The sequence below is a fragment of the Methylobacterium sp. Leaf399 genome, assembly GCF_001424525.1.
GTDB lineage: Bacteria > Pseudomonadota > Alphaproteobacteria > Rhizobiales > Beijerinckiaceae > Methylobacterium.
The window spans coordinates 1-56,226 of sequence record NZ_LMQK01000035.1; the positions used below are offsets into that span (position 1 = coordinate 1).

At 70.0% G+C, this 56,226-nt stretch carries 52 protein-coding genes (1 of these 52 only partly in view); 22 read left to right on the top strand and 30 right to left on the bottom strand.

Annotation, left to right across the window (positions count from 1 at the left end; genetic code table 11):
• Positions 1-210 precede the first annotated feature (210 nt).
• Together ASG40_RS19315 and ASG40_RS19320 are read right to left on the bottom strand one after the other, a co-directional pair.
• Entirely contained in the window at positions 211-723 is a 513-nt protein-coding gene (locus tag ASG40_RS19315) for a DUF3016 domain-containing protein (RefSeq protein ID WP_055889517.1), read from the bottom strand.
• Positions 724-735: 12 nt separating this feature from the next.
• A complete protein-coding gene (locus tag ASG40_RS19320) occupies positions 736-1,257 on the bottom strand; it encodes a DUF2244 domain-containing protein (protein WP_055889519.1) in 522 nt (173 codons plus the stop codon).
• 20 nt (positions 1,258-1,277) lie between these two features.
• Here ASG40_RS19320 and nth point away from each other — a divergent pair, with 20 nt between their 5' ends.
• Positions 1,278-2,036, top strand: a complete 759-nt coding sequence (gene nth, locus ASG40_RS19325; RefSeq protein ID WP_082524164.1) for an endonuclease III — start codon at positions 1,278-1,280, stop codon at positions 2,034-2,036.
• A gap of 205 nt (positions 2,037-2,241) precedes the next feature.
• Positions 2,242-3,036, top strand: coding sequence for a phosphoribosylaminoimidazolesuccinocarboxamide synthase (purC, locus tag ASG40_RS19330; protein ID WP_082494662.1), 795 nt, complete (start codon positions 2,242-2,244; stop codon positions 3,034-3,036).
• A gap of 7 nt (positions 3,037-3,043) precedes the next feature.
• On the opposite strand, the gene ASG40_RS19335 is transcribed toward purC, so the two are convergent.
• The 4 genes from ASG40_RS19335 to ASG40_RS19350 form a co-directional block, all read right to left on the bottom strand.
• The gene (locus ASG40_RS19335) at positions 3,044-4,669 is read right to left on the bottom strand and encodes a glycosyltransferase family 2 protein (protein WP_082494674.1); all 1,626 of its coding nucleotides are present in this window, start codon (positions 4,667-4,669) and stop codon (positions 3,044-3,046) included.
• Between the two features lie 106 nt (positions 4,670-4,775).
• A complete protein-coding gene (locus ASG40_RS19340) occupies positions 4,776-6,611 on the bottom strand; it encodes a glycosyltransferase family 2 protein (protein WP_244480667.1) in 1,836 nt (611 codons plus the stop codon).
• Positions 6,612-6,852: 241 nt separating this feature from the next.
• Entirely contained in the window at positions 6,853-7,446 is a 594-nt protein-coding gene (locus ASG40_RS19345) for a hypothetical protein (RefSeq protein WP_055889528.1), read from the bottom strand.
• Positions 7,447-7,509: 63 nt separating this feature from the next.
• Positions 7,510-7,986, bottom strand: coding sequence for an invasion associated locus B family protein (locus ASG40_RS19350; RefSeq protein ID WP_338011794.1), 477 nt, complete (start codon positions 7,984-7,986; stop codon positions 7,510-7,512).
• Between the two features lie 279 nt (positions 7,987-8,265).
• On the opposite strand from ASG40_RS19350, the gene ASG40_RS19355 reads away from it, so the two are divergent.
• Complete coding sequence (locus ASG40_RS19355) at positions 8,266-8,643, top strand: hypothetical protein (RefSeq protein WP_055889534.1); 378 nt, start codon at positions 8,266-8,268, stop codon at positions 8,641-8,643.
• A 16-nt stretch (positions 8,644-8,659) separates the two neighbouring features.
• Here ASG40_RS19355 and ASG40_RS19360 read toward each other — a convergent pair whose 3' ends face one another.
• Both ASG40_RS19360 and ligA read right to left on the bottom strand, forming a co-directional pair.
• Positions 8,660-9,496, bottom strand: a complete 837-nt coding sequence (locus ASG40_RS19360) for a 3'-5' exonuclease (RefSeq protein ID WP_055889537.1) — start codon at positions 9,494-9,496, stop codon at positions 8,660-8,662.
• Complete coding sequence (gene ligA, locus ASG40_RS19365; protein ID WP_055889542.1) at positions 9,493-11,931, bottom strand: NAD-dependent DNA ligase LigA; 2,439 nt, start codon at positions 11,929-11,931, stop codon at positions 9,493-9,495. Before ligA ends, ASG40_RS19360 begins: the two co-directional genes overlap by 4 nt.
• 221 nt (positions 11,932-12,152) lie before the next feature.
• Here ligA and ASG40_RS19370 point away from each other — a divergent pair, with 221 nt between their 5' ends.
• From ASG40_RS19370 to ASG40_RS19385, 4 genes are all read left to right on the top strand, one after another.
• Positions 12,153-13,049, top strand: coding sequence for a sulfite oxidase heme-binding subunit YedZ (locus tag ASG40_RS19370; protein ID WP_055889545.1), 897 nt, complete (start codon positions 12,153-12,155; stop codon positions 13,047-13,049).
• Between the two features lie 76 nt (positions 13,050-13,125).
• Positions 13,126-13,443: a hypothetical protein gene (locus ASG40_RS19375; protein WP_055889547.1), complete on the top strand. Its 318-nt coding sequence runs from the start codon at positions 13,126-13,128 to the stop codon at positions 13,441-13,443.
• A 45-nt stretch (positions 13,444-13,488) separates the two neighbouring features.
• A complete protein-coding gene (locus ASG40_RS19380; protein ID WP_055889889.1) occupies positions 13,489-14,046 on the top strand; it encodes a Uma2 family endonuclease in 558 nt (185 codons plus the stop codon).
• 97 nt (positions 14,047-14,143) lie between these two features.
• Positions 14,144-15,157, top strand: coding sequence for an adenosine kinase (locus ASG40_RS19385; protein ID WP_055889550.1), 1,014 nt, complete (start codon positions 14,144-14,146; stop codon positions 15,155-15,157).
• Positions 15,158-15,233: 76 nt separating this feature from the next.
• On the opposite strand, the gene ASG40_RS19390 is transcribed toward ASG40_RS19385, so the two are convergent.
• A complete protein-coding gene (locus tag ASG40_RS19390; protein ID WP_055889554.1) occupies positions 15,234-16,208 on the bottom strand; it encodes an NADPH:quinone oxidoreductase family protein in 975 nt (324 codons plus the stop codon).
• Positions 16,209-16,236: 28 nt separating this feature from the next.
• A complete protein-coding gene (ubiG, locus tag ASG40_RS19395) occupies positions 16,237-16,983 on the bottom strand; it encodes a bifunctional 2-polyprenyl-6-hydroxyphenol methylase/3-demethylubiquinol 3-O-methyltransferase UbiG (protein WP_055889557.1) in 747 nt (248 codons plus the stop codon).
• Positions 16,984-17,215: 232 nt separating this feature from the next.
• Here ubiG and ASG40_RS19400 point away from each other — a divergent pair, with 232 nt between their 5' ends.
• The 5 genes from ASG40_RS19400 to ASG40_RS19420 all read left to right on the top strand — a co-directional run bounded on the left by ASG40_RS19400 (position 17,216) and on the right by ASG40_RS19420 (position 24,625).
• On the top strand, positions 17,216-18,451 hold the full coding sequence (locus ASG40_RS19400; protein ID WP_055889559.1) for an aspartate kinase: 1,236 nt from the start codon (positions 17,216-17,218) through the stop codon (positions 18,449-18,451).
• Between the two features lie 108 nt (positions 18,452-18,559).
• On the top strand, positions 18,560-20,824 hold the full coding sequence (ptsP, locus tag ASG40_RS19405) for a phosphoenolpyruvate--protein phosphotransferase (protein WP_055889563.1): 2,265 nt from the start codon (positions 18,560-18,562) through the stop codon (positions 20,822-20,824).
• Positions 20,825-20,913: 89 nt separating this feature from the next.
• Complete coding sequence (gene prfA, locus ASG40_RS19410; protein ID WP_055889565.1) at positions 20,914-21,999, top strand: peptide chain release factor 1; 1,086 nt, start codon at positions 20,914-20,916, stop codon at positions 21,997-21,999.
• Entirely contained in the window at positions 21,996-22,880 is an 885-nt protein-coding gene (gene prmC / locus ASG40_RS19415) for a peptide chain release factor N(5)-glutamine methyltransferase (protein WP_055889568.1), read from the top strand. Before prfA ends, prmC begins: the two co-directional genes overlap by 4 nt.
• A gap of 485 nt (positions 22,881-23,365) precedes the next feature.
• Positions 23,366-24,625 (top strand): DUF4167 domain-containing protein, encoded by a 1,260-nt coding sequence (locus tag ASG40_RS19420; protein WP_055889572.1) that lies wholly within the window; start codon positions 23,366-23,368, stop codon positions 24,623-24,625.
• Between the two features lie 107 nt (positions 24,626-24,732).
• Here the strand turns inward: ASG40_RS19420 and ASG40_RS19425 are convergent, their stop codons facing one another.
• Together ASG40_RS19425 and ASG40_RS19430 are read right to left on the bottom strand one after the other, a co-directional pair.
• Positions 24,733-25,500 carry a hypothetical protein gene (locus tag ASG40_RS19425; RefSeq protein ID WP_055889574.1) on the bottom strand — a complete coding sequence of 256 codons (768 nt, stop codon included), beginning with the start codon at positions 25,498-25,500 and terminating at the stop codon, positions 24,733-24,735.
• Between the two features lie 20 nt (positions 25,501-25,520).
• Positions 25,521-26,474, bottom strand: a complete 954-nt coding sequence (locus ASG40_RS19430) for a DUF2336 domain-containing protein (protein ID WP_055889579.1) — start codon at positions 26,472-26,474, stop codon at positions 25,521-25,523.
• Positions 26,475-26,694: 220 nt separating this feature from the next.
• Between ASG40_RS19430 and ASG40_RS20895 the strand changes: the two genes are divergently transcribed.
• On the top strand, positions 26,695-26,859 hold the full coding sequence (locus tag ASG40_RS20895) for a YqaE/Pmp3 family membrane protein (RefSeq protein WP_082524165.1): 165 nt from the start codon (positions 26,695-26,697) through the stop codon (positions 26,857-26,859).
• 82 nt (positions 26,860-26,941) lie between these two features.
• Here the strand turns inward: ASG40_RS20895 and ASG40_RS19435 are convergent, their stop codons facing one another.
• Positions 26,942-28,054: an aldo/keto reductase gene (locus ASG40_RS19435; RefSeq protein ID WP_055889581.1), complete on the bottom strand. Its 1,113-nt coding sequence runs from the start codon at positions 28,052-28,054 to the stop codon at positions 26,942-26,944.
• Between the two features lie 122 nt (positions 28,055-28,176).
• On the opposite strand from ASG40_RS19435, the gene ASG40_RS19440 reads away from it, so the two are divergent.
• Positions 28,177-28,752, top strand: coding sequence for a TetR/AcrR family transcriptional regulator (locus ASG40_RS19440; RefSeq protein ID WP_200944285.1), 576 nt, complete (start codon positions 28,177-28,179; stop codon positions 28,750-28,752).
• 11 nt (positions 28,753-28,763) lie between these two features.
• Here the strand turns inward: ASG40_RS19440 and ASG40_RS19445 are convergent, their stop codons facing one another.
• The 8 genes from ASG40_RS19445 to ASG40_RS19480 all read right to left on the bottom strand — a co-directional run bounded on the left by ASG40_RS19445 (position 28,764) and on the right by ASG40_RS19480 (position 37,743).
• Complete coding sequence (locus ASG40_RS19445; protein WP_055889586.1) at positions 28,764-29,537, bottom strand: PIG-L deacetylase family protein; 774 nt, start codon at positions 29,535-29,537, stop codon at positions 28,764-28,766.
• 2 nt (positions 29,538-29,539) lie between these two features.
• The gene (locus ASG40_RS19450) at positions 29,540-30,763 is read right to left on the bottom strand and encodes a glycosyltransferase family 4 protein (protein WP_055889891.1); all 1,224 of its coding nucleotides are present in this window, start codon (positions 30,761-30,763) and stop codon (positions 29,540-29,542) included.
• 106 nt (positions 30,764-30,869) lie between these two features.
• A complete protein-coding gene (locus ASG40_RS19455; protein WP_055889587.1) occupies positions 30,870-31,700 on the bottom strand; it encodes a sugar phosphate isomerase/epimerase family protein in 831 nt (276 codons plus the stop codon).
• A gap of 79 nt (positions 31,701-31,779) precedes the next feature.
• On the bottom strand, positions 31,780-33,369 hold the full coding sequence (locus ASG40_RS19460) for a YcaO-like family protein (RefSeq protein WP_055889589.1): 1,590 nt from the start codon (positions 33,367-33,369) through the stop codon (positions 31,780-31,782).
• Between the two features lie 19 nt (positions 33,370-33,388).
• Entirely contained in the window at positions 33,389-34,417 is a 1,029-nt protein-coding gene (locus ASG40_RS19465) for a Gfo/Idh/MocA family protein (protein WP_055889593.1), read from the bottom strand.
• The gene (locus tag ASG40_RS19470) at positions 34,417-35,601 is read right to left on the bottom strand and encodes a class I SAM-dependent methyltransferase (RefSeq protein ID WP_055889596.1); all 1,185 of its coding nucleotides are present in this window, start codon (positions 35,599-35,601) and stop codon (positions 34,417-34,419) included. Before ASG40_RS19470 ends, ASG40_RS19465 begins: the two co-directional genes overlap by 1 nt.
• A gap of 31 nt (positions 35,602-35,632) precedes the next feature.
• A complete protein-coding gene (locus ASG40_RS19475) occupies positions 35,633-36,553 on the bottom strand; it encodes a hypothetical protein (protein WP_055889600.1) in 921 nt (306 codons plus the stop codon).
• Positions 36,553-37,743, bottom strand: a complete 1,191-nt coding sequence (locus tag ASG40_RS19480) for an inositol-3-phosphate synthase (protein WP_055889602.1) — start codon at positions 37,741-37,743, stop codon at positions 36,553-36,555. The genes ASG40_RS19475 and ASG40_RS19480 overlap by 1 nt, the downstream gene beginning before the upstream one ends.
• A 316-nt stretch (positions 37,744-38,059) precedes the next feature.
• Here ASG40_RS19480 and ASG40_RS19485 point away from each other — a divergent pair, with 316 nt between their 5' ends.
• A complete protein-coding gene (locus ASG40_RS19485; protein WP_055889608.1) occupies positions 38,060-39,172 on the top strand; it encodes a transglycosylase SLT domain-containing protein in 1,113 nt (370 codons plus the stop codon).
• Between the two features lie 20 nt (positions 39,173-39,192).
• Here ASG40_RS19485 and ASG40_RS19490 read toward each other — a convergent pair whose 3' ends face one another.
• Both ASG40_RS19490 and ASG40_RS19495 read right to left on the bottom strand, forming a co-directional pair.
• Positions 39,193-40,884, bottom strand: coding sequence for a methyl-accepting chemotaxis protein (locus ASG40_RS19490; RefSeq protein ID WP_055889611.1), 1,692 nt, complete (start codon positions 40,882-40,884; stop codon positions 39,193-39,195).
• A gap of 219 nt (positions 40,885-41,103) precedes the next feature.
• The gene (locus ASG40_RS19495) at positions 41,104-42,597 is read right to left on the bottom strand and encodes an AMP nucleosidase (protein ID WP_055889614.1); all 1,494 of its coding nucleotides are present in this window, start codon (positions 42,595-42,597) and stop codon (positions 41,104-41,106) included.
• 151 nt (positions 42,598-42,748) lie between these two features.
• Between ASG40_RS19495 and tsaA the strand changes: the two genes are divergently transcribed.
• Positions 42,749-43,267 (top strand): tRNA (N6-threonylcarbamoyladenosine(37)-N6)-methyltransferase TrmO, encoded by a 519-nt coding sequence (gene tsaA / locus ASG40_RS19500; RefSeq protein WP_055889617.1) that lies wholly within the window; start codon positions 42,749-42,751, stop codon positions 43,265-43,267.
• Positions 43,268-43,286: 19 nt separating this feature from the next.
• Here tsaA and ASG40_RS19505 read toward each other — a convergent pair whose 3' ends face one another.
• The 3 genes from ASG40_RS19505 to ASG40_RS19515 all read right to left on the bottom strand — a co-directional run bounded on the left by ASG40_RS19505 (position 43,287) and on the right by ASG40_RS19515 (position 48,570).
• Positions 43,287-46,358: an efflux RND transporter permease subunit gene (locus ASG40_RS19505; RefSeq protein ID WP_055889620.1), complete on the bottom strand. Its 3,072-nt coding sequence runs from the start codon at positions 46,356-46,358 to the stop codon at positions 43,287-43,289.
• A 68-nt stretch (positions 46,359-46,426) separates the two neighbouring features.
• The gene (locus ASG40_RS19510; protein ID WP_055889623.1) at positions 46,427-47,506 is read right to left on the bottom strand and encodes an efflux RND transporter periplasmic adaptor subunit; all 1,080 of its coding nucleotides are present in this window, start codon (positions 47,504-47,506) and stop codon (positions 46,427-46,429) included.
• Complete coding sequence (locus tag ASG40_RS19515) at positions 47,503-48,570, bottom strand: efflux RND transporter periplasmic adaptor subunit (RefSeq protein WP_082524166.1); 1,068 nt, start codon at positions 48,568-48,570, stop codon at positions 47,503-47,505. The genes ASG40_RS19510 and ASG40_RS19515 overlap by 4 nt, the downstream gene beginning before the upstream one ends.
• 245 nt (positions 48,571-48,815) lie before the next feature.
• Between ASG40_RS19515 and ASG40_RS19520 the strand changes: the two genes are divergently transcribed.
• Both ASG40_RS19520 and ASG40_RS19525 read left to right on the top strand, forming a co-directional pair.
• The gene (locus ASG40_RS19520) at positions 48,816-49,445 is read left to right on the top strand and encodes a TetR/AcrR family transcriptional regulator (protein ID WP_082524167.1); all 630 of its coding nucleotides are present in this window, start codon (positions 48,816-48,818) and stop codon (positions 49,443-49,445) included.
• Positions 49,446-49,698: 253 nt separating this feature from the next.
• Positions 49,699-50,037, top strand: a complete 339-nt coding sequence (locus ASG40_RS19525) for a hypothetical protein (RefSeq protein WP_055889625.1) — start codon at positions 49,699-49,701, stop codon at positions 50,035-50,037.
• Between the two features lie 189 nt (positions 50,038-50,226).
• On the opposite strand, the gene ASG40_RS19530 is transcribed toward ASG40_RS19525, so the two are convergent.
• Positions 50,227-50,613, bottom strand: a complete 387-nt coding sequence (locus tag ASG40_RS19530; protein WP_055889627.1) for a hypothetical protein — start codon at positions 50,611-50,613, stop codon at positions 50,227-50,229.
• A gap of 157 nt (positions 50,614-50,770) precedes the next feature.
• On the bottom strand, positions 50,771-51,805 hold the full coding sequence (locus ASG40_RS19535; RefSeq protein WP_055889897.1) for an alpha/beta hydrolase: 1,035 nt from the start codon (positions 51,803-51,805) through the stop codon (positions 50,771-50,773).
• 214 nt (positions 51,806-52,019) lie between these two features.
• Between ASG40_RS19535 and meaB the strand changes: the two genes are divergently transcribed.
• Both meaB and ASG40_RS19545 read left to right on the top strand, forming a co-directional pair.
• Positions 52,020-53,021, top strand: coding sequence for a methylmalonyl Co-A mutase-associated GTPase MeaB (meaB, locus tag ASG40_RS19540; protein WP_156387828.1), 1,002 nt, complete (start codon positions 52,020-52,022; stop codon positions 53,019-53,021).
• Positions 53,018-53,614: a pyroglutamyl-peptidase I family protein gene (locus ASG40_RS19545; RefSeq protein ID WP_274533842.1), complete on the top strand. Its 597-nt coding sequence runs from the start codon at positions 53,018-53,020 to the stop codon at positions 53,612-53,614. Before meaB ends, ASG40_RS19545 begins: the two co-directional genes overlap by 4 nt.
• 18 nt (positions 53,615-53,632) lie before the next feature.
• Here the strand turns inward: ASG40_RS19545 and ASG40_RS19550 are convergent, their stop codons facing one another.
• Together ASG40_RS19550 and ASG40_RS19555 are read right to left on the bottom strand one after the other, a co-directional pair.
• Complete coding sequence (locus ASG40_RS19550; RefSeq protein ID WP_055889629.1) at positions 53,633-54,409, bottom strand: phosphatase PAP2 family protein; 777 nt, start codon at positions 54,407-54,409, stop codon at positions 53,633-53,635.
• The gene (locus ASG40_RS19555) at positions 54,406-54,960 is read right to left on the bottom strand and encodes a 2'-5' RNA ligase family protein (protein WP_055889631.1); all 555 of its coding nucleotides are present in this window, start codon (positions 54,958-54,960) and stop codon (positions 54,406-54,408) included. The genes ASG40_RS19550 and ASG40_RS19555 overlap by 4 nt, the downstream gene beginning before the upstream one ends.
• A 136-nt stretch (positions 54,961-55,096) precedes the next feature.
• On the opposite strand from ASG40_RS19555, the gene ASG40_RS19560 reads away from it, so the two are divergent.
• Both ASG40_RS19560 and ASG40_RS19565 read left to right on the top strand, forming a co-directional pair.
• The gene (locus ASG40_RS19560; protein WP_055889633.1) at positions 55,097-56,050 is read left to right on the top strand and encodes an alginate O-acetyltransferase AlgX-related protein; all 954 of its coding nucleotides are present in this window, start codon (positions 55,097-55,099) and stop codon (positions 56,048-56,050) included.
• A 129-nt stretch (positions 56,051-56,179) separates the two neighbouring features.
• Positions 56,180-56,226: the beginning of a glutathione S-transferase family protein gene (locus ASG40_RS19565; protein WP_055889636.1), read on the top strand. The gene runs 931 nt beyond the window's last position; only the first 47 of its 978 coding nucleotides appear in the window; its start codon is at positions 56,180-56,182; its stop codon lies beyond the right edge, outside the window.

A 56,226-nucleotide genomic window follows, 5' to 3' on the forward strand; every position in this document is an offset into this window, starting at 1 on the left:
CCGCCAAGCCATTACAGCTCAGCACCAGCCAGCCAATCCAAAAGGTGAAAACAACAACACCGCCAGGAAGCGAAACCGCGCCCCGGCGCCGCCGCCGATGGGCAGCCTTATGACGGACCAACCCTCACACGTCAACACCGACGATGAAGGAAAAATCACAAAGCCGGCGCACAGAGGGCGGATCGGCCGCGACACCCGCTGCCGGGGCACTCAGTTCCGTTGCGGACGGCGCTCGGCGATACGGATCCTGAACCAATCGCGCAGAAGCTCGCGTTCATGGGAAAAGCTCCCCTGCGATAGGCGGGACGAACGCATCAGGAAGGATTGGTCCGTCACGACCTCCTCGCCCGATAGGATGCGTCGTTTTCCATGGGACAGGACGTATCGCAGGCCGAACCGTGGCGGGGTGATGTCCCGGACGACCCTCAGGCCGTAGGGGAAATTCGCCCCCGGCTGTTCGAACCCGGCCAGATCGATATCGAGCACGTCGACCGTCAGTGTCTCGCCGGGGCGCAGGGCTTCTCGTCCGTATCGCTCCATGATCCGGCCGACCTCGGCCAGCGTCACGCGCAGCGACAGGCCTGACCCGAACCGGTTCTGCGCATCCGTGAATCGGTCCGGCGCGATGAACCGAACCACGACCTCGGCCGTCGCGGCGGCCGGCAGCGTAACGGCCGCCACTGCGCCCATAGCGAGGATGATCCGCGCGGCGACGTGAGCCATCCACACCACGCCTCAGTAGCCCTTCTTGGCGCGTTCCAACGCACGGGTGAGCCCGTCCGCGATGACCGCGCGCTCGGGCGGCGAGGCATCGCGGGCCACCACCACCTGCTCACGCCGCGACACCAGGGTGAGCGTCTGAAGGCCGTATTCCTCGTCCTCGACCAGGGTGAGCTTGGTCCAGATCGGGTTGGACCGCCATTCGTGGCGCTCGCCGCGATGCGTGACCCGGGTGAGAAGCACCGCGATAGGCGAGATCATCACCTCTTCGAAGGATCGGCCGCGCCGGAAGCTCACCTTGAGCGCGATGAAGAGCGCCAGCATGTCGAGGCCGAAGAACCCCGCCACCGGCCAGAAACCGGCCTGCATCATCTTCACGGAGACGACCGCGGAGACGAGGCAGCACGCCCACATCACCATGCGGAAGCCTTCGCGGCTCAAGGATTGATGCGGTCGGATCGTCGCCTGGAACAGCGGATGATCCATCGCCTCCGGGTCGAGGCCATCGGGGTGGGCGTGGTTGCTGCGCATCGTCATGCGCGCAATATAACGCGACCATGAAAACCCGACAGCCGCGCGCGCTCAAGAAGCCGTTGATCTCCGCCGCTTCGGCCGAACCGATCGTCGCAGGCGGGAAGAGCGGCCCCGCGCCGCTGCCACGCAAACTGGTCGCGGAAGTGTTCGCGAGGCTGGCCGCCGCCAACCCTGAACCGCGGCCGGAGCTCGATTACCACAACCCGTTCACGCTGCTCGTGGCCGTGGTCCTTTCCGCCCAGGCCACCGATCGCAGCGTCAACATCGCCACGGCGCCATTGTTCGCCGCCGCGGATTCGCCCGAGGCGATGCTCCGTCTCGGCGAGGAGCGGGTGCGCGGTTTCATCCGCACCATCGGTCTGTTCAACACCAAGGCCAGGAACGTCGTCGCCCTGTCGCGCATCCTGGTCGAACGCCACGGCGGCGAGGTCCCGCGGGAGCGGGAGGCCCTCGAAGTGCTGCCCGGGGTCGGACGCAAGACCGCGAGCGTCGTCCTCAACGTCGCCTTCGGCGTACCCACCATCGCCGTCGACACGCATATCTTCCGCGTCGCCAACCGGCTGCCCCTCGTGGTCGCCACCACGCCCGACAAGGTCCAGGCCGGACTGGAGGCGACCGTGCCCGAAGCCTACCTGCACGACGCCCACCACTGGCTGATCCTGTTCGGACGCTACGTCTGCAAGGCACGACGGCCGGAGTGCCCGACCTGCCCGCTCGCGGATCTCTGCCGCTATCCGGCCAAGACCGTGGCCCTGCCCCCCTCCCCTGCCGCCGCGATCTAGCGGGGGATCGTCGGCCGTGCGGCCGTGCGATCCCCAGGGCGTGGCCCCGCCGTCCGGCTAACGCGTTGTGCTGCCAACCCGCTTCGGGTAGTTTGCGACGCGGTCGTCGGGGCTTTCGACAAGCGACGTGTCTTCACGGCCCGACCGCACAGCGGTTGCCGCCGCGGATCCCACACCATCGTTTGCGTCCGAAGGAGCCACGGCCATGGATTTCCTCAAACCACGGTATACGCCTATGAACCGCCGCCGTCGCATCTACGAGGGCAAGGCGAAGGTCCTCTACGAGGGGCCCGAGCCCGGAACGCTCATCCAGCACTTCAAGGATGATGCCACTGCCTTCAACGCGCAGAAGCACGAGGTCATCGACGGCAAGGGCGTGCTGAACAACCGGATCTCCGAGTTCGTGTTCCAGCACCTCAACGACATCGGCGTGCCGACCCATTTCATCCGTCGCCTCAACATGCGCGAACAGCTGATCCGCGAAGTCGAGATCATCCCGCTCGAGGTGGTGGTCCGCAACGTCGCCGCCGGCTCGCTCGCGACTCGCCTCGGCCTCGAGGAAGGCACGCAGCTGCCGCGCTCGATCATCGAGTTCTACTACAAGAACGACGCGCTCAACGATCCGATGGTGTCGGAAGAGCACATCACGGCCTTCGGCTGGGCGACGCCCCAGGAGATCGACGACATCATGGCGCTGGCCATCCGGGTCAACGATTTCCTGTCGGGCCTCTTCCTCGGAGTCGGTATCCGCCTCGTCGACTTCAAGATCGAGACCGGCCGCCTGTGGGAAGGCGACATGATGCGCATCGTCGTCGCCGACGAGATCTCGCCGGACTCCTGTCGGCTGTGGGACATCAAGTCTTCCGACAAGCTCGACAAGGACCGCTTCCGCAAGGATCTCGGCGGCCTCATCGAAGCCTACACCGAAGTCGCCAAGCGGCTCGGCATCATGTCCGAGAACGAGAAGGTGCAGACCGGCGGCCCCCGGCTGGTGCAATAAGCCCGACCTAACGCGGCGGCCCGCCCGACCAGGTCCGGGCCAGCCGCACATGGGTGCCGAGGTTCGGATCGAACCCCGGGTGATAATGGGGGTCCTGCGCCAGCAGCGGCCCCCATCGCTTTTTGAAGGCCTCGACCTCGCGCCGGTGGCGGTCTTGCGACTCCGGTGTCCGGCGCCGGCTCGCCGCCTCGCGGTGGTGGAGGACGGCGCCGCCGACGTAGAGCGTGCGCCAGCCCGTCCGGGCGAGGCGCAGGCACAGGTCGACGTCGTTGAAGTCCACCGCGAAGGTCTCGGCGTCGAACCCCCCGACCCGCCGGAACTTGTCCGCTTCGACGACGAGGCAGGCCGCCGTCACCGCGCTAACGCTGCGCGTCACCCGCAGGGCGGAAAGATAGCCCAGGGCGTCGCCCGGACAGTGACGGTGTCCGTGCGTGACGAGACCGCCGGTGCCGAGCACGATACCGCCGTGCTGGATACGGCCCTCCCCGTCGAGGAGCCGGGCGCCGACCGCTCCGACCTCGAGGCGCAGGGCCTCGCGGCACATCCGTTCCAGCCAGTCGGGAGAGAACGCCTCGACGTCGTTGTTGACGAAGGCCAGGAGCCGCCCCCCTGCGGCCCGCGCCGCGGCGTTGTTCATGGCCGCGAAGTTGAAGGGGCCGGGACAGGCGATGACCCGGGCCTGGCCGCTTTCCGTCAGATCGCGGAAGTAGGCATGCGTCTGCGGCTCGCGACTGTCGTTGTCGCAGATCAGGATCTCGCAGGCCGGCCAGTCGGTCTGGTGGCGCAGGCTGTCGAGACAGGGCCGCAGCAGGTCGAGGCGGTCGCGGGTCGGCACGATGAGGCTCACCAGGGGGCGGTCCTCGGGCAGCGGCCTCGACACGGTGACGACCCCGTGCTCGTCGATGCGGCCGGTGAGGCCGCGGCGGCGCAGGAGATCGAGGCGGGCGCTGCGGTGGCCCGCCCCCCCCTCCCCTCTCGGGTCCGGCCGCCAATGCGAAAGAACCTGCGGCAGGTGGCGGATCGCGCCCGTGCCGAAGCGGTCGGCGATCATGAGAAGGCACGCGGCGGCGTAGGTGGGGGATGACGCGTCGGGCCGCTCGATGGCGGCCAGGGCGCTCGACCGCAAGGCGACGACCGGGCCGATGTAGTCCACCGCCAGAAGGTAGTCGGGATCGAAGGCCGGCCTCAGCACCGGCAGGGGCGACCCGCCGATCTCGGCCAAGGCATCGCCATACACCGCCTGGATTCCTGGCTCGGCAGCGAAAGCGGCTTCGATGCGAGCCTCGGCACCCGCCGCCGGGGTATGACCCGGGGCGAGATGAAGACGAAACGCGGGTCGATCGAGATCCCGCGACTCTCCGTCCCGGTGAGGAAGGATGCCGGTAATGGGGCCGGCAGGCCCGCCCGCCATCACGACCGGGACGGCCGTTCCTCCCTGCGTTCTCTCCCCCCAAAAAGAAGGGGCGGGCGTCTCGTCCTCGGACGTGGCGTTCGCAAGCCAGAGACGGCGATGATCGAGGCCGATCAGGGAAGCGAGGGCCTGGCGAGCCCGCAACCGTTTCCCGCGCAGCCGCGCCCACAGGATCGCGCCGAGCCGGTTCGGGTGTCGAGCCAGGATGGCAAGGGCCGTCATCCACCGCGCCCAGGCGCTCGGTGCCGGCAGCAGCGCGAAGCGCAGCGGGTCGAGGCTCTCGTCGGAGAGGTCGATGCGGGGCGGGAGCCTCGGCCTGCGCACCACCCTACTCGAGCTCCTCGCCGAAGGTCGTGAGGCTCAGCGACGGATGGTAGAACGGGTCGTGCCGGACCCGGTCGCGCCAGCGCGCGGCGAAACGGTCTCCCTCCGCTTCGAAGCGGCGGCGCTCCTCGCCCACCGGCGGACCGCGGCTCACCGATTCGAGATGCGACAGCGTCGCGTGCGGGGTCCAGATGCAGGCGTGGCCGGTCGCCGCCACCCGCAGGCAGAAATCGACGTCGTTGAAGTCGATGGGGAACGCCTTCGCGTCGAAGCCGCCGACGGCGTCGTAGAGTTGCTTGCGGATGGCGAGGCAGGCTGCGGTCACCGCCGAGACCTCGTGCGCCACCCGCAGCCGTCCGAGATGCCCGGGCGTGTCGCCCGCCCTGCGACGCAGGATGTGCCCGGCCCGGCCGCCGAGGCCAACCACGACGCCGGCATGCTGTAGCCGCCCGTCGCCATAGAGGAGCTTGGCGCCCACGGCGCCGACCCCCGGCCGACAGGCCTGGCGGACCATGGCGTCGAGCCAACCGGGCTCCAGCACCGCCACATCGTTGTTGAACAGGACCACGATCCCGTCCTCGGCCGCCGCCACCCCGGCATTGACCATGGCGGAGAAGTTGAAGGCCTGCGGGAAGGAGACGATCCGTACCCGCGGGTCGTCCCGCAGGGTGTCGTAATGCGCGAGCACGCCAGGATCGGTGGAGCCGTTGTCGACGATGACGAGGCGGATGGCCGGATAGGCGGTCTCGTGCAGGACGCCCCGCGTCGCCCGCGCGATCAGATCGAGCCGGTCGCGGGACGGGATCACGACGGTGGCGAGCGGGGGCGGGTCCGGCAGCGGCCACAGCAGATCGACGACGCCGTCGCGGCGCATCACCGTCGCGCGCGAACCGGTTTCGCGCAGATGGCGTTCGAGAGCCGCGGCCTCGCCCACCGTACTTCGCTCGACGCTGCGGCAGAGGACGCGGGGAACGTGGATGACGTCGCGCGCGCTCAAAGCGGCTGCCAAGGCGAGGTCGCGTGCGAGATCCGAAGAAACATCCACCGCCCGTCCTGCAAGGCGTGCCAGCAGGTCGCCCCGGTACAGCGCCGGCGCTCCGGGATGATCCGCCACCAGGGCAAGGTCGGGGCTCCAATCCGGTTTCAGCCGGACGTGGGACGCTCCCGGACCAGACCGGATCTCGTCGGCGTAGACCATGTCGGCGCAGGGGTGCGAACCAAGCGCCGCGACGAGGACCGCCAGGGCGTCGGTGCCAAGACGGTCGCCCGGCGCCAAAATACCGGCGATCCCGGCCTCGCCGACGAGGTCGCGCACCGTGGCCGCGCCCGGCACGACCCGGATGCGTTCGTCGGCCGGCAGGGCGATGGCGCGCGCCGAGAGAATCGTCAACCGCCAGTCGGAATGGCTCTGGGAGATCAGCGCATCCACCGTCGCGCGGATGCGATCGGGCGCCTCCTCCGCGGCCGGCAGGACCAGGGCGACGGTCGGTCCCGGCCCGGCGGCTGCCTCCGGCACGCTGCGAAGCGCCTGCCACCCCGCGAAGTCCGCGAGCGGCGTCACCGCGCAGCTGCCGCGCAGGATGTCGCGAAACCGGCGCTCGTCGCCCCGGGCATAGTGATAGAGGGCCGGCCCGGCGCGCGAGGGGCGCCGGATCAGGCATTCGGCGAACAGTCCGGCGTTCGTGCGCAAGCCGACGTGTTCCAGGACGAACCCGCTGTCGGGCTCGATCGCCAGCCGGATCTCGCTCACATCGGGAGCGACGTAGCCGAGCCAGACGCCACGGCCCTCGGCCCCGCCCGGCAGGACGAAATCCTGGACGACGCCGCCGGTCCGGAGCATCCGCACCATGGGGCGCAGCGGCCGGACGCGGGCGCGGCTGCGATACTGCAGCACGATCCAGCCGTTGCGCGGGCGCGGCGTCACCACCAGCCGCCGGTCGAACGGGGGATCGTCCACCGGCTCGAGGGCGAAAGCCGCCGGCCGGCCGCGCCGTAGCACGCGCGGACCTGTCCAGGACGCGTCGGTCAGGGGATCGATCTTTCGTGCCCCGTCGCCGCGGCGCCGATATCCTGGCGCGTCCTCACTGGGCGGCGCCCGCTGCCTCGGCGGGCGGTGCCGCCGGCTTCCTCTTGCGCGGTGCCGGCTTGGCCGGCGATCCACCCAGGGTCACGACGATCTCGTAATCCTCCGCCATGGCCGGGGGCACGATCAGGCCATCCTCCACGACCGTGAACAGGCCCTGGGCCTCGCCCGGCGCCACCGACACCGCGACCCGGCGCGCCCGCGTGGCCACCACCTTGTCGCCGTACTTGATCGAGATCTGCAACGGGGCCTCGAACCGACCCGGCGCCCCGGCGGGCCCGAGCAGCACCTGCCCGGCCACACCGACCTTCACGCTCAGGCCGCCTTCGGCGAGGCGGTTGCATTCGCGGGCGATCCGCCCGAGCGTGACCTGGTTGCGCAGGGAGGCATTGTCGCCGCCCTTGCCGCCGAAGCTGCGGATCGCGGCACCTCCCTCGGGCACGTCGACCTGGGGGCAATACGGCTCGCCGAGATCCTTGGGCTGGGACGGCGGCACCGTCGGGCCGCCGTACTTGAACATGTTCGTCAGGAAGTTGCCTTCCTCCGCCACCGCCCCGCCGGCGGTGGTGAGGCCGATGGCGAGGGCCGCCATCACGCACCGGGCCCGAACTCGTCTGCTGTGGTCCATCTCACCTCGTGCCCCTGTCGGGCCCGTTCACTTCAGGCTCTGGAAGCCCTGGCCGAACCCCTTCATCGAGAGCGGGATGCCGACGCCCTCCTCCGGGGTCTGGAAGACGATGAAAGTGGCCTGCGCGCCGTTGCTGAACTGCTTGACGAGGCCGTCGTCCATCACGACCTCGGCGACGCATCCCGTGGTCAGGCAACGCACGAAACCCGCGCGCCCGACATCGGTCTGGTCGATCTTGAGGCCCAGGCCCGACGGCAGCAGGATGCCGAGCGGCGCCACCACCCGCAGGAGGTAGCCGCGGTTGTCGGCGGTCTTCAGCACGATCACCACGAGCGTGAGGTTCGGCCGGTCCTCGGCAGCGAGATATTGCACCAGGGCGCATTGCTCGGCCTTGGCGCCGGCCGGCGTCTCGCAGCGCAATTGCCAGTCGCCGTAGGTGTTGCGCACGAGGCCCTGCGCCCTCGGCTCACCCGCCGCCGCCAGCAAGAGAGCCACGGACGCCACGGCCACGCCAAGAGCCGACGACGATCGCAAGGCACGTCGGAAGGCGCCCGATGCGCGATGCCGCAATTCACGCAACTCCACGCGGCGTTCCTCATCCTCGCCCCGCCGGCGGCGGGGCCTCGTCGAAAGCGAGGTGTTCCGACCATGCCGGGACATGCCCTGTCAAGCGAACATGCCCTGTCGAGCGAAGCAGAGGTACACGGCCCTGCGGACTATCGCGCCGCGCCCGCAGGCTTTAGTCGTGGAGCAAGACGGCTTCCTCGATATGCGGACTTTTCCATGCGGCACAGCGCGATCCTCATCCCCCTGATCCTCGCGGCGGCCGCCCCCGCCCGGGCGGAGCCGCTGCCGGTGGGAGAGACCACCTACATCGAGCGCTCCCTCAACCGGGACGGTCCCCTCGTCATCGAGCATCGTCCGGTCGCGCGCACGCCGGGCGGGCGCCGTGCCGGCAGTTCGGCCGAGATCGCCGGCTTCTGCCGCGACGGAGGACACGTCCGTCGCCGCGACGAGTTCGGCCGGCCGGTGATCATCCGCCAGCGCGAGGTCTGCGACAGCGTCGCGCCGCGCACCCTCGCTCCGGGCGAGGTCGACCCGCGACCGACCTGGCCGGAACAGGCCGTCCCCGTCCAGCGCGTGCTGCGCTCGCGCGGCTGAATCCGGCAAGGCCCACTCAGCCTTTCGCGGACAGGAGGCGGCCGAGGACCACGACGTCGTCGTGGTTTTCCGTGAGGAGGTCGGTGACGTCGCCATCCACCAGGGCGGTGACGTGGCGGCAGCGTAGGGCGTAGCGCCCGGCCGCGCAGGTGCAGCGCAGGCTCAAGCCCGCGGGGCGCGATTCCGCGGTGACTTCGTAGCGTTTGCCGGTGCGCCCGCGCACCCCGAAGCGCAGGGCTGGCGCCGTCCGGGCGGCCTCGCGCGCCAGCGGACGGCGTGTCCCCTCCGGTTCGCCGGTGCGGGGCGCGATGGGCAGCCCCAGCATCTGCGCGAGGCCGACGATATCGGCGGCACCACGCTCGCGGGCGGCCGCCAGGGCGATTTGGGCACAAGCATAGGCGTCCTCGCCGGCATCGTGATGCGCGAACCGGATGCCGAGGCGACCCGCGACCTTGCCGAGGCCGCAGCCGGCCGGGTCCGGAAAGACCCTGCGCGCGACCTGCACCGTGCACAGCGACGCCAACGGCGGCACCGATAGCCCGTAAGCGGCGAGCGAAGCGCGCAGCACGCCGAGGTCGAACGGGGCGTTGTGGGCGAGGATCAGCCCGGACGCGAGGTCCGGCAGGAACTCCGCCATGGCGTCGGGAAACTCGGGGGCGTGGCGGACGTCGGCCGGCAGGATGCCGTGGACCCGGATGTTGCCCGGGGAGAACCGCAGGTCGCGCGGGCGGATCAGCCGCGATTCCCGCCGGACGACGGCGCCGCCCGCGATCCAGGCGAGGCCGACCGCGCAGGCGCTGTCGCGGCGCTCGTTGGCGGTCTCGAAATCGAGGGCGACGACCGGTCGGCTCACGCGGCCGCCACCAGGGCGAGCCAATCGTCCTCGCTGATGACCTTCACGCCGTGCTTCTCGGCGTCCTTGAGCTTCGAGCCGGCCCCCGGCCCAGCGACCACGAGGTCGGTGCGGGCCGAGACCGAACCGGAGACCTTCGCGCCAAGCCGCTCGGCCGTTGCCTTGGCCTCGCTGCGGGTCATCCTCTCGAGCGATCCCGTGAAAACCACGGTCTTGCCGGAGAAGGCGGCCGACCGGGTGGCGGCCGCGGGCGCTTCCGTCGTCACCTCGTCGAGGAGCGCGCGCACCGCGGAATCGTTGTGCGGCTCGGAAAAGAACTGGATCAGCGAATCGGTGGCGACAGGGCCGATCTCGCCGTCGTCGGCAAACAGGCGATAGGCGTCGCCGGGGCGTTGCTCGGCGGCGCGGGACAAGGCGGCGCGGATGGCCTCCCCGCTGCCGTAGTGGGCGATCAGGTTCTCGCGTTGCGCCGCCGTCAGGCGCCGGCCCGTCGGCGCCTCGGCGGTGGCGGGCTCCTCCTCCTCCGACGGCCGGTCGTCGGGAAAACCCGCCTCCACCAGCCGGTCGCGGGTCGTCGGTCCGATCCGCGGGATCGCGGCGAGCGCGAGCCAGTCCGGGCCGGCCTGGGCGGCGGCGGCGCGGGCGACGGCCTCCATGAGAGCGGGCATGTCGGCAAAGCGCTTGGCCAGGGCCTTGGCGGTGGATTCGCCGATCTGAGGGATACCCAGCGCGAAGACGAAGCGGTGGAGGGGGAGCCGGCGGCGCTCCTCCACCGCCGCCACGAGGTTCTTGATCGCCTTGTCCTCGTCCTCGCCCTTCTTCTTGGTGGGTTTCTTCGGTGCCGGCTCGCCCTCGGCACGCCGCGCCGCCGACAGCGCCTCGCGTCGGGCCACCACCGCCCGCTTGAGGTCGTCGAACCGCAACCGGAACAGGTCGGCGGGCTGCTTGACCACGCCGGCCTCGAACAGGACCTCGATGTAGGTCTCGCCGAAGCCCTCGATGTCGAAGGCGTTGCGCGAGACGAAGTGCTTGAGCCGCTCGACGCCCTGGGCGGGGCAGATCAACCCGCCGGTGCAGCGGCGCACCGCGTCGGTCTGGCCGGTGCGCGGGTTCACGGCGCGCACCGCGCGGCTGCCGCAGGCCGGACACGTCGTCGGGAAGGCGAAGGGCGTCGCTTCGGACGGGCGCTTGTCGAGGACCACGTCCATGACCTTCGGGATGACGTCGCCGGCCCGCTGCACCACGACGGTATCGCCGACGCGGATGTCGCGACCCTCGCGGATCGGCTCACCGTCGCCGCCGACGCCCTGGACGTAGCCCTCGTTGTGGAGGGTGGCGTTCGAGACGACGACGCCGCCCACGGTCACCGGCCGGAGCTTGGCCAGCGGGTTGAGGGAGCCGGTGCGGCCGACGTTGATCTCGATGCCCTCGACGATCGTCAGCGCCTGCTGGGCCGCGAACTTGTGGGCGAGCGCCCAGCGCGGGCTGCGCGAGACGAAGCCGAGGCGGCGCTGCAGGGACAGGTCGTCGACCTTGTAGACCACGCCGTCGATGTCGTAGCCGAGATCGGCCCGATCGGCCTCGATGGCGCGGTAGTGGGCCACCATGCCGGCGGCGTCCCCGCACAGGGCCGTGCGGTCGTTGACGGCGATGCCCCAGCGGCGGAACGCCGCGATCATCCCGTGCTGCGTCCCGGCGGCCATGGCGGACATCTCGCCCCAGGCGTAGCCGAAGAATTTCAATGGCCGCGATGCCGTGACGGTCGGATCGAGCTGGCGCAGCGATCCGGCCGCCGCGTTGCGCGGGTTGGCGAAGAGAGCCTTGCCGGCGGCGTCCTGGCGCGCGTTGATGGCGGCGAAATCGGCGTGCGACAGGTAGACCTCGCCGCGCACCTCGCAGATCTCCGGCCAGCCGTCTTCCTCCAGCGTCTCCGGGATGCCCGCCACGGTGCGGGCGTTGGCGGTGACGTCCTCGCCGACCTCGCCGTCGCCGCGGGTGGCGGCCGTGACGAGGCGTCCGCCCTCGTAGCGCAGCGACAGCGAGAGGCCGTCGATCTTCGGCTCGGCGGTGAAGGCGAGGGCCGCCGTCTCCGGCAGCGCCAGGAAGCGGCGCACGCGCGCCACGAACTCGTCCACCTCCGCGTCGGCGAAGGCGTTGCCGAGGGAGAGCATCGGCACCGCATGCCGGACCTTGGCGAACTTCTCCGAGGGCTTGGCACCCACGGACGCGCTCGCCGCCCCCGTGCCCGCGAGCTCCGGAAACGCCGTCTCGAGCCGTTCGAGGCTCCGGCGCAGGGCGTCGTATTCCGCATCCGTCAGGATCGGCGCATCCTCGCCGTGATAGAGCCGGTCGGCCTCGGCGATCTCGGCCGAGAGGGCGGCATGCTCGGCACGCGCCGTTTCCGGCGTTCGTGGGTCGGTTACGTCTGCGGTCATGGGATGATCTGCGAGAGGGCCGGGGCCGCCCTCATAGCATCCCCGAATCCCCGAGGGAGCACCGGGCTTGCCGCATCGGTCTTCGGCACCGACATCGCGCAGGTGCGTTGCAGCATAGGCGCGCCGTAACCGCGGCCCCTCGCCGGCGAAAGTCGACGTCGGGTCGCCGGTGTGCCCATCGCACCGCCAGGCGCCGCCGACGTCAGGATGTCAGGACACGCATGCCCGCCACCACCGCCCTCGCCGCGCCCTGGCGCGATCGCGCCGGCCGCCTCTCCGGCCTGAAGCTCGCGACCTTCCTGTTCGCGCTGGCGCCCGGCCTCTGGCTCGCCGGATCGTACGGCCTCGACGCCCTCGGGCCGAAACCGATCACCGCGCTGATCCACGGCACCGGCGATTGGGCGGTGCGTTTCCTGCTGCTCTCGCTCGCGGTGACGCCGCTGCGACGGATCGCGAACTATCCCAGGTTCATCCTGGTGCGGCGGATGCTCGGCCTGACGGTCCTCGCCTATGCCCTCCTGCACCTCGGCCTCTACGTGGTCGACCAGAACTTCATCCTGACCAAGGTCGCCTCCGAGATCGTGCAGAGATTCTATCTCACCATCGGATTCGTCGCGCTGCTCGGTCTGACCGTGCTCGGCGTCACCTCCACCGACGGCATGATCCGGCGCCTGGGCAAAGCGTGGCCGCGGCTGCACAAGGTCGTCTACGCGATCGCGGCGCTCGGCCTGTTCCACTACTTCCTGCAGACCAAGATCGACGTCTCGAACCCGGTGTTCTGGACAGGCCTGTTCATCGTGCTGATGGGCTGGCGCGCCATGCAGCGCTTCAGGATCGCGTCCAATCCGGCGACCCTCGTCGGTCTGGCGGTCGCATCGGCGCTGCTCACCGCGCTGGTCGAGGCGGCCTGGTACGGCCTCAAGAGCGGCGTTCCGGCGAGCGCGGTGCTCGGTGCCAACCTCGACTTCTCCTACAGCATCCGGCCGGCCTGGTGGGTGCTCGGCTACGGCCTGCTCCTGCCGCTCGTGAACCTTGTGCGGACGCTGACGGACACGGCCAAGCCCAGGCCGACGACGCTCGACCGGTCGGTCGGCGGACAGCCGGTGGCCGCGGAGTAGTCCGGCCACCTTGCCCTCGCCGGAGCGGACGCCCACAACCGGCCCGGACGATTCGGGTCGCGTAGGGAGCAACGTCATGGTCCGCTGGTCTGTTCTGGGCTGCCTTTCCGGCCTGATCCTTGCCACCGCCGCGTCGGCGGCCTGTACGGCACCGGTGCCGCCTCCCGTCGAGCAGAGGCCGGCCAAGCCCGCCGTACCGGCAAAGCCCGCCTGCCTCGATGCCAAGGGCGGCTGCCCCGGCTGGGAGGCCTACAGCTTCAACGATGCGGTGAAGGCCTACAACCTCCAGCTCGAAGCCTATCGCCCCCTAGCGGAGGGCTACGTGAAGGCGCTCAACGGCTATGTGAAGGCCAGCGCCGATTACGCGCAATGCGAAGTGAAGGCGCTGCAATAGGGCAGCGATCCGCTTCGGGCGTCGTCGTAGTGGTAACATGATGTGGTGAGCGAGCCGCCCAAACCGCGCCTGACGGTGGACGCGTTCCTGGCCTGGTCCGAGGACCGGCCGGGCGGTTACGAACTCCTGGGCGGCGAGGTCTTCGGGATGTCGCCCCAGCGGGTGCGGCACGCGGAAGTGACGTTGGCCGTCCAGCTCGCGCTCCGCGCCGCCTTGCACGCAGCCGGCTCGCCCTGCCGGAGTTTGCCGGATGGATTGACCGTAAGGATCGACGACGCGACGGCCTTCGAGCCAGACGCCCTTGTCTACTGCGGAGATCGCCTGGACGCAGACGCTGTCGAGGTGCCGGCCCCCGTCATCGTGGTCGAGGTGTTGTCGCCCAGTACCCACGGCCTCGATACCGGACATAAGCTCAACGGCTACTTCCGCGCGCCGAGCGTGATGCACTCCCTCATCGTCGACCCGAAGCGCCGCCTGATCGTCCACCATCGGCGCGCCACCGACGAGCTGATGGAAACCCGGATCGCCGCCATGGGGACGACCCTCGACCTCACGCCTCCCGGCCTCGCATTGGCGGTCGCCGAGGTGTTCGAGGCGGGCTGAGCGCGGCCGTCCCGCTGCGGGTGCCGCGGCTTGACCCGTGCCGGAGGTGGTGCGACAGCCGCCCCCAGTGATCAATCGCGCTCGCGAGGCCTCCCGCATGTCCGCACCCCTCGATCTCCTCGTCCTCGGCAACGCCATCGTCGACGTCATCGCCCGGACCGACGACGCATTCCTCGCCGCACAGGGGGTGACCAAGGGGGCGATGCAGCTGATCGACGAGGAGCGGGCCGAAACCCTGTTCGCATCGATGGGACCGGCCACGATCGTGTCCGGCGGCTCGGGCGCCAACACCGCCGTCGGCGCCGCCCTCCTGGGCACCAGGACCGGATTCGTCGGCAAGGTCCGCAACGACGAGCTCGGCGGCCTGTTCGCCCACGACCTCAAGGCGACCGGCGTCACGTTCGCGGTGCCGCCCGCCGGCGACGGGCCGGCCACCGCGCGCTGCTTCGTCCTCGTGACGCCGGACGGCGAGCGCACCATGAACACCTACCTCGGTGCCTGCCAGGGCCTGAGCCCGGCCGACGTCGACGAGGCCCTCGTGGCGAGTGCCCGCGTCGTCTACCTCGAGGGCTACCTGTGGGATCCGCCCGCCGCCAAGGATGCGTTCCGCAAGGCGGCCAAGGTCGCCCACACCGCCGGCAACGCCGTCGCGCTGACCCTGTCGGACGCCTTCTGCGTCGGCCGCTACCGCGAGGAATTCCTCGGGCTGCTCCGCGACGGCAGCGTCGACATCCTGTTCGCCAACATCGGTGAGTTGCAGAGCCTCTACCAGACCGACGACCCGGACGTGGCCCTCAAGGCCCTGCGCGACGAGCGCGACATCCGCGGGATGCACCTGCTCGGCGTCGTCACGCGCTCGGCCGAGGGCGCGATGGTGGTCAAGGGCGGCGAGATCCGCCAGGTGCCGGCCTCGCCGATCCGCGAACTCGTCGACAGCACCGGAGCGGGCGACCTGTTCGCGGCGGGCTTCCTCGCCGGCCACGCCCGCGGTCTCGACCATGTCGCCAGCGCCAAGCTCGGCGCCCTGGCGGCGGCCGAAGTGATCCAGCACATCGGCGCCCGCCCGCAGAGCGACCTCGTCGCCCTGGCCAAGGCCCAGGGTATCTTCTGATCGCAACTGCGGCGGGTGATCCCGGATCGCCCGCCGCATATGCTCGCTGCATCGCGGCGGCGTTCGGGTCGATGCGCTACAGTCTCAGCAGCACCTTCCCCATCGCCTCGCGGCGCTGGAGGATGCCCAGCGCGTCCACATAGGCCTCCAGCGGATGCACGCTGTCGACCTTGGCGGTCAGGCGGCCTTGGGCCACCCAGTCGAGCAGCTGGACTTGGTTGGCCCGGTGCGCCTCCGGCTCGCGCTCCACGAACACGCCCCAATGCACGCCTTGGATGTCGATGCCCTTGATCAGCGCCAGGTTGAGGGGGATGCGCGGGATCTCGCCGGCGGCAAAGCCGATCACGAGGTAGCGCCCCTTCCAGGCGAGGGAGCGCAGGGCCGGCTCGGCATAATCGCCGCCGATCGGATCGTAGACGACATCGATCCCCCGTCCGCCGGACAGCCTGCGCAGGGCTTCGCGCAGGTTGTCCCGGCCGTAATCGACGAGGTCGTGGGCGCCGTGCGACTTGGCGAGGGCGAGTTTTTCGGCCGAGGAGGCGCAGGCGATCACCCGTGCGCCCATCAGCGCCCCGAGTTCCACCGCGGCAAGGCCGACGCCGCCCGAGGCGCCGAGCACCGCCAGGGTCTCGCCGGGCCGGAGTCTCGCCCGGTCCCGCAGGGCGTGCAGGGTGGTGCCGTAGGTGATCGTCAGCCCGGCCGCCTGTTCGTCGGTGACCGTATCCGGCACCCTGGCGAGGCCGGCCGCCGGCACCGCGATGCGTTCGGCGCAGGTGCCGAACTTGGCGTGCACGATCACCCGGTCGCCCACCGCCACGCCCGTCGCCCCCTCGCCCAGCGCCTCCACCACGCCGCAGGCCTCGCCGCCGGGCGAGAACGGCAACTCCGGCTTCACCTGGTAGCGCCCGGCGATGATCAGCGTGTCGAAGAAGTTGAGCGCCGCCAGCCTCACCCGCACCACCGCCTCGCCCGGGCCGGGGACGGGATCCGGCAGCGTCGCGATGGCGAGATCGTCCGGTCCGCCGAGGCGGGAGCACAGCAGGGCCTTCATGGGTCGGTCCTTGGATCAGCCGGATCCGTCAGGCCGGCCGCGTGGCGGTGAGCATGTAGTTGACGGCCGTGTCGCGGGCCTGGGACCAGCGATCGCCGATCGGGTTGTAGACCACGCCGGCGACGTCCGTCACCGTCAGGCCGGCGCGGGCGATGTCGGCGGTCAACTCGTCGGGGCGCACGAACTTGTCCCAATCGTGCGTGCCCTTCGGCAGCCAGCCGAGCACGTATTCCGCCCCGACGATGGCCAGGGCGTAGGAGCGCAGGGTGCGGTTGATGGTGGCGGCGAACAGGAGGCCGCCGGGCTTGACCGCGCGGCAGGCGGTGGCGACGAAGGCGCTGCGGTCGGCCACGTGTTCCACCACCTCCATCGCCAGCACGATGTCGAAGCGCGCGCCCGCCGCGACCACGGCTTCGATGGTCTCCTCACGATAGTCGACCGGCACGCCCTGCGCCTGCGCATGGGCGCGGGCCACGGCGACGTTGGTGGGGGCCGGGTCGAGGCCGGTGACCGTGGCTCCGAGCCGCGCCAGCGGCTCCGACAGCACGCCGCCGCCGCAGCCGATGTCGACGAGGGTCAGGCCTTCGAGCGGAAACGGCGCGCGCGGATCGCGGCCCGCGTGGCGGCAGACGGCGTCGCGGACGTAGGCGAGGCGGACCGGGTTGAAGCGGTGGAGCACCCGCATCGGCCCGGCTTCGTCCCACCAGGTCGCGGCGATGGCCTCGAACCGGGCGACCTCGTCGCGGTCGATGGAGGAGGCGCTGCGGTCGTTCATGAAACCTGCCGGATCGGGATGCCGCCGCCGGGCGGCACTTCGTCCGACCGTGCCGGATTGTTGACACGCTCGGGCCGCCCTTGTACCCGCCGGACGCCCACCCGGTGAAGCCCTGCCTGATGCGATGTCGGCCGCGAAGGCCGCGGCAGGCTGGCGCGTCGATCGCTTCGGATCGGCCGAGGCAAACGTCGATACCGGCCGGATTGCCAGAGAAAGACGACACGGACGCGACATGCCCCGTTTGGTGATGAAATTCGGCGGCACCTCCGTCGCGACCCTCGACCGGATCCGAAACGTCGCCCGCCACGTCGCCCGCGAGGTCGCCGCCGGCTACGAGGTCGCCGTCGTGGTCTCGGCGATGTCGGGCAAGACCAACGAGCTCGTGGGCTGGGTCAAGGACGCCGATCCCCTCTACGACGAGGCCGAGTACGACGCGGTCGTGGCCTCGGGCGAGCAGGTGACCTCCGGGCTCCTGGCCATCGCCCTGCGCAAGGACGGGATCAGGGCCCGGTCGTGGCAGGGCTGGCAGGTCCCGATCCTGACCTCCGACGCGCACGGCTCGGCCCGCATCGAGGACATCGACGGCGCGCGCCTCGACGACGGCTTCAAGCGCGGCGAGGTGGCGGTGATCGCCGGCTTCCAGGGCATGCATGCGGCCACCGGCCGGCTCACCACCCTCGGCCGGGGCGGCTCGGACACCAGCGCGGTCGCTATCGCCGCGGCGATCGGGGCGGAGCGCTGCGACATCTACACGGACGTCGACGGCGTCTACACGACCGATCCGCGGGTCGTCCCCAAGGCCCGGCGCATGGAGCGCGTGACCTTCGAGGAGATGCTGGAGATGGCCTCCCTCGGGGCCAAGGTGCTCCAGGTCCGCTCCGTCGAGCTCGCGATGGTGCATCGGGTCCCGACCACCGTCCGCTCCAGCTTCGACCCGCCCGACAACGCCCGCCCCGGCACCCTCATCTGCGACGAGGACGACAGCGTGGAACAGCAGATCATCACCGGCATCGCCTTCTCGAAGGACGAGGCGCAGATCACCCTGCGCAACCTCAAGGACAGTCCCGGCATCGCCGCGGCGATCTTCGGGCCGCTGGCGGACGCCAACATCAACGTCGACATGATCATCCAGACCGTGTCGGGCGACCAGGCCACCACCGACATGACCTTCACCGTGCCGGCCGCCGACTACGACCGCGCCCGCACCATCCTGGCCGGCCAGAGCGGCACCATCGCCTTCGGGCAGATCGAGGGTGCCACCGACGTCGTGAAGGTCTCCGCCATCGGGGTCGGCATGCGCAGCCATGCGGGCGTGGCCGCCAAGGCGTTCCGGGCGCTGGCCGAGAAGGGAATCAACATCCGCGCGATCACCACGTCCGAGATCAAGTTCTCGGTCCTGATCGATGCGGCCTATACGGAGCTTGCCGTTCGCACGCTCCACTCGCTATACGGCCTCGATCAGGCCTGAGCCCCGCAGGCGCGTCGCGCAGGACTTGCCTTCGGGGATTCGCCCGCGGGGCTTGCGTGCTGCCTTTGCAGGAATGGCGTCAGGCGCCGAAGCTGGATTGACGACACCATGCCCGCTGCGCCCGGAGGCCCGCGCCTGCTGCTGCGCCGCCTCCGCGAAGCGATGGCGGAGCCGGTCAGCCCCCAGGCTCGCCTGGACCGCATCGTCACCCTGATCGCCGCCAACGTCATCGCCGAGGTCTGCTCGGTCTACGTGCTGAGCGACGACAGCACGCTCGAACTCTTCGCCACCGAAGGGCTGAACCGCGAGGCGGTCCACCTCACCCGGATGCGGTCCGACGAGGGCCTCGTCGGCCTCATCGCCAAGACCGCCGAACCGCTGTCCCTCTCCGACGCCCAATCCCACCCCTCGTTCTCCTATCGTCCCGAGACGGGCGAGGAAGCCTACCACGCCTTCCTCGGCGTCCCGCTGCTGCGCGCCGGCAATACCCTCGGCGTCCTGGTGGTGCAGAACCGCACCTACCGCGTGTATTCCGAGGAGGAGATCGAGGCGCTCCAGACCACCGCCATGGTGCTCTCGGAGATGATCGCCTCGGGCGAGCTGCAATCCCTGGCGCCGGGAGCCGGATCGTCGGCCCGGCGCGCCGTGAGCCAGCGCGGCGTGGCGCTCGCCGAAGGCATCGGCCTCGGCCACGTGGTGCTGCACGAGCCGCGCATCGTCGTGAAGACCCTCATCGCCGAGAACGTCGAGCGCGAGGTCGAGCGGCTGGAGGAGGCCATCGGCGAGGTCCGCTCGGCCATCGACGACCTCGTGGAGCGCGGCGACGGCATCGGCACCGCCGAATCGCGCGAGGTCCTCGAGACCGTGCGCATGTTCGCCCACGACAAGGGCTGGCTGCGCCGGATGCGCGAGGCCGTGCATTCCGGCCTCACCGCGGAGGCGGCGGTGGAGCGCGTCCAATCCGACAACCGCGCCCGGATGATGCGCCAGAGCGACCCCTACCTGAGGGATCGCCTTCACGACCTCGACGATCTCGCCAACCGGCTGCTGCGCACCCTGATCGGCGACGACGCCTCGGGCGCCCTGCGGGTCCTGCCCGAGAACGCCATCCTGGTGGCGCGCTCGATGGGGCCGGCCGCCCTCCTCGAATACGCGCGCTCCTCCCTGCGCGGCGTGGTGCTGGAGGAAGGCGGGCCGACCAGCCATATCGCCATCGTCGCGCGCGCGCTCGGCATCCCGGCGGTGGGCGAGATCGCCAACGCCACGGCGCTGTGCGACTCGGGCGATGCTATCATCGTCGACGGCGTCCTGGGCGAGATCCAGGTCCGGCCCGGGCCCGAGATCGAGGCGGCCTATGCCGAGATGGTGCGGCTGCGCGCCCGCCGGCAGGAGCAGTACCGGGCGCTGCGCGACGTCCCCGCGGTCACCCGAGACGGGGTCGCCATCGGGTTGCAGCTCAACGCGGGCCTCCTCATCGACCTCTCGCACCTGCAGGAGACGGGGGCCGACGGCATCGGCCTGTTCCGCACCGAACTGCAGTTCATGGTCGCCCAGCGCATGCCCTCGGCGGCCGAGCAGCAGGCCCTCTACGAGGCGGTCTTCGCGGCCACCGGCGACCTGCCGGTGACGGTGCGGACCCTCGACATCGGCGGCGACAAGATCCTGCCCTACATGCCCGCCCTCGAGGAGGAGAACCCGGCGCTGGGCTGGCGCGCCATCCGCATCGGCCTCGATCGGCCGGCCCTGCTGCGGGTGCAGCTGCGCGCCCTCCTCAAGGCTGCGGCCGGGCGCCCGTTGAAGATCATGTTCCCGATGGTGGCGACGGTCGACGAGTTCGTCCGCGCCAAGGCCATCGTCGACCGCGAGAAGGCGCACCTGCGCCGGCACGGCCACGCCCTGCCGAGCGAGTGCCGACTCGGCGTCATGGTCGAGGTGCCCTCGCTGCTGTTCCAGATCGACGAGATCGCACAGGTCGCCGACTTCCTGTCGGTGGGCTCGAACGACCTGATGCAGTTCCTGTTCGCCGTGGACCGCGAGAACCGCCGCGTCGCGGATCGCTTCGACACCCTGAGCGTACCGGCCCTGCGCGCCTTCCGCCTCATCGCCGAGCGCGCGGCGGCAGCCGGCTGCCCGGCCACCGTCTGCGGGGAGATCGGCGGGCGGCCGCTGGAGGCCATGGCCCTGATCGGCCTCGGCTTCCGGCACCTCTCGATGTCGCCGGCGGCGATCGGGCCGGTCAAGGCGATGGTTCTGGCCATCGACGCGGCCGCGGTGGCGGCACTGATCGAAGCGGAGATGACCCGCGCCCCCGGCGGGCACACCCTCCGCCCGGCGCTCGCCGCCTTCGCCAAGGCACAGGGCGTGCCTATCTAGACACCGTCGACGGGCCGCCAGCGCGGACCTTGCGGCACCGTCCGCCGGGCCCGTTCCCTTTCCCCCGGATCAAGAGCAACCAGAGGGCGATGACGCCGATTCCTCCCGACCGACTCGATGCCATCCTGACGCGGTACGACATCGTCACCGCGACGCTGAGCGCGGGCTCGGCCGATTCCGAGACCTTCGTGCAGCTCTCGCGCGAACTCTCGGAGCTGGAAGGCGTGGTCGCCGCCATCCACGCCTACCGCGCCGCCGCCGACAACCTCGCCGGGATCGAGGGGCTGATCGACGAATCGGGCGGCGATGCCGAGATGCGGTCGCTGGCGGCGGCCGAGAAGCCGGAGGCCGAAGAGGCCGTCGAGGCGGCCCATCGGGCGCTGCAGCTCATGCTGCTGCCCAAGGACGCCGCCGACGAGAAGAGCGCGATCCTCGAGATCAGGGCCGGCACCGGCGGCGACGAGGCCGCCCTGTTCGCCGGCGACCTCTTCCGGATGTACGCCAAGTACGCCGACATCAAGGGCTGGAAGGTCGAGGTCATCTCCGAGAACGAGGGCACCGTCGGCGGCTACCGCGAGGTCATCGCCGAGGTGAAGGGCAAGGGCGTGTTCGCCAAGCTCAAGTTCGAGAGCGGCGCCCACCGCGTCCAGCGCGTGCCCGACACCGAGACCCAGGGGCGCATCCACACCTCAGCGGCCACCGTGGCGGTGCTGCCGGAGGCGGAGGAGGTCGACATCGTCGTCAACGACGCCGACCTGAAGATCGACACCATGCGGTCGCAGGGCGCGGGTGGCCAGCACGTGAACAAGACCGAATCGGCGATCCGCATCACCCACCTGCCGAGCGGGATCGTGATCTTCGTCCAGGAGGAGCGCTCGCAGCACAAGAACCGCGCCCGGGCGATGTCGCTGCTGCGGGCCAGGCTCTACGACGCCGAGCGTACCGCCAAGGATGCCGTGCGCGCCGCCGACCGTAAGTCGCAGGTGGGATCGGGCGACCGCTCCGAGCGCATCCGCACCTACAACTTCCCCCAGGCGCGGGTGACCGACCACCGGATCAACCTCACGCTCTACAAGCTCGAGGAGGTTCTGGCCGGCGAAGCCCTCGACGAACTCGTCGATGCCCTGCTCACCGAGCACCAGGCCGAACTCCTGGCCGCAGACGGCATGGCGTGAGCGGCATCCCTCCGCATCTCACGCGCCAGGCCGCCCTGTCGGTCGCGCGGTCCCTGCTCGACCGGGACGGGATCGATGCGGGACCGGAAGACGCCCGCTTTCTCGTGCTCGACGCCCTCGGGCTGACGCAGACCGAGCTTCGCCTCGCGCCGGACGCCGCCATCGGCGAGGCGGGCGCCGCGCGCCTCGCGCGCGCGATGGAGCGGCGCCTGTCCGGCGAGCCGGTGGCGCGCATCCTGGGCGCCTGGGAGTTCTGGGGACTGCCGTTCCTGCTGTCGCCCGAGACGCTGGTGCCGCGGCCCGATACCGAGACTCTCGTCGAGACCGCCCTGAGGGGGCTCGCCGATCGCGGGCACGCCTTACGCATCCTCGACCTCGGCACCGGCTCGGGCTGCGTCCTGATCGCGCTGCTGAGCGAGTGCCGACACGCCTTCGGCATCGGCGTCGACCGCTCCGCGCACGCCCTCGTCACCGCCTCGGCGAACGCGCGGGCCAATGGTGTCGGCGACCGCTGCGCCTTCGTGGCCGCCTCCTGGTCCGATCCGCTGACCGGCCCCTTCGACGTCATCGTGTCAAACCCGCCGTATATCGCCAGCGCCGTGATTCCGGCCCTGTCCGCATCGGTCCGGGATCACGATCCGGTGCTCGCCCTCGACGGCGGTGTGGACGGGTTGGACGCCTATCGCAGCATCCTCGACGGCATCGCGGCGGGCGATGCGTCCCTGCTCGCGGGCGACGGCGCGCTCCATGTCGAGATCGGTTTCGACCAGGCCCAGGCCGTCGCCGATCTCGGGCGCCGGGCCGGGTTCGAACATGTCCACGTCGTTCGCGATCTGGCGGGGCACGAGCGGGTCGTCAGCCTGTCCGGGTTGCGGACGTGAAGGGGACGAAGGGAGCACCCACCACGGCGGAATCGCCGTCGCCGGGCCGTTTTGGACGACGGGGCGGTCGGCGGGGAAAAAATGCTTGTTGCCCGAACGGCAAACGGCTAGGGTCTCGGGGTAGATCGTTGGGCGGGCTGTTAAGCCGGCACGATGTAGAGACTTCTGCGGTGTGGTCCGTAGCAGCCTTGGGCGATCTCCCCGTGATCAGGCAGACGCGCATCATGGATGCGACAGGGGCTTGATCCCTTACAACCCGACACGCGAAGGGATCCTGCGAAGGAAACCCGTACGCGAGCCAAGCCCCGGTTGACGGACAGACCGCAAGCACGGCGACACATCGGTCGCGGATGGCCTCGGCCATGCGACGGCGGCGACGGGCCTGGGATCGGGATGTCGCTGCGGACCGGAACCGCCCCATCATCAGACGCTTCGATATGAGCGAGGGTCAATCGAGACCGATGAGACCAAACCAGAACAGACGGATGCGCGGCCGCAACCGCCCGAAGGGTCCCAACCCGCTCACCCGGTCCTATGAATCCAATGGGCCCGACGTCAAAATCCGGGGCACCGCCCAGCATATCGCCGACAAATACGCCCAGCTCGCGCGCGATGCGCAGGCGAGCGGCGACCCGGTCGCCGCAGAAAACTATTTCCAGCACGGCGAGCATTATTTCCGCATCATCTCCGGCGCCCAGGAGCAGAACCGGCAACAGGCCGGCGGCTATGCCCGTGGCGCCTACGACGACGACGGCGACGACGGTGACGACGAGGGCCAGAACGGCAGCCCGCAGGGCTATGCCGCCGCCAGCTACGCCGCCAACGGCTACGGCGACGATTACGGCGACCAGCCCCAGCCCTACGAGGGCCGGCAGGAGAATCGCCAGGAGAATCGCCAAGACAGCCGGCAGGAGGCTCGGCCCGACACGCGTCCTGAGAACCGCCAGGACGCGCCGTCCGACAATCGGCAGAACCGCAACGACCGGCCCGAGCGCCGCGACCGCTTCCAGAACCGCAACGACCGGCCGCAGCGCTTCGACACCCCGCGCTTCGACAACGGACCGCGGGACGGACAGCGCACCGACGCCCCCCGCCAGGACTACGGCCGGCAGGATCAGCCGCGAGCCGACTACGTCCGGCAGGACCGGCCTCGCAACGATCAGCCCCGCGACGGCGCCCGCCAGGACCAGCGGACGGACTACGTCCGCAACGATCGCCCGCGCCACGATCAGCCCCGCCAGGATTACGCCCGGCAAGACGGCGGCCGGCAAGACGGTGCCCGGCAAGATGGCCCCCGGCAGGATGCTCCGAGGCAGGACGTGCCGCGCTTCGATCCCGCACAGCAGGAGCAGCCGCGGCAGGAGGCCGTTCGCCAGGAACCGGTTCGTCAGGAGCCCGTCCGTCACGAGCCGGTCCGGCAGGAGGTTCCGCGCAGCGACGAGCCTCGGAACGATGCCGTTCGTCCGGAGACCTCGACACGGAGCCGCCGCCGCCGGGAGGAGCCTGCCAGCCGGCTTCCTCTGGAGGATCAGGCCGCCGCTCTGCCTGCCTTCCTCATGACGCCGCCGCGTCCGCCGGCACCGGTGGAAGCCGCTCCCGAGCCGCAGCCGGTGCCCGGACCGGACGGGGACGACGAGGCGCCGCGGGCCGCCGCCAAGCCCCGCCGCCGGCGTCGCCCCCGCTTCGAGGGCGTCGACGGCGCCGAGGCCGGGTCCGGCCCGACCGAGGGCGGCGACACCGAATAAGCTGGCTTTACCCGATCACGCACGGCCGCCCCGATCGGGCGGCCGTTTTCGTCTCTCCGTCCTCGCAGATCCAGTTGTCCACCGTATCCTGGCGGCGGCCGAGGGCATTATCCCGTCCAGTCGCGATAGGCGCGGACGCGGTGGACGAGCCGGGTCTTGCGCGACGCCTCGCCGAACGGCGCCAGCGTCCAGTCCCATCGCCGGTCCGGTTCGGGCATGGTGATCCCGAACAACAGGTCCTCGCACGCGACCGCCTGCCCGCCGCGATCCTCCTCGACCTGCTCGACGTCGGTGAGGAGGCATACCTGCGCGGCAAGGCCTGCGAGTCCGTCGAGATGGGCCCTGACGATGCGGGCACCGAGATCTGGTGGAACCCGGCCCCGTGCCTCGAAGGTGTCGAGGGGCAGGATCGCCAGTTGCGACAGCACGTTGGCCGAGATCACGAGATCGACGTCGGGGGAGCGACAGAGATCCGGCAGCGCCGGCGCCAGGTCGCTGCGGCGTCCGAGCAGCCAGTCGATGCTTCCGCTCAGGTCGGCGTCCACCAATCGAACGTGCCGATACCGCCGCGCCCGCCGCCGCGCCGGCCAGGGATGGACGAGATCGACCAGAACGACGGACCGGAAGGCCTCGGCCAGGGCCTCGAGGGGAACGTCGTCGAGGAGGCCCGACCCGAGGACCACCGCCGTGTGACGCCGAGGCAGGCCACCGATGGTTTCGACGACGAAGGCCCGCGACAGGTCGAGGTGGGGCCGCCAGGCGGCGCGGCAGCGGCGCGAGCGCGACAGGAGCCAGATGCTGTCGCGCACGTAGCCGAGGCGGCGGACGTCTCTCGCCGCAGGCGTGATCAGGGAGCCGAGCCAGTCCAGCAGCATGTCGGGCGCGCCGCGGCGCCTCAGCGCGGCGTTCGGGGGGCCGCGCCGTGGGCGCCGACGGTCACCACCCGCATGGCGGTCGCCACCGGCATCGCCTGGAAGGCCGCGAAGGCGCCGCGCAGGTCCTCCGGCGACGGAGGCGGCCCGGGTTTCGACAGGAGGAACAGCTTGAAGATCCCCCAACCGAAGCCGACCGAGCGGACGAGGTAGAGCAGCGGCTCGTAGGCCGTGGCCTCGTAGGCTTGCCTCACCCGATCGACCGACGTTCCCGAAAATCCGGCCAGGGCGTCGAGGCACTCGGTGATGCGGTCTTCCGCGAACCAGGCGGCGATCCGCTTTTCGTCTTCGTCGCAAACGGCAGCGGGGTTCGATCGAACGGGAGCGGGTGGCTTGCGCAGGGCCGGCCAGCACGCTTTCGGGACATCGCTGCGCCGACCGATCGTATCGCGCAGGATGTCGTCCGTCCGCGATCGCGCGACGATCGTCTCGAACCCCTTGCCGGATAGGCGGGCCCCCTGGTTGGCCGCCACCGCGTGGACAACGGAGCGGTCGCCGCGGGTGACGAGGACGTCACTGACGCGTTCGCTCAGGCTCTTGCGCTTGGCCAGGGCATGCAGGTGATCCTGGCCGCGTTCGGCGGCCAGGATCATGAGATCGTCCTCGTCGAGTCGGGTCGAACGCGACAGGATCGGCGCGGCGACGCTGACCTCGGCATCGTAGGCGAGGTCGCGTACCACGGACCGCGGCGCGTTCGGAATGTCGGCCAGCCGATCCGACAGGGAAGCGCGAGCCTGCGGCCCCACCGTTCCGATCAGGCGGTGGAGGACCACGTCGAAGGCCTCGACCTGGTCGTCGTCGATGCGGTCGGCGACGCCCACGAAGAGATCGGTCACGCGATCGAGCATGCTCTGGCGCGCCGCCCCGTCACCGCCGGCGACGGCCTGTTCGACATCCACGAGGAGCGGATGATTCATGTCCCCTCAGCACCCACCATCAGACCAGCCGCGATCTTGCGGGAAGGAGGTTTAAAAGACCCTCACGCACATCGATGCGCCAGGGCACGTATTGTCGCCGGCTCTCCATTCGCTCCGGGCCAATCCCATCGTGGGCAGTGCAACATGGTATTGGGAACCAAAGCCGGCCCGCACGACTTGCGCCACCGAGCGATCGGTCGCTCGAAAGTCCGGAGTTCCCGTGTCCACCATCATCCGCATCCTCCTCGCCATTTTTCTGCCGCCCGTCGCCGTGCTGATCACCACCGGCATCGGCCTGCAGTTCTTCCTCAACATCGTGCTGACGATCCTCGGCATCATCCCGGGGATGGTTCACGCCCTGTGGATCATCATGCGCAAGGATTGACGGCCTGGGGCTCCTGCAGCTGTCGGGAGCCCACCCGCGGCTCGGCCGAGCCGGCGGTGAAAACGGCGGATCGTCGAGCCGGTCAGGACGGCCGAGCCCGCACGGAGTCGCCGCCGAAGACGACCTGGCGGCGCATGGCCGGCATGAACAAGGTATCGAGCATGCGCGGTCGCCCCGCGCTCACCGAATCCAGCGCCTCGTGGTGTTCCGGAGCGAGGACGAGGTCCAGGGCGGCGATGTTGTCGGCCATCTGCTCGACGCGGCCGATGCCCATGAGGGTCGAGGTCACACCCGGCCGCCGCATCACCCAGGCGAGGGCGACACGGGCGGCCGACGTGCCGATTTCGTCGGCGATGCGGCGCACGACCTCGACGATGGCCCAGTTGCGATCGGTGAACAGGCTGTCACCGAACGGGTTCGCGCCGTCGAGACGCTTGTCGCCGGCATCGCGACCTTGGCCGGACGTCGCCGCGTCCCGCGGCAGTCCGGCCGCCCTCGGAGGCGATGCCTCGACGACGGCGCGGTCGTACTTGCCGGCGAGCAGGCCGTAGGCGAGAGGGCTCCAGGGCATGATCCCCATTCCGAACTCCGAGGCCATCGGCACATGCTCGGCTTCGATATCGCGGTTCACCAGGGCGTAGAAACCTTGCAGCGCGATCGGACCGGGCACGCCCCGCACGGCCGCCAGGGTCGCGAGTTTGGCCGCGAACCACGCCGGGGTGTTCGAGAGGCCCCAGTGGCGGATCCGTCCGGACCGGACGAAGCCGGTCATGGTCTCCAACACGTCTTCGGCCGGCGTGACCGAATCCCACACATGCAGCCAGAACAGATCGATATGGTCGGTCTTCAGGCGGGATAGGGACCCCTCGAGCGCCGCGTGGAGGTGCTTGGCGCCGCTGCCGCCGGCGAGTCGGCCCTTGCCGGTGGCGAAGCCCGCCTTCGTCGACAGGACGATGCGGTCGCGCAATCCCCGTTCGGCGACGAAGCGCCCGATCATCTCCTCGCTGCGACCGTCCGCATAGACGTCGGCCGTATCGACGACGTTGCCGCCCGCCTCGACGTAGGCGTCGAAGATCGCTCGCGATTCGGTCTCGCCCGACCCCCAGCGGGCGGTTCCGAACGTCATGGTCCCGAGGGCCATCGGGCTCACGACGAGGCCCGACCGGCCGAGGGTGCGATAATCGTCCAACGGCATTGAGGTGTTTCCTATCGATCGATACGAAACCCTAGCACTCCTTGCCTCGCCGCGTCCAGGGTTTCATATTGAACGCTATGGAATTCGATGAAGACACTCCGCGTCGGAAGGCCGGTCGGCCGTTGTCGTTCGATCGCGATGCGGCCCTGCACCAGGCGATGCTGCTGTTCTGGCGGCATGGCTACGAGGCGACGTCCCTAAGCGAGCTGACCGCCGCCATGGGCGTGAGGCCACCCAGCATCTACGCCGCCTTCGGCGACAAGAAGGGTTTGTTCCTCGCCGCGGTCGACCGCTACCTGTCGGGCCCCGTCACGCCCGAGACGATCATTGCAGGCGCTTGCTCCGCGCGTGCAGCCGCACTCGCCTTGCTCGACGCCTCGGTGATCGGCTTCACGGGAACGCAGACGCCGCCCGGCTGCCTGCTCGCCAGCGCCACGATCAGTTGCTCGGCAGAGGCTGTCGACGTTCAGCGAGCGCTCACGGCGATCCGCCAGCGCATCGAGGCCCAACTGAGGGAGCGCATCCTGCACGGGATCGACGCGGGCGAGATGCCGCCGGAAACGGACGCGGACGCCCTGGCGGGGCATGTGATGGCCGTCATCCAGGGGTTGTCGACCCTCGCGCGCGACGGCGCGGCGCGCGACAAGCTCCAGCGTATCGCCGCTTCCGCGATGCGGGCGTGGCCCGAGCCGGCCTGAGCGGCCATCCTTCAGGTGGTGGTAGCCAGCGCGGCCAGTGCGGCAGGCAAGGCGCCCATGAGGCGGAACGCCTCGCGTGCATTTTCCTCGGCCAATCGCTTCACCAGCCCGGCGCGTCCTCCGAACTGAAATCCGAGCTGGCTGGCATAGGCGGAACAGGCCCTCTCCTTGGCCGCCTCGGCCTCGGGCGCAAAGCCGATCGTCACCGATTCCAGCCGTGAGAAGCTCTCGGCGAACGGCTCCTTCGGCGTCTCATGACGCACGGTATAGGGAAAGTCGCGCCACCACAGGATCGGTGTGCCGGCTGCGCGCTGCGAGACGTTCGCCTGCAAGGCATGGATCACCTGGAGGTGGTCGACATGCCCGCCGATGCCCTGTGGCGCCAGGATGAGGTCGGCAGCCGTCTCGGCGATCAGGTCGCCCAAGGCCGGGCGCAGATCGTCGACGATGGCATCGTCGGCCCGCAGGCCGGCGAAGAGCTGCGGCGCACTGCCGTAACCGCGGTGCGGCGCCTCGCGAAAACCGAGGTGGAGCGGGCGCGCGACACCGAGGGCCGTGGCTGCCGCTGCGTCCTCGGCTCGCCTGAGCGTCATGTAGTCGACGTCGGGTCCGAGGCCCTTGTCGGTCTGGCAGGCCAGGGCGAACCCCTTCGGATCGGCGACCGAGCCGGTGAAGACCGTCGCCATCACGACCGTCCAGCCCGACGCCGCGAGGGTCGCGAGCGTGCCTCCGCAGGAGAAGGCGGCATCGTCGAGATGCGGGGACAGGGCGAGCGCGGTGGGCATCGCTACAGCAGGTGCGGTTCGGCGCGGAAACGGCAGGACGGATCGTGCGGCAATGTCTCCTCGAAGGCAGGATCGGGAAGCTCGCCGGCGATCTCGTCGTAGACTGCCATGATCCGGCGGCCGACGCTGTGCCACGAGTAGACCCGACGGCATTCGGAGAGGCCGTCCGTGGCGAGACGCCGCCGCAGGTCGTCGTCGACCACCACCCGCGTCAGGGCCGCGGCGAGGGCTGGTACGTCGCCCGGCTGCACCAGGAGACCGTTCTCCTCGTCCCGCAGGCAGTCCGACACCCCGACCGAATGGGTCGAGACCACGGCAAGCCCGGCTGCCATCGCCTCGAGGATGGTGTTGGAGAAACCCTCCGCATAGGTCGGCGACACGAAGACATCGGCCTGCGCGTAGAGGGCAGGCACGGTGTCGTAATCCGCGTAGCCGGTGAAGCGGATCTCGGCCTCTCCCAGGCCGCGCTCGGCGGCCAGGTCCTTCGAGGCCTCAACGTCCGGCCCGATGCCCGAGACGATCGCCTCGAACGGCGTACCGGCGTCGCGCATCCTCGCCAACGCCTCGATGAAGTCGAGCACACCTTTCCGACGGTCGACCCGTCCATGGTAGAACAGGCGGATCGGACCGGGCGCGCGCGTCTCGACGGGGGTGAAGCGGGCCGTATCGACCGCGCCGGGCACGATCGTGAAGCGATCCGGATCGGCACCGAGCCGGTCGCAGACCTCCCCGACGAAGGAGGCGCCGCCGATGAGCAGGGCGTTGGCGTGCGCGAGCACCGCGCACATGGCGACCCGATGGGTCTCGCAGCAGGAGCCGACCCAATGGCCGTCTCCGCCCTGGATCGAGACGACGGTGGGGAGGCCGATTGTCCTGGCCGCGATCAGGGTCGCCCAGCCGGTGGGGTAGCCGTACTGCGCATGCAGGACGTCGAAGGGCGAGCGCGCATGTTCGGCCACGATGGTCTCGACCATCGTCGCGATGTCGCGCTCGAAGTCGCCGTTCGTCTGCTCGCCGATCTGTTCGAGCCCGATGACGCGCACGCCGGGCACCGCCGGCGGCGGGCCGCCGCCATAGACGCGGGTGCCGAAGGCGTCGCCACGGTACTGGCTGATCATCGTCACGTCGTGACCGGCGCCCACGAGTTCGCGCAGCAGGTTCTGCGCATAGACGCTCATGCCCGAGATCGCGGGAAAATAGCGCCGGCTGACGAAGCAGATCCTCATGCGCGACCGCTCCGCGGTGCGCACGAATGGCGAATGGTGAATGGCGAATGGATCGCCCACCTGCTCGTCCGTTTCCTAGCCATTCGCCATTCGCCATTCGCCGATGTCATGCATGCCTCCGGGCTTCGCGCAGATAGGCCAAAGCCTGGGGGATCATCACGTCGGCGCGGTGGCTCTCGCGCGAGAGTTCGACGCAGATCAGCTTGCCGAAGGAGATCGATTCCAGGGCGGTGAGGACGCCGCCGACGTCCATATCGCCCTCTCCGAACGGCAGGTGGACGTGGACGCCCCGCGCCATGTCCTCGATCGCCACCGTGCCGATGCGCTCGGCGAACTCGGCGATCGCCGCAGCCGGCTCGCGCTCCTGCGTCACCAGGCAGTGACCGGTATCGAGGGCGAGACGCAGGCCCTCGATGTCGAGCCGCGCGAAATCGTCCAGGGTCTCGATCAGCATGCCCGGTTCCGGTTCGAGGCAGGGCACGACGCCCTGCGCCTCGGCGTAGGCGACGACATCCGCCACGCCGTCCCGCAGCCAGCCCATCGCGTCCGCGGAATCGACGCCGGCCTTCGGCACGCCGGCCCAGAACGAGACCGCCTCGGACCGGAAGATGGCGGCGATGTCGATCGCCCGCTTGAGAAACCCGATCCGCCGCAGCCGCGCGGAAGCGTCGGCCGTCACCAGGGTCGGCTCGTGCTTGGCCTTCGGATCGAGGAGGAAGCGCGCGCCGGTCTCGATCACCGATGCGAGCCCGAGCCGCTGGAGCCGACTCGAGACCCGCTCGGTCTCCTGCACCCAGCCCTCCGCGAACGGATCGAGGTGATGGATGTCCAGGGTGATGGCGACACCGTCGTAGCCGGCGTCCGCGATCAGATCGATGGCATCGTCGAGGCGGTGGTTGGCCGCGCCGTTGGTGTTGTAGGCGAAACGAAGCGTCATGCGACGATCCTCTCACGGCACCGCCACGTCCGGCCTTCTCCTGTCTGTGAGAGAGGCAAGACCGTCCGTCCGAGCCCCTTCACGCCGCCCAGCCCTGCTGCTGCAGGCGGAACGGCGCGTGGTGCGATTCCGGCTCGCGGTAGAGCGGGTAGTGCCGTCCGACGATGGTGTCGGCCAGTGCCGTATCGAACAGCGGCTGGCCGCCGAACCGCTCGATCGCCTCCGGATTCAGGCGCACCGGCCGTAGGGTCTCGCTCGCCTCCCCGAATCGGATCAATGGATGGTCGCGCTCGATCAGCTTGCGCGTGTTGCGCTCGCCGATGCGGTGATAGCTCATGGTCTCGACCTCGAGCCCCGGCACGATCGCCTTGACGATGCCGACCCCGGAGCCGGGGGGCGAGCAATCGACGTAGAGGACGTCGAACCCGGCCTCGTCGAGCCGCTCGCGGGCGATGCGGCCCCTGGCGTGGCCATCGGGGGCGGGGGTCGTCGGCAGCTCCGTGAAGGGCTTCGTGCTGCGTTCGGAATAGACCGTGTCGGCGAGGACATCGCGCAGGCCCTCAGTCGGCAGCACGATCCAGTCGAGCATCGCGCGCAGCGCCCTACCCTCTTCGAGGTCGAGGCTCGGCAGGGCCTTGCGGATGAAAGCGTCGACATAGCCCGGCGGGGTCACGCGCTCGGCAAAGCTCAAGGGGCCGTGGCCGAAAGCCTTGCGGACACGGGCGGCCTGGAATTCGAGCAGGGCCTTGCGCAGGGCCCGCTCGCGGTCGGGATCACAGGCCTCGCCGCAGGCCGAGAGCGCGATCGGCACGGGCGTGTCGGCGAGATCGCGGTCGTAGCCGACCACGTAGACGTTGGTGAGCCCGAACTGGTCGGTGGCGAACTTCGGCAAGGCGCGGATGCCGAGGGCATCGAGGCGGTCGAGCATCGCCTGCGTCTCGGGGCCGAGCCCTTGTGAGACGTCGAGCATCACACCCTGGTCGAGGGCGCGGAACAGAAGGCCGTTGCCGTCGCGCTGCAGCAGTTCGAGGAGCCCGTGGCCGAGGGCGAACGCCACGTCCGGGCCGGCGCCGAGGCCGTTGGTGATGAGATTGGTGAAGGGCGTGTAGCCCTCCGACAGTTCGAAATAGTCCGTGGCCGCGATGTCGAGGGGCATCAGCACGGTCTCGGACGTGCGGGCCCGGACCGCCGGGGTCCATTCGAGCACCGTATCGCGCCCGACAGGGCTGCCGGCGGGAAGGCAAAGGGTGAGCGGATCGGCCACCGCGCCGGCGCCGAAGACACGCACGAGGTCGTGGTAGGAGCCGCGCTCCTTCTTGCGCGGCATCACCGCCAGCGACGGCATCAGGTTCTCGGCAATCTCGGCCACCGCGCCGATCAGCGCCTCGTCGTCGGTGGCGCCGTAGCCGATCCCGCTCGGCATGGCGCCGACGAAGAACGGATCGTCGAGGAAGAGCGAGACGAACCACACCGGAATGCCGGTCCGGTCGAGGGGCGCGAGGGAGAAGCCGACGATCCGGCCCGGCGGCAGGATGTCGAGATAGGCCCGGACCGGCTCGGGCAGAGCGGAGGGCAGGCCCTCGATCCGTCTGGCGGTGCCGTAGCGGTAGGGGCGCGGAGCCTTCACGCGGGCGTTGCGGGCCCGTCCGTCCTGATCGTTCTCGCTCACGTCGGGTCCGTCCTGTCTCTCACGTCGTCGCCGCGGCGTCTGCGGCGGGTGGCATGCCGTAGGCGCGGGCCAGAAGCCGCATCGTGTGGAGGTCGCGTTCGGCGCTATAGGCCGTCCGTTCCCCGGGGCGCCGCAGGGCGGAGCCGAAGGCGCGGACCTGTTCCAGGAACGGCGAGGCGGCCGCATCGAAGGCGACAGCCTCGGCCAGCCCACTTGTACCGTCGGTGAACGTCAGCGACCCACCGGCGACCTGACCCATCGTGTCGATCGCCGTGAACTGGCCCCGTGTTCCCACCACCTCGAGGCGCCGGCGCGGCAGGGCGTCGGGGCAGTTGTAGGCGACATGGAGGTTGGCGAGGACGCCGCCCGCGCTGCGCCCGATCAGCAGCGCACCGTCGTCGACGGTGTAATCCTGTGCCCGGCTCTGCGTCAGGGCGGCGATGTCGACGATGGGCTCGTCGAGGAGGAAATCCACGAGGTCGAGCCCGTGGGGCGCGAGATCCATGAGGGCGCCGCCACCCGCCCTGGCCGGGTCGATCCGCCAGTTGTCGAGGTCGGCCCGTGAGGTCCACTCCCGGCCGAGCCAGCAGGCGTAGAGGATCCGGATGGTCGTGACCGTACCGATCCGGCCGGAGCGGATGTCCTCGCGCATCGTGCGATGGGCGGGGTGGTGGCGCTGGTCGAAGGCGGTGCCGTAGAACGCGCCGGTCGTGGCGATCGCGGCGGCCATGGCCTCGGCGTCCGCGAGACCGGCCGCCATAGGTTTTTCGCACAGGATCGCCTTGCCCGACGCCGCTAGGGCCTCGACGGCGCCGCGATGGAGGTGGTTGGGCGTGGCGACATAGACCGCCTCCACGTCCGGCTCGGACAGGAGGCCATCGAGGGTCGCGTGGGCGCGCGTGCCGTCGGCTTCGGCGGCGGCACGGGAGGCCTCACCCGGATCGCAAACCGCCACCAGCCGGTGCCCGGCTTCGCGGATTCCGGGGGCCATGTAGTCGCGGGCGACCCAGCCGTAGCCGACGATGCCCCAGCCGACGTCGTCCGCCATCACCACCGCTCCGGCAGGTCGACGAACTCACGCCGCCGCACCCGTTCGGCCGCCGGGGTCGTCTCTCCGCCGACCCAGTCGAGCACTTCGGGTCCGGCGGAGGTCGGCGGGTAGGTGGCGCGGGCGGCATATTCCGCCTCGTAGCGTTCGGAGGGCCAGGCGATCCCATACCGGCCTGAACCGTCCGGCCGATAGAGCGGATTGAGGCGCAGCTGTGTTCCCTCGCGCGGCAAGGTGATGCCGTCGACCACGGTGCGGGGGGCGGGCCGCATCCCCGGCCCGGCCACCACCGAGAAGGCCTCCACGCCCGTCATCTCGGACGGCGCTCTGGGCGCGGGAGCGCGACCGGCGAGGAGGGCACGGGTGAGCTCGTCGTCGTCGTAGACGAGACCGTCGGGGAACAGCTCGTCGATCTCGGCCGCAGACACCGCCTTGCCGGCCGAGAAGCCGGGACGGGCCGCATTATGAATATGGCTCAGGGCGAGCCACCCATCGTCGCCGGCGTTGCGGCGCAGATTGTCGAGGACAGCCGCCTTGTCGTCGAGGAAGTAGAACGCATCGTTGCAGACCACGAGATCGACGGGAGAGCCGGCGATGGGCCAATGCGGCGACCCGGCATCGAAACAGAAGAGCTGAGCCTTGGCGTCGAGGAGCCAGTGGCGGGCGACCCAGAGCTTGGCGAAGACGACATCACCGCCGGCGACCTTGGCGCCGTGGGACTGGAATTCGCGCAGGTAGTGGCCGATGCCGCAGGCGAATTCGAAGATGCAGGTGGGATCGTTCCAATGCGCTTCGAGCAGCGTCAAGCCGGCGAGATAGGTCGGATCGGTCCAACGGTGCAGGAAGTAATCGCCGACCCGCCCCCAACCGAGGTGCCGGACCGCATCGCGCAGGCTCATCGTCTCGCGGTCGCGCACCAGGGCATGCAGGTCGATCGGATCGGCCGCCGGTCCGGTCCACCAGTCGTCCTGATCGGCGAGTAACCCTTCGAGGGCGAGGCCGATCTCGCCGGCATCGAGCAGCTTCAACGTCAGTGCGACGAGATCGTCGCGCCCGGTGCGCAGGTACGGGATGCCATCGACCGAGGGCCACCGGTCCCCGGTCACGGCATCGCGCAAGGAATGCGGCGTGTCGGACCGCAAGGGATGGCCGGTTGCCGGGGAGAGAAGCTCGAAGGGAATCATCGCAACCGCCCCGCGCCGTCGAATGGGACGCTCACGGGATGCGCATATCCCTGAGGACGCGGTCGTGGAAGTCCTTCACGGGACCGGCGTGCACGAGTTCCATCTCGGTGAGCACGGTGCCCATGGTCAGCGACGCCGCCCGCAGGTGCTGCGCGATCTGGAGAACCCGGTCGATGGCATCGGCGGCATGGAACGCCCGACCCTCAGGCGTGGAATCGTCCGGAAGAACGGTTCTCGCCGCCTCGATCTGCGCGCGCAGCGGAGCCGCGATCTCCTTCAAGGCCAATTCGGTCGTCCGTGCCATGATCGTGGCGAGATGCGGCCCGAGCAGCATTTCGCCCGTGAACCCGGCGTCCGGCATCATCGCGTTATGGAAGTGATGGCTCATCCCGGCGAGAAACACGGTGGTGGGGTCTGCGCCATAGAACGGACTCAGCACGACGCCGTAGACAGCGACGACGAGGCAGTGTTCGGCATGGTTCTCGGGCGGTTCGAGCAGGATCCGCGCCTTGCCGGGACAGGTCACCCCCGCACGCGGCTGATCTGCGAGCGCCTCTACGAAACCGGGAATCGGACCTGCCCGCATCGCCTCGCGACGGCGCAGGCGTAGTCGCAAACCCTCCAACAGCCCGGAGTCGACATTCGCCGCCACGGCGTCGAGGCCAGCGACGAGGACATCCCCCACTTCCCCGCGGGAGAGACCCGCGGATGACAGGAACGCATCGTCGAGATCGCAGAGGCGAGCGGCCGCCAGGGCCTTGGCGGTGATGTCGAGCGCCACCGTCGCAGCATCGGCCCCGGCCGTGAGCGCCGACCAGCCCTGAAAGAACAGGCGCTCGGCGATGGAGCCGAGACGCCCGCTGGAATGGACGCGCTTGAGGTCGTTGAGCTCGACCAGGAGGTCGCGCAGTGCGAGGGGGGCGAAAGCCCCCCCCACGTCGGATGTCGGCATCAATGCACGCCGAGCCAATTCAGCAGCATCGTCTGCTGCTTCCCGAAGTCGTGCTCCGGACCATGGCCGTTCTTCACCATCGGCGCCTTGAAGAAGCTCGACAGCTGCTCCTGCACGCCGCCGTCGCCACGCTTCTTGGCGAGGTCGAGAACACGGGCGATCTCGATCACCAGCGGGGCGGCAAGGATGGAGTCCTTGCAGAGGAAGTTGACCTTGATCTGCATGCGCTGACCGAGGAACCCGGTCACGTCGATGTTGTCCCAGGCTTCCTTGTCGTCGCCGCGGGGCCGATAGTAGTGAATGTGGACCAAGTGATCCTCGACCGGGTAGCCGAGGATCGAATCCAGCACCGTACCCTTGGTGTTGAGCTTGGACTGGAGCGAGGCCGGATCGTTGAGGGCGAGGCCGTCGCGGTTGCCGAGGATGTTGGTGGAGAACCAACCGTCGACATGCAGAGCACGCGCCTTCAGCGCGGGGGCGAGCACGGTCTTCATCATGGTCTGGCCGGTCTTGCCGTCCTTGCCGGCGACCGGGACGTTCATCTCCCGGGCGAGGTCGAGAAGCGCGGGTACGTCGGCGGCGACGCTCGGCGTGAAATTGGCGTAGGGCACGCCGCTCTTGATGGCCGCGTAGGCATAGAGCATCGCCGGGCTGATCGCCTCGTCGCTGGCGTCGAGCCCCTTCTCGAAGGCGGCGGTCGAGTTCAGGACGGGGTCGGAGAGGTCGGGCCAACGCTCGGTCGAGGCCAAGTTGATCACGACGACCTCGTCGAGATTGCTCTCGAGCCGAAACCGACGGAGGTCGTTGGCGATCACCGATACCGCCTCGCGGTGATCGGCGGCGACGATGCGATTGGCGCCGTCGATATTCTTGCAGAACTTCGCGCTACCGACGGCCGGCCAAGGCTTGATGCCCTTGAGCACCTGGGCACCGTTCTCGATGTCCTGCTTGGTGAGCACGCCGTGGCCGGTGGCCGCGGAGGCGAGGTCGTCGTCGTTCAGGTCCCAGCCGCCGAACACGAGGTCCTTGTAGTCGGCCAGACCGGCCACCGAGATCCCCGCAAGAGGCAACCCGTCCAGGTGGTTCGAGCCGGTCTTGATCATTTCGATACCGGCGATGGCTGTGGTGGCGACGGCGCCGCCCATGCCAACGAAGGCAACGCCGACACGGCGCGCGGTCTGCATGCTCATGGGGAAGAGACTTCCTTACTCTGATCGACGAGGCAGCGGCTCGGAGCCGCATGCTCGTCCGTTCGGTCTGGCTAAACTGGGACAGTCCCCGTTCGTTCCAAGTCCGGCGATGGGGCCTTATTGCCGCGCCCAGGGTGAATGCGGACCGAACGGATCGTTAAGGGCGGGTCCGCGAACAGGCTTAACCGTTCGTTAAGCGTGCCACGGTTGGATCATGTCGCTGTCCCATTCTGGTCACAGCCTCCCGCGAGACGTCCGCTCGCTGAACTGACCGAAGCCGGGCCCAAGAACGCCACGGCACGAGCAAGGAATGACAATGGGGGTTATCCCGGAGCCGGCGCTCTGCGCCGACGACGTGAGCCGTCTCGTGCCCAACGAGACCATCCTTTTCCGCCGGCCCGGACCGAGGCCGACACTGAAGACCAAAGGCCTGCGTCACCGCACGGCCAAGATCCTCGCCGCCGGTTTCCTGCTGGCCACCGGACTACCGCAGAGCGCCCTCGCTCCTGCCGCCCTGGCTCACGACCGGATCGACTTCGACGTCCGTCGCGCAACGGCGGCGGTGAACACCGAATCGTTCACAGAACGCGGTGCCTGGTCCGGAGTTCCCGTGATCGAACAGGAACCGCCTACCCTGGCACTGATCGAGACAGACCTCGCCTCGCTGCCGCAACCGGCCGAGTCCGGCGATGGCGACAGCTTGCGTTTCGGCGACATGACCGTGCCGCGCCCCCTGGTCGAAGCGATCCTGCGGGCCTCCGAGGAGACCGGGGTCGATCCCGTCTACATGATGGCGCTGGCCGACAAGGAGTCGAGCTTCTCCACCACGGTGAAGGCGTCGACCTCGTCGGCGGAGGGGTTGTTCCAATTCCTGTCGGGCACCTGGCTCGAAGTGGTGCGCCAGTTCGGGCGGCGCCACGGGCTCGACGCCGAGGCCGCCGCCGTGACCGGCCGAGGCCGGGGCATCACCGTCTCGGACGATGCCATGCGCACCCGCGTCCTCGCCCTGCGCCAGGACCCCTACGTCGCCGCGCTGATGGCCGGCGAGCTGATCAAGCGCGACCGCGACCGGATCGCCCAGCGGATCGGCCGAGACCTCAAGACGTCGGAGCTCTATCTCGCCCACTTCCTGGGGACGGCGAGCGCCGGGCGCTTCCTGACCCTGACCGAGGAGAAGCCGGCGCAGGTCGCCAAGGCGGTGTTCAAGTCGGCGGCGAAGGCCAACCGCAGCCTGTTCACCCAGAAGGAGGGGAAGGGCCGGCGCGGGCTCACCGTCGCCGAACTGCGCCACCGCATCGACGGCATGATCGACCGCCGCCTCAACCAGTACGAAGGCGTCGCGGCCCTGGGAGCGGCCGCCCCCCGCGAGACCGCCGGTCGTACGGCCCCCGTCCCGGGGGTCATCCGGGTCTCCGAGGCGCTGCCGTAGCGCCTCGGGGTGGCGCCGCCTCAGGCGGCGCGGACGGTGGCGAGGAACCGCTTCACCTCGTCGCCGAGATGGTCGGACTGCTGCGACAGGCCGGATGCCGAGGTCAGGACCTTGCCGGCCGCCGTACCCGTGCTCGCCGCCGCGTCGGCGACGCCGCTGATGTTGACGGTCACCTCGTTGGTGCCGGCGGCGGCCTGCGAGACGTTGCGCACGATCTCCTGCGTCGCCGCCTCCTGCTGCTCCACCGCGGCGGCGATGGTGGTGGCGACGAGACTCATCTCCCGCACCCGCGCCGTGATGCCGTCGATGGCCGACACGGCCTGACCGGTCGCACCCTGGATGTCGCCGATCTGACGGGCGATCTCGTCGGTGGCCCGCGCGGTCTGGTTGGCGAGTTCCTTGACCTCGGCGGCGACCACGGCGAACCCACGCCCGGCCTCTCCGGCCCGCGCCGCCTCGATGGTGGCGTTGAGGGCGAGCAGGTTGGTCTGGCCGGCGATGCTGGAGATGAGGCCGACGACCTCGCCGATCCTGGCGGCGCTGTGGCTGAGGGCCTGGACCAGGGCGGCGGTCTCGGCGGCCTGGGTCACGGCGGCATTGGCGAGGGTGGCGGACCCGTCGACCTGACGGCCGATCTCCGACACCGACGAGCCCAGTTCCTCCGCCGCCGAGGCGACCATGGTGACGTTGGTGGCGGCTTCCTCCGCGGCCGCGGCCACGGCGGTCGACTGGCCGGCGGTCTCGGCGGCGGTGTGGGTCATCGTGGTGGCGGTGGACTGAAGGTCCGTCGCGGCGGCCGAGACGGCCGCGACGATGCCGCCGACCGCGCCCTCGAAGGAATCGGCCATGTCCCGCATCGCCGCCTTGCGCTGCGTCTCGGCGTCGGCACGGGCGAGTTCCGTGTCCCGCTCCAGGGCGCGGTTGCGGATCATGCCCTGCTTGAAGACCTCGACGGACGCGGCCATGGCGCCGACCTCGTCGCGGCGACCGATTCCCGGCACCGTCACCGTCAGGTCGTTCGAGGCCAGGCGCGACATGGCCGCGGTCATCGCCCGAAGCGGCTTGACGATCCCGACGTGCAGCGCGAGGAGGCTGAGCACGCCGGCCAACGTCATCACGGCGAGGCCGACCATCGCCGTCGTGCGAGAGGTCTCGGCCGCGGCCTTCGCCGTCCGTTCGCGGTCGACGAGAAGGCCGCGCTCGGCATCGGCGATCTCCTTGGCCTTGGCGCGGAAGGCATCCATCCTGGCCTTGCCGATCCCGGAGGCAACGAGGTTCCGCGCCTCCCCCTGCGTCGCCGGATCGCGCATCAGAGCCAACTGCGGTGCCGCGACGTTCGTGCGCCATGCACGGGCGAGGCCGTCGAGCGCGGTCAGACGCTCCTGCTGCACCGGGTTGTCCGCGGTGAGCCGGCGCGCCGACGAGAGGCCGGTCTCGTAGGCCGCTTCACCGGCCTTCGTGGGCGCCAGGAACTGTTCCCCGCCAGTGATCAGGTAGCCACGCAGGCCGGTTTCCTGGTCCGCCATCGCCGATGTCACCGTATTCACGGCCGACAACACCTGATGCGTATGATCGGTCCACTTGGCGGCGTCTTCGCTGGTGGCGACATTCCGAAGGTTGATGACGGACATCGCGACGGCGACGAGTGCGACCACAGCGAGCGACAGCCCGATCTTCACGGCAATCTTGAGGTCGACGACTTTTGATACCATGGAACGGAGAAGCCTTTTATTCCGATTTGTCGCGACTACGGATCGAGGATCATGTAACGCGCTGCGGAATTAGGCTGGCGGGTTGGGACTAATATTCGATTAAAGCTCGCTTATCCCGCATGTCGGCCGCCGACCTGCGGTTTCGACCCGCTCGCGACGCTCTCGCCGCGATCGGGGTGGTCGCGTTGCCATCTTCCGCGTGCGACGGCGGCCGGAGCCTCACCGGAACGGTGGCTCGTCGAAGGCGCGCAGCTTGCGCGAATGCAGGCCGTGGCGGTCGGCGCGCAGGTTGTCGAGGGCCGCGAGCCCGATCAGGAGATGCTCGGCCACCGCCCGGTCGTAGAAGGTGTTGGCCGCGCCCGGCAGCTTGATCTCGCCGTGGAGCGGCTTGTCGGACACGCACAGCAGGGTGCCGTAGGGAACGCGCAGGCGGTAACCCTGGGCGGCGATGGTGCCGCTCTCCATGTCCACCGCGATGGCACGCGACAGGTTGATGCGCCGGCGCTCCTGGCTGAAGCGCAGTTCCCAGTTACGGTCGTCGTAGGTCACCACGGTGCCGGTGCGCAGCCGCCGCTTGAGCGCGTCGCTGTGCTCGCCCGTCACGCCTGCGGCAGCGGCCTGGAGCGCGAGCTGGACTTCGGCGAGCGCCGGGACCGGCACGTCCGGCGGCACCAGTTCGTCGAGGATGCGGTCGCGGCGCAGGTAGCCGTGCGCGAGCACGTAGTCGCCGATGGTCTGGGACTGGCGCAGGCCGCCGCAGTGCCCGACCATCAGCCAGCAGTGCGGGCGCAGCACCGCGAGATGGTCGGTGATCGTCTTGGCGTTCGAGGGACCGACGCCGATGTTCACCAGCGTCGTGCCCTGCGGGCTGCCGTCCGGCCCGTGCCCGACGAGGTGGTAGGCCGGCATCTGGAACTTGTGCCAGGGCGAAGCCGCGATCAGGGCGGCGGGATCGACGGAGGCCGCCTCGGCCCGGTCGACGCCGATGCCGCCGGGCAGGATCATGCGGGTGATGCCGCTTCCCTCGGCCTGAAGGCGTTCGAGGCCGTGGCGGACGAAGCCGTCGACGTAGCGGTGGTAGTTGGTCAGGAGGATCCAGGGCTGGACGTCGCGCCAGTCGCAGCCGGTGTAATGGACGAGGCGGCGCAGGGAATAATCGACCCGCACCGCGTCGAACAGGGCGAGCGGGCGCGGTTCGCCGGGGATCTCGCGCCACAGGCCGTCGGCGATCTCGTCGCCCACGACGGACAGCAGCGGCACCGGGAAATAGGTGGCGAGGTCGAGGGAGGAGACGGTGGCGCGCGACGGGCTCGCCCCCGGCTCGACCACATAGGGATAGGGAATCTCCTGTGCGCTCAGGCCCACTTCCAGGGTGGCGCCGTAATCGGCCACCAGGGGTTTGAGCTGTTCGAGCAGGTACGCGCGGAAATGCCGGGCCTGCGTCACGGTGGTCGAATAGGTGCCGGCCGCCTGGAACTTGGCGGTGGCGCGGTTGAGGCGCGGGATCGGGCCGGTCGGGTGGTAGGTGACCCGCAGTTCGGGGTAGCGGAACTGGAGCCGCTCGGTCGCGTCGGGAGGCGGCCCGCCGTCGAGGTAGCGCGCCAGGGCGGTCTTGAGGGCGTGGATCGCCGCCTCGTGCAGGGCGGCGAGGCGTTCGACCGCCACCTCCGGGTCGGCCACGGATTCCATCGGCCGCAATTCGCTGGCGATCATCCCGAACCTCTCGCACTCGTCCGACGCGCCCCTCTCCTACACATCGCGGGCCTCGGGTGCGACCGCCGCTCCGCCGGACGCGGCTTGCGCCCGCGTCGCACGTCACCGAAAGCGGACGCTGTCGGAATGCACGGTCACGCAGGAGAAGTTCATGGACGACGGGGCGGATCACCGGCCGGGCGAGACCCGGATCACCCTGCCCGATGGGTTCGATGCCGGCCTCCACTTCATCGGCCGCATCCGCACGCCCTGGCCGCACCGGCGGGACTGCCCGCGCAACGGCCTGCAGACGCAGGAGCTTTGCACCATCGAGGTCGATCCGCTCTTCGCCCCCGCCCTGCAGAACGTCGAGGGGGCGAGCCACCTCATCGTCCTCTATTGGATGGACGCGGCGGCCCGCGATCTGGTGCTGCAGCAGCCGCGCCATGCGGACGGCAGCCGCGGCACGTTTTCCCTGCGCTCGCCGGCCCGCCCCAATCCGGTGGCGCTCTCCGTGGTCGAACTGAAGCGCCGGGACGGCGACCGCCTCGTCGTCCACGGCCTCGATTGCCGCGACGGGACGCCGCTCATCGACATCAAGCCGTATTTCGCCTCCACCGATGCCCGGCCCGAGGCGACGGTCGACCGCGCCGGGACGCGCACCGGCCCGGTCGCGGCGGACGGGCGATAGCCCGCGCGTCGCGGCGACTTCAGGCGGCCGCGGGCGCCAGTACCTCCGAGCGCCGCGGTCGCTTGATCCGGTACCAGCCGACGTAGAGCGCCGGCAGGAAGAACAGGGTGAGGAAGGTCGCCGCGATGATGCCGCCGATCATCGCGTAGGCCATCGGCCCCCAGAACACCTCGCGGGCGATCGGGATCAGCCCCAGGCTCGCCGCCGCCGCCGTGAGCAGGATCGGGCGCATGCGGTGGCAGGTCGCCTCCACCACGGCGTCCCAGGGCTTCATGCCGTCGCGCTCGTATTCGTCGATCTGGGTCACCAGGATCACCGAGTTGCGGATGATGATGCCGATCAGCGCCAGGACGCCGAGGATGGCGACGAAGCCGAGCGGCTTGCCGAAGGGAAGCAGCGCCGCCACCACGCCGATCAGGCCCAGCGGCGCGACGCTCGCCACCAGGAACAACTTCTGGAAGCTCTGGAGCTGCACCATCAACAGGAAGGCCATGGTGAGCAGCATCACCGGCGCCACCGCCGCGATCGGCCCCTGGCCCTTGCCGGCTTCCTCGACCGCACCGCCGGTATCGAGGGTGTAGCCGTCGGGCAGCTTGGCCTTGAAGGCGGCGATCGCCGGTTCGAGCTGCGCCACCACCGTCGGCGGCTGGGTGGTGTCGCCGATCGCCGCGCGGATGGTGATGGTCGGGATGCGGTCGCGTCGCCAGACGATGGGCTGTTCGAGCTCGTAGGAGATGGTGGCGAAGGCCAGGATCGGCACGACGCTGCCGTTGGCGAGGGCGACCTGGAGCGATTGCAGCGTCTCGATGGACCGGCGCTCGGAGGCCTGGGCGCGCCCGATCACATCCACGAGGTAGATGGAATCGCGCACCTGCGTGATCGTGCGGCCGCCGACGACGCCGTTGAGGACGCCCGCGATGTCCTCCGAGGTCACGCCGAGCTGGCGCGCCTTGTCCTGGATGATCTCGACCTTGAGCACCTTGCCGGGCTCGTTCCAGTCGAGGGTGGGCACGTCGAGGTGCGGGTTGGCCCCGACGATGTTGCTCAGGTCGAGGGCGAGCGCGCGCAGCTTCTGGAGGTCGGGACCGCCCAGGCGGTATTGCACCGGCCGCCCCACCGGCGGGCCGAGGTCGAGGGTGTGGACGAAGACGTCGGTGCCGACGAACTGCTCGCGGGCGAAGGCATCGAGCTTCGCCTTCAGTTTGTCGCGGGCCTCGAGGGAGACGGTCTCGATCACGATCTGGCCGAAGAAGGCGTTGCCGAGCTGCTGGTCGAGGGGCAGGTAGAACCGCACCGCGCCCTGGCCGACGTAGGAGGTCCAGAGCTTGATGTCGGGATCGCCCTTCAGCTTCGCCTCGAACCGGTCCATCTGCGCCTTGGTCTCGCCGATGCTGGCGTTCTGGGGCAGGGTCATGTCGACCAGGAGCTCGGGACGGTCGGAGGCCGGGAAGAACTGCTGCTGCACGAACTGCATGCAGTAGATCGAGAACCCGAGCAGGCCCACCGTGACGATCACCGTGAGCCAGCGCCCGCGCATGGCACCGAGCAGCATGGCCCGAAACACCCGGTTGAGCCGGCTCGGGCGGTCGTGGTGCTTGTGCTTGATCACCGCCGGCAGCAGCTTCACCCCGATGAGGGGCGCAAACAGCACCGCCACCACCCAGGAGACGATGAGCGAGGCGGCGATGACCACGAACAGCGAGTAGGTGTATTCGCCCGCCGAGGAGCCGTTGAAGCCGATGGGCAGGAAGCCGGCGACCGTCACCAGGGTGCCCGTCAGCATCGGGAAGGCGGTGGAGGTGTAGGCGAAGGTCGCCGCCTTCTTGAGGCTGTCGCCGACCTCGAGCCGGGCGACCATCATCTCGACGGTGATCATCGCGTCGTCGACGAGGAGGCCGAGCGCGATGATGAGGGCACCCAGCGAAATGCGCTGGAGCGTGACGCCCATCACCTGCATCACCACGAAGACGATGGCGAGCACCAGGGGGATCGAGAGCGAGACCACGAGCCCGGCCCGCCAGCCGAGGCTGATGAAGCTGACGGCGAGCACGATCACCACCGCCTCGATGAGCGCCTTGGTGAAGCCGCCGACAGCTTCCTCGACGATCTTGGGCTGGTCCGACACGAGGTGGATGCCCACCCCCACCGGCAGCTCGCCCTCGAGCTTGCGCATGCGCTCCTTCAGATTCTCGCCGAAGGTGAGGAGGTTACCGCTCGCCTGCATGGCGATGGCGAGGCCGATCGCCGGCTGGCCGTTGTAGCGGAACAGGGCGGTGGGCGGATCGGTGAAGCCGCGCGAGATCTCGGCCACGTCCGACAGGCGGAAGAAGCGGTCGTTCACCCTGAGGTTGATCGCCCGCAGGCTCTCCTCCGACAGGAACTGGCCGCCCACCCGCACAGAGACCCGTTCAGGGCCGGCCTGGATCACGCCCGAGGGCGTGATGGCGTTCTGGGACTGCAGGGTGCCGACGACGGCGTTCACGTTCAGGCCGAGGCCGGCGAGCTTGCGGGTGGAGAAATCGAGGTAGATGACTTCGTCCTGGGCGCCGAGGAGCTGCATCTTGCCGGCGTTCGGGACCTTCTTCAGTTCCGCGCGGATCCGCTCGACGTAGTCGCGCAGCTGGCGTTGGGTGACCCCATCGGCGGTGAAGGCGTAGACGTTGCCGAAGACGTCGCCGAACTCGTCGTTGAAGAACGGTCCCTGAACCCCCTGCGGAAACGTGTTCTGGATGTCGCCGATGCGCTTGCGGACCTGGTAGAAGGTCGCCGCGATGGTCTTGGGCGGCGTGGTCTCGCGCAACTGCACGAACACCGTGGTCTGGCCCGGCGTGGTGTAGCTGCGGCTGAAATCGACCGCGTCGATCTGCTGGAGCTCCTTCTCGATCCGCTCGGTGACCTGGTCGAGGGTGTCGCCGATGGTGGCGCCGGGCCAGCGGGCCTGGACGATCATGGTCTTGATCGCGAAGGGCGGATCCTCCTCGCGGCCGAGCTTCTCGTAGGCGAGGAACCCCGCCACCACCGAGACCAGCATCAGGAACCAGACGAAGGAGCGGTGCTCCAGGGCCCATTCCGACAGGTTGAAGTTCTTCACGGGTCTCTGGTCTCGCCTATCCGGGGAGTGGGCAGCGCGTCGGCAAGGTCTACTGCGGGGTGCAAGGTCTATTGCGGGGTATCGGAGATCCGCACGGCCTGGCCCTCCTCGAGGCTGGCGGCGCCGGCCACGACCACCCGGTCGCCGGCCGCGAGCCCCTCCGTCACCGTCACGCGGTCGCCCTGGCGCTGGCCGACCGTCACGGCGCGGCGGGCGACGGAATCGCCGGTGCCCGAAACCAGCCAGACGGAGGCGCGCCCATCGGCCTCGACCACCGCCGTGGCGGGCAGCGGAACGTAGGGCACGGTCGGCCGCGACAGCGCGACGGTGATGGTGGTGCCCAGGCGGAACGCCTCCGAGGGGTCGATCAGCCTCATGCGGATGCGCCGCGTCCGCGTCACCTGATCCGCGAAGGGGGCGATCTCGCGGATCCTGCCGGTGGCCGTGATCTCCGGCGCGCTCTGGAGGGCGACCTTGAACAGCTCGTCCCTCGGCATCGCGCCCACCAGATCCTCGGGGATGTCGACCACGGCCTCGCGTTCCTCCGGGCGGGCCAGGGTCACGACGGCCTGGCCGGCGCTGAGGACCTGGCCGATCTCGGCGCTGCGCACCGTGACGACGCCGTCGAAATCGGCGTGCAGCTCGGTGTAGCCCATCTGGTCGCGCGCCTTCTGCAAGCTCGCCTCGGCCTGCAGCAGGCGGGCCTGGGCGGTGTCGCGGCCCGCCACCGCGCTGTCGAACTGGGCCTGGGTGACGTTGCCGCCCGACAGCAGGCGCCGGCGCCTGATCTCGGTGGCGCTGGCGTTCTCGGCCTGGGCCCTGGCGTCGGCCAATTCCGCTTCGGCACGGCTCAGCGCGAAGCGTGTGACCACGGGGTCGAGGGCGGCGATGAGCTGACCCTTCTTGACCACGTCGCCCACCGTGACCTCGCGGGCGATCACGCGCCCCGGGATCTGGAAGCCGATCTCGGATTGGTAGCGCGGCTCGACGAAGCCTGCGAACGGGCCGAAGACGACGGTCCGCACCGGCTTGGCGACGGTGTAGAGGACCGGGCGGACCGGCGGCTTTTCGGCCTCGGTCGGCTTGCAGCCGCTCACGGCGAGGCCGGCCAGGAATAGGCCGGCGGGGCGGATCCACCGGCGCCTCACCGGAGCGGCTCCACCACCGCGGCGACGGCCACGGACTGGCCGGGCCGCAGGAGCTGGATGCCGGCGACCACCACCTCTTCGCCCGGTTCGACGCCCCCGGACAGCACGATGGTCTGGGTGCCGAAATGATCGATCGTGACCGCGCGGGGCGCCACCGTTCCGGTGGCCGGATCGCGCACCCAGACGGCAGGTCCGCCCTCCCAGCGGTAGAGCGCCGACCACGGCAGGATCACCGCCTGGCGGGCGCGGAAGGTGCCGGTGCCGACGACGATGGCGCCGAGCGTCATGGCCGGGGGCGTCTCCTTCAGGCCGACCTTGACGCGGACGGTGCCGGAGGCGGTATCGACGCTGGGGGAGATCTCGCGGACGGTCCCCACCGTCCTGACGGTGGGGTCGGCCTGGAGCGCCACGTCGACCGTCGGGCTCTCGGGCGGGGCGGCGAGCACCGCCTCGAACACGTTGAACACGGCGTCGCGCGGGCCGTCCTGGGCGAGGGCGAGCACCGTCTGGCCGGTCTGGACGACCTGCCCGACCTCGAAGGTGCGGCTGAGGACGATGCCGTCCACCCCCGCCCGCAACTCCGTGTAGGACAGCTGTTCCTGGGCCGTCCCGACGGCCGCCTTCGCCGAATCGACCGAGGCCTGGGACACCCTCAGCTGCTGTTCGGCATCGTCGTAGCTCGGGCGGGTCGTGAAGCCCCCGGCCAGCAGGGATTCCTGCCGCTTGAAGCTGACCTTGGCCTGGGTGAGCAGCGCCTCGGCCGAGGTCAGGGCCGCCTGCGCGTTGTTGAGGTCGGCCTTGAGCTGCTGGGGGTCGAGGCGGGCGAGGACCCGGTCCGCCGTGACGTGGTCTCCCACCTCGACGAGGCGCTGGACGATCTTGCCGTTGGTCCGGAAGGAGACGCTGACCTGGGACTGGGTCTGGATGTCGCCCGTGAAGATCAGGGCGGCCGAGATGGTGGTGCGCTCGGCCTTGACCGTGCGCACGAGGACAAGGGGAGCCGTCCGGCGACCGCCGTCGTCGGCCGCCGCCGGGCCGGCGATGCAGCCGACCGCGAAGGCCATCAGAAAACGGCGCCTGATACGGTTTCCGCTTGGATCGAGCGGGAACCGTATCACCGAGCCCGCGCGGCGTCTGAGCGAAGCCCATGTCCGCATCACGAAGCGATCAACCGGAAATGGCATGAGCCTGCGCATCGGGCTCCAGATCGGACCAGCCACAGCGTTCGCGCCTCGTCGCATCGTCTATCGCCGGGGATTCCTATCGTCTACGCTACAAACCGTCCAGACGGTCTTTAGCGGGAAACACGATGACGAAGGCGCGCACCCGTCGGGAGGATCGACCGGCGATCATCCTCGACGCCGCCGAGCGGCTGATCCGTCGGTCCGGCACGCGCACCCTCACCATCGACGCGGTGGCGCTCGAGGCGGAGCTGAGCAAGGGCGGGGTCCTGCACCACTTCTCCTCGAAGGACGCCCTCATCACCGCCCTGGCGGAACGCAAGCTCGCCGAGATCAAGGAGGACGTCGCCCGCCACGAGGCGGCGCAGGCGCCGGGGCCGAGTGCGATCCCCCTGGGCCTCATCGCCCATGCCCGCCAGGTCTACTGCCGGGAGGACGGGTTCCCCCGGGCCCTGCTGCTCGCCTCCGCCGACGACCCGGATGCCTTCGCCGGCTTCAACGCGTTCCTGAAGCAGCAGCTGGCGCGGATGGAGACGACCTCCGCCAGTCCGGGCGACGGGGCGATGCTGACCTTCGCCGCCCTCGGACTGATGCTGTCCCGGACGCTGGGATTTCACTGCCTCGCCGGCCCCGAGCTGGCGCGCCTGTTCGACGCGCTCGAGGCCTCCGCCAGGGCATTGCCGAAGGCCGATCCCGCGGACCTCGGAGAAGCCGAGGCCCAAGCGGCGATCGTGGAGGAAACAGGGAGCGGTGCGTAGTCCGACCGCCCGCGGAGGTGGGCCGCCGCGAACAGTAAAAGCGGTGTTGCGGCTTTCTCTGCACACGGCGATCGTGCATCCCTGTCGAGAGGACGATCGAACGAAAATCCTCCGCCGGCGTTCCTACGCGTGACCTCGCGGCATAGCCTGCGGAAGACTGCTGAGACGCCCGGTGGGGGTATCGATTTTTCCCAGCGGTCCGCGATCCACTTCGCGGCACGACGAAGAAATCTGGAAGGGGAGAATACACGACATGAAGGCGTTCTGTGTCATGACCATCGTCGGTCTGAGCCTCATGGGCTCGGCCGTTTCCGTATCGGCGCAGCCCTACGGCGGCCGGGACTACGGCGAGCGCAGCTACGGCGAGCGCGACCGCGGCTACGGCGAGCGCGACCGTGGGTATGGCGACCGCGACCGCGGCTACGGAGACCGTGACCGCGGCTACGACCGCCGCCGCTCCGGCTTCGACGAGGGCGAGTACCTGCGCTGCAACCCCGACGTCCGTCGCGCGGTCAATCGCGGCCAGATGGAATCCGGAGCCACGCACTATCGGACCTTCGGTCGCCGGGAAGGCCGCCGCCTGAGCTGCTGACGAGCGGCAAGCCGCAGTCGAACTGCGGCGGGCTTAACGCCTGGACGACCGGTTCCGGGGGGAAGCCCCCGGAATTTCTTTGACCGGAATGCCTCGATCGCAGGCAATACTGCGTCGGACACCCGCAGCGCACAGGGGATGAGGGGCGGATGGGCTCGACGCGCCCCGGCAGGGCGCGCCGGTGTCGCCTCAGGAATCCAGACCCTCGTCCTCGTCGATGTCCACGAGGAACACGATGTCGGCGTCGTCCTCGTCCTCGTCGTCTTCCTCGTCGTCGTTTGAGGCCTGGGCGTGCGACGAATCCGGGTGGGGCGCCTTGGCGTGGCGCGCATCCGGCTCGAAGGGCTCGTCCTCCTCGGAGTCGTCTTCCGCCAGCGCGTCCTCGAAGATCTCGATCTCTTCCTCGTTGGCGGCGCGGATCTTGAGTTCCGACTTGCCGTTCCAGAGCACGCGGCCGTCGCTCTTCATGGTCTGGATGTCGTCCTTGAAGCCGTCGCAGGTGAAGAGGTCGCGGGCGACCTCCTCGCTGCCGTTGATGACCGCAATGGCGACGCCGTCGATTTCGAGTGTGAACATCGCGATTCCTTCATCTGAGGCTATGAGCCGCCGCTCGTTTAGGGGCGAACCCTGCCGGCGCCAACCGGAATCAGGGTCGCTCCCGCAATAACTCCCGCGATCGGCCCGGGTGTCCCGCGAGCCACGCATGCCGCGGGGGCGAACGATTTCGCCGGCGTCAAGCGCCGCCACCGCCGCCGCGGCCGATGGCGCGCTTCACGACCCCCTGGACCTCCGGGTTCGACAGGAACAGGTCGTGGTTGATGAGACCGCCGCCGTAGTCGGAGGCGTCCGCCACCCGCACCCCAAGGGACTCGAGGCGGGCCCGGTCGGCGGCACCGGCCCGGACGACGCCGCCGGCGATGGCGCCCGAGAGCTCCAGCGCCCGGTCGTTAGTGGCCGAGATCACGGTGATCTTGTTGACGTCCGAGCCGAGGCGCTCGGCGCTGGCGGTGAACAGGTCGATGTCGATGTCGGGCGCCGCGAGGATCACCGCGCCGATGCGCGCCATCGCCGCTTCGCCGGCCTCGGCGCGCAGCATGCGCAGGGTCTCCAGGGTCAGGAGCGTGCCCATGGAGTGGGCGACGATGTTGATGCGCCCGCCGCTGGGCGAGGCAACCAGCGCCTTGAGCAGATCACCGAATCCGTCGCGTGACCACAGGGCGCTCTCGCGGTCGTAGCCGTAGTCGAAGGTGGCCGCGGCCGAGGGCCAGGTGAACAGGGCCGAGGCGCCGCGGAACCGGATGCCGTCGGAGAGCCGCGCTGCGCTGACGGCGGCCGATTCGAAGCTCTCGCGATAGCCGTGGACGTAGATCAGGAGATCGCGCCCCAACGCCGCCTCCGCGAAGGCGGCCGCCGCCCCGGGCCCGGTCTGGACCTGCGGCACGGCGCTGACGGCCCAGTCGCCGGTGACCACCGCCGAGACCTTGCCGATCAGCGAGCGGTCGGGTGAGGCGAGCCGGACCTCGGCGAAACTCAGGCCGCGCCCCCGGTCGGAACTGAAGTACGGCGCCTTGGGCGGATTGCCGACGGGCTTGCGGGTGGTCGCCACCAGCAACACGGGGCTCACGTCCAGGGCCGAGGACTTCTCCGGCCCCCCCGCCGTGCCGGTGGCGAGCCCATCGGCGACGCAGGCGGCGAGGCCCGGCGCCAGGGTCGCGATCGCGGCCAGCCGGATCAGGGATCGTCGGGTCGGCCGGAGGTCGGGTTGCATGGCAGGCTGCATGTCGGGTTGCATGGGATGACGTCAGCCCTGGGGATCGCATGCCGGGAACGGCTTCGGTCGGCTCACGCCGTGTCGGACAAGATCGTGACCGTGGCAGGGCACGGCCCCGCTTAACCGCCGTGACGGACCGGTCGCCCGCTCGGCTGTGGCCGATGCGGCACAGATCGGTCCCGCCCCCTCGACGAACGCCCGTCGTCCCGGCATGAAGGACGCCATGGCGCCTCCTCCCCTCGACATCGATGCCCTTCGCGAGCGACTTCTGGCCGGTGACCGCGCGGCCCTGGCCAGGGCGATCACCCTCGCGGAATCGCGGCGGGCGGACCATCGCGCCACGGCTCGCGACCTCATCGACGCCGTCCTGCCCCAGACCGGGTCCGCGATCCGCGTCGGCATCACCGGGGTTCCCGGCGTCGGCAAGTCGACCACCATCGATGCGCTGGGCGCCAATCTGACCGCCGCCGGCCACAAGGTCGCGGTGCTGGCGGTGGACCCGAGTTCCAGCCGCACCGGCGGGTCGATCCTCGGCGACAAGACCCGGATGGCGCGCCTGGCGCTCGACCCCAACGCCTTCATCCGGCCCTCGCCGTCCTCGGGGACGCTGGGCGGGGTCGCCGCCAAGACCCGCGAGACGATGCTCCTGTGCGAGGCGGCGGGCTTCGACGTGATCCTGGTGGAGACCGTTGGCGTCGGCCAGTCCGAGACGGCGGTGGCGGACCTCACCGACTTCTTCCTCGTGCTGATGCTGCCGGGGGCCGGCGACGAACTGCAGGGCATCAAGAAGGGCATCCTCGAGCTCGCCGACATGATCGCGGTCAACAAGGCCGACGACGGCGAGGGCGAGCGCCGGGCGAGCGCCGCGGCCTCCGAGTACCGGGCCGCGCTCCACATCCTGAGCGCACCGAGTTCGACCTGGTCGCCGCCGGTGGTGACGATCTCCGGGCTGACCAACAAGGGCCTCGACGGGATGTGGGCGAAGGTGGTCGACCACCGCGCGAAACTCACCGCCACCGGCGAGATCGAGAAGAAGCGCCGGGCCCAGGACGTGAAGTGGATGTGGGCGCTCGTCCACGAACGGCTGCACCAGCGTCTGGTCGGCTCCGCGGAGGTGCGCGTGAAGACCGCCGAGGCCGAGGCGTCGGTGTCCTCGGGAACGCGCTCCCCGGCTGCCGGAGCGGAGGCGATCGCGACCCTGATCGGCCTGTGACCGGCCATCTGCTGGTGACGGGCTTCGGGCGGTTCCCCGGCATGCCGGTCAATCCCAGCGCGATCCTCGCGCGGCGGCTGGCGGCGCATCCGCGCCTGCGCCGGCTCGCTGTTTCGCCCCACGCGCTCATCCTGCCCACCGCCTACGCGGCGATCGCGACGCATCTCGAACCGGCCCTGGCCGCTGGCCCCTGCGCGATCCTGATGATCGGCGTCGCCGCCCGCGCACGCCGGGTGAGGGTCGAGAGCCGCGCCGTCAACCGGGCGAGCCGGCTGTTTCCCGATGCCTCGGGCCGGGTCTCGGCGCGGCTCTGCCTCGAGCCCATGGGGCCGGCTGCGCGCACGAGCCCGGTGGCCGCCTTCGTCCTGCGCCGCCTGCGGGAGCGGGGCGTCGCCGCGATCGCCTCACGCAACGCCGGCCGCTACCTGTGCAACGCCACCTACTTTCGCGCGCTGCACGCGGGGTGCCCGGTGGTGTTCCTGCACGTTCCGCCGCAGCGGCGCGACCGGTCCGCCGACCGGCTCGTCGACGCGCTGGCGGATGTCGCGTTGGCCCTGGTCGGGCGCGCGCGTGTCGCGTCCGCCCTTCCGTGACCGGTGCCGAGAGGGCACCTATCGAAGGGGGTCCACCGGGTCCGGCGCCTCGACCTCGCCCTTGCGCTGGAGCAGGAGGGCGAGGAACCAGCACAGGGCGGCCCAGGCGGCGCCCATGCACCAGCCCGCGACCACGTCGCTCGGCCAGTGGACCCCGAGATAGACCCGGCTGAAGCCCACCAGGAGCGTCATAGTCACGCCGAGCGTCAGGATCAGGACCTTGATCGAGCGCTGCGTCTCGACCCGTGCGAGCAGGCCCGCCAGGGTGAGATAGGCGATGGCCGACATCATCGCGTGGCCACTGGGGAAGCTCGCCGTGAACACCTCCATCCCATGCGGCACGAGGTCCGGCCGGGGCCGCTGGTAGAACAGCTTGAGGACCGTCGAGGCGATCTCGCCGCCGCCGATCGCCGCCACCAGGAAGGCCGCGATCCGGCGGCGTCCGGTCAGCGCGAGATAGACGACGATCGAGACCGTCACGAAGACGATCGTGAAGATGCTGCCGAGCCCCGTGATGTCGCGCATGGTCTCCTCGAGCCAGCGCGGCCCGAGAGGATCGGACGGATCGAGCGGGTTGCGCAGGGCGAGCAGGACCTTGCGGTCGAGGGCGGCGGTCGAGCCCTCGCCGACCTCGTCGGCGAGGAAGAAGAACCCGTAGCCGAGCAGGCTCACCGCCATCAGCGAAACGAGGGGGCCGATCTCGTTGAGGCGCAGCCGGCGCCACAAGGCGGTGGCGCGGCCGACAACGACGGTGTCGCGTCCGTCGACGGCCAGGAACTTTGGAACGTGCTTCATGGTGCGGATCGGGTCTTGTGTGGCAAATGCTGTCCGAACGGAAACGAGGCACGGTGCGACCAGGGTCCGCCGAGGTAGCGCCAGAGAATGAGGCCGGGCGCTATGAAGCGGAACGGCGCGAAGTCCCCGTTCAACCGCTCGTGTAGCGCTCGCGCGACCTGCGGCGCCACCTTGTTCTGGACGGTGACGTGCGGGCGCCAGCCCTGGCGGTCCTGGTTGGTCAGCATGGCATCGAACCGCGCCGCCAGCCTTGCGCGGACGGCCGAGAGAGCCGGGGATTCGAGCACGTAGGCGACGCCTCGCCCGGTGAAGCGTAGGCCCGTCACCGCGACCTCCGGCATCGGTTCGTCGCGGGTCGCCTCGCGGATCGCCTGCGCGACCTCGGCCTCCTCCAACCCGTCGAGGTGATGGAACAGGGTGGCATGCGCCGGAATCCGGTTGAGCGCCTCCGGAAAGTGACGACGGCGCAACCCGTCGAAACGCTCTCCCGTTCCGGGATCAAACGCCAGCGTCAGGATCAGCGGGTCCGCGGTGGAAGGAGACGGGTTCATGCCGGGATTGCGTTCATGCCGGGACAAAGGTGGGGAACGGACCGTGCCGGGCCAAGGGATCAAAGAGGGATCGCCGAGGGAATCCCGTCGACGGGATGACCTGTTCAGCCGCCCGCCGGCCGGTTAAGGAGCCGGCATGCAGCGTCACAAGCGGGAGATCGTCCATGTCGGCCGGGAGGGGTGGCTCTTCCTGATCGGGGGGACCAACGGGGTCCTCGACCAGTATCGGTCGACGTGGCGGTGGTGGCAGTTGCTGCGCGGCTGGGCGAAGCTGATCCGGCAAAGGTCGGCCAGGGCCAGGTCGCTCGGCATTCGTTATGCCCACATCGTCGTCCCAGAGAAACTGTCCGTCTACGACGACCGCACGGATGGCCTCGTGTTCGATCCGGGCAAGTCGCCGGCCCGCCGCCTCGCCCGGCGCCTGGCGGGCGAGGCGGCCTTGGTCGACCTACTCGGGCCGATGCGGGCCGCCCGCGACGGACCGGTCCCGCTGTACTATCGCACCGACAGCCACTGGAGCCACGACGGCTGCCTTCTCGCCTACCGCCACCTGATGCGGGCCTGCGGCGCCGTGGTGCCGCCCGATATCGCCGATCGGCCGCGCTTCGACACCGAGCGGGTGCGCGACCTCGGCGAGAAGCTGCCGGACCGGCCGGTGGAACGGGCCAGCCTGTGCTGCATCGCGCGGGATGCGGCACGCAGCTACGCCAGCCCGCTGGTGGAATCCTACGAGGCGGCCGACCGGGCGCCCTACCTGCACGGTGGCGCCCATGTGGTGTACCGCAACGAGAACCCGGCCGCCGATCCGCGCACCCTGATGCTGTTCGGCGATTCCTATGCGCATTTCGCCCCGATCATGCTCACCGGGCTGCTCGCGGAGAGCTTTCGCGAAGTGCATTTCATCTGGTCGTCGAGCCTGGACTGGCGCCACATCGAGCAGGTGCGGCCCGACCTCCTCGTCACCGAGATGGCGGAACGCTTCATGGTCCGCCTACCCGACGACGCCTACGACCTCCTCGACCGCAGCGGCCCGGAAGATCCGGCCCATCTCGACAGCCTGCCGCCCTTCCCGGCCTCCGAGATCGTGTGACCGGCGCGGCGCCAGCGCGCCGGCGCCCCCTTCCCGCTCGGCACACGGCGCCCATGTCTGTCGGCATGGCTCTGCTACGATGGCGCCCGCCGACGGCGGCGCGCACGGGCGAACGAGGTCGACTGAGCGATGGGACTTCTCGTGGACGGCGTCTGGCGGGACGCATGGTACGACAC

Excerpts from the sequence above, each read along its gene's own strand:
- ASG40_RS19315 (WP_055889517.1), bottom strand. The coding sequence starts at position 723 with ATGGCTCACGTCGCCGCGCGGATCATCCTCGCTATGGGCGCAGTGGCG.
- ASG40_RS19320 (WP_055889519.1), bottom strand. The coding sequence starts at position 1,257 with ATGACGATGCGCAGCAACCACGCCCACCCCGATGGCCTCGACCCGGAG.
- nth (WP_082524164.1), top strand. The coding sequence starts at position 1,278 with ATGAAAACCCGACAGCCGCGCGCGCTCAAGAAGCCGTTGATCTCCGCC.
- purC (WP_082494662.1), top strand. The coding sequence starts at position 2,242 with ATGGATTTCCTCAAACCACGGTATACGCCTATGAACCGCCGCCGTCGC.
- ASG40_RS19335 (WP_082494674.1), bottom strand. The coding sequence starts at position 4,669 with ATGACGGCCCTTGCCATCCTGGCTCGACACCCGAACCGGCTCGGCGCG.
- ASG40_RS19340 (WP_244480667.1), bottom strand. The coding sequence starts at position 6,611 with ATGCTCCGGACCGGCGGCGTCGTCCAGGATTTCGTCCTGCCGGGCGGG.
- ASG40_RS19345 (WP_055889528.1), bottom strand. The coding sequence starts at position 7,446 with ATGGCGGCCCTCGCCATCGGCCTCACCACCGCCGGCGGGGCGGTGGCG.
- ASG40_RS19355 (WP_055889534.1), top strand. The coding sequence starts at position 8,266 with ATGCGGCACAGCGCGATCCTCATCCCCCTGATCCTCGCGGCGGCCGCC.
- ligA (WP_055889542.1), bottom strand. The coding sequence starts at position 11,931 with ATGACCGCAGACGTAACCGACCCACGAACGCCGGAAACGGCGCGTGCC.
- ASG40_RS19370 (WP_055889545.1), top strand. The coding sequence starts at position 12,153 with ATGCCCGCCACCACCGCCCTCGCCGCGCCCTGGCGCGATCGCGCCGGC.
- ASG40_RS19375 (WP_055889547.1), top strand. The coding sequence starts at position 13,126 with ATGGTCCGCTGGTCTGTTCTGGGCTGCCTTTCCGGCCTGATCCTTGCC.
- ASG40_RS19385 (WP_055889550.1), top strand. The coding sequence starts at position 14,144 with ATGTCCGCACCCCTCGATCTCCTCGTCCTCGGCAACGCCATCGTCGAC.
- ASG40_RS19390 (WP_055889554.1), bottom strand. The coding sequence starts at position 16,208 with ATGAAGGCCCTGCTGTGCTCCCGCCTCGGCGGACCGGACGATCTCGCC.
- ubiG (WP_055889557.1), bottom strand. The coding sequence starts at position 16,983 with ATGAACGACCGCAGCGCCTCCTCCATCGACCGCGACGAGGTCGCCCGG.
- ASG40_RS19400 (WP_055889559.1), top strand. The coding sequence starts at position 17,216 with ATGCCCCGTTTGGTGATGAAATTCGGCGGCACCTCCGTCGCGACCCTC.
- ptsP (WP_055889563.1), top strand. The coding sequence starts at position 18,560 with ATGCCCGCTGCGCCCGGAGGCCCGCGCCTGCTGCTGCGCCGCCTCCGC.
- prfA (WP_055889565.1), top strand. The coding sequence starts at position 20,914 with ATGACGCCGATTCCTCCCGACCGACTCGATGCCATCCTGACGCGGTAC.
- ASG40_RS19420 (WP_055889572.1), top strand. The coding sequence starts at position 23,366 with ATGCGCGGCCGCAACCGCCCGAAGGGTCCCAACCCGCTCACCCGGTCC.
- ASG40_RS19425 (WP_055889574.1), bottom strand. The coding sequence starts at position 25,500 with ATGCTGCTGGACTGGCTCGGCTCCCTGATCACGCCTGCGGCGAGAGAC.
- ASG40_RS19430 (WP_055889579.1), bottom strand. The coding sequence starts at position 26,474 with ATGAATCATCCGCTCCTCGTGGATGTCGAACAGGCCGTCGCCGGCGGT.
- ASG40_RS19435 (WP_055889581.1), bottom strand. The coding sequence starts at position 28,054 with ATGCCGTTGGACGATTATCGCACCCTCGGCCGGTCGGGCCTCGTCGTG.
- ASG40_RS19445 (WP_055889586.1), bottom strand. The coding sequence starts at position 29,537 with ATGCCCACCGCGCTCGCCCTGTCCCCGCATCTCGACGATGCCGCCTTC.
- ASG40_RS19450 (WP_055889891.1), bottom strand. The coding sequence starts at position 30,763 with ATGAGGATCTGCTTCGTCAGCCGGCGCTATTTTCCCGCGATCTCGGGC.
- ASG40_RS19455 (WP_055889587.1), bottom strand. The coding sequence starts at position 31,700 with ATGACGCTTCGTTTCGCCTACAACACCAACGGCGCGGCCAACCACCGC.
- ASG40_RS19465 (WP_055889593.1), bottom strand. The coding sequence starts at position 34,417 with ATGGCGGACGACGTCGGCTGGGGCATCGTCGGCTACGGCTGGGTCGCC.
- ASG40_RS19470 (WP_055889596.1), bottom strand. The coding sequence starts at position 35,601 with ATGATTCCCTTCGAGCTTCTCTCCCCGGCAACCGGCCATCCCTTGCGG.
- ASG40_RS19475 (WP_055889600.1), bottom strand. The coding sequence starts at position 36,553 with ATGCCGACATCCGACGTGGGGGGGGCTTTCGCCCCCCTCGCACTGCGC.
- ASG40_RS19480 (WP_055889602.1), bottom strand. The coding sequence starts at position 37,743 with ATGAGCATGCAGACCGCGCGCCGTGTCGGCGTTGCCTTCGTTGGCATG.
- ASG40_RS19485 (WP_055889608.1), top strand. The coding sequence starts at position 38,060 with ATGGGGGTTATCCCGGAGCCGGCGCTCTGCGCCGACGACGTGAGCCGT.
- ASG40_RS19490 (WP_055889611.1), bottom strand. The coding sequence starts at position 40,884 with ATGGTATCAAAAGTCGTCGACCTCAAGATTGCCGTGAAGATCGGGCTG.
- ASG40_RS19495 (WP_055889614.1), bottom strand. The coding sequence starts at position 42,597 with ATGATCGCCAGCGAATTGCGGCCGATGGAATCCGTGGCCGACCCGGAG.
- tsaA (WP_055889617.1), top strand. The coding sequence starts at position 42,749 with ATGGACGACGGGGCGGATCACCGGCCGGGCGAGACCCGGATCACCCTG.
- ASG40_RS19515 (WP_082524166.1), bottom strand. The coding sequence starts at position 48,570 with ATGGCCTTCGCGGTCGGCTGCATCGCCGGCCCGGCGGCGGCCGACGAC.
- ASG40_RS19520 (WP_082524167.1), top strand. The coding sequence starts at position 48,816 with ATGACGAAGGCGCGCACCCGTCGGGAGGATCGACCGGCGATCATCCTC.
- ASG40_RS19525 (WP_055889625.1), top strand. The coding sequence starts at position 49,699 with ATGAAGGCGTTCTGTGTCATGACCATCGTCGGTCTGAGCCTCATGGGC.
- ASG40_RS19530 (WP_055889627.1), bottom strand. The coding sequence starts at position 50,613 with ATGTTCACACTCGAAATCGACGGCGTCGCCATTGCGGTCATCAACGGC.
- ASG40_RS19535 (WP_055889897.1), bottom strand. The coding sequence starts at position 51,805 with ATGCAACCCGACCTCCGGCCGACCCGACGATCCCTGATCCGGCTGGCC.
- meaB (WP_156387828.1), top strand. The coding sequence starts at position 52,020 with ATGAAGGACGCCATGGCGCCTCCTCCCCTCGACATCGATGCCCTTCGC.
- ASG40_RS19550 (WP_055889629.1), bottom strand. The coding sequence starts at position 54,409 with ATGAAGCACGTTCCAAAGTTCCTGGCCGTCGACGGACGCGACACCGTC.
- ASG40_RS19555 (WP_055889631.1), bottom strand. The coding sequence starts at position 54,960 with ATGAACCCGTCTCCTTCCACCGCGGACCCGCTGATCCTGACGCTGGCG.
- ASG40_RS19560 (WP_055889633.1), top strand. The coding sequence starts at position 55,097 with ATGCAGCGTCACAAGCGGGAGATCGTCCATGTCGGCCGGGAGGGGTGG.